This window comes from Stutzerimonas frequens (assembly GCF_024448335.1).
GTDB lineage: Bacteria > Pseudomonadota > Gammaproteobacteria > Pseudomonadales > Pseudomonadaceae > Stutzerimonas > Stutzerimonas frequens.
This window is the reverse complement of the sequence record NZ_JAMOHM010000008.1, coordinates 114,501-171,230: the sequence shown is the minus strand read 5'-3', so window position 1 is coordinate 171,230 and position 56,730 is coordinate 114,501. Positions and strand designations below refer to the sequence as shown.

Genomic DNA, 56,730 nt, shown 5'->3' with positions numbered 1-56,730 from the left:
CCGAGATGACGCAGGGTCAGGCGCCCGGCCTGCTTGTCCAGCAGACGCAGTACTACCCGCTCGCCATTGGCCGAGGGCAGCGTGGAAACGCGGATGTCCACCTCGCGACCGCCGACCCGCAGCGAGATACGTCCGTCCTGCGGGATGCGCTTCTCGGCGATGTCCAGCTTGGCCATGACCTTGATCCGCGAGACCAGCAGCGCCGCCAGCTCGCGCTTGGGCTGCACCACTTCGCGGAGGATGCCGTCGACGCGAAAGCGTATCACCAGCCGCTTCTCGAAGGTTTCGATATGGATATCCGAGGCGTTCTCGGCAATCGCCTCGCCGAGGATCGCGTTGATCAGACGAATGATCGGCGCGTCGTCCTCCTGCTCCAGCAGGTCCTCGGTTTCCTGGATCTGGTCGGCCAGGCTGGCCAGGTCGAGGTCGTTGCCCAGCCCCTCGACCATCAGCATCGCCGCCGACGAATCATGCTGGTACGCCGCACCGAGGGCCTGGTCGAAATCCGCCTGGGCCAGCCACTGCATCGGCAGACGCATGCCAACGACCCGCTGCGCCTCCTGTACCGCGGTCAGCGCGGCGCCCTCGCGCAGGCCGAGGCGCAGCTCGCCACCACGCTCCAGCAGGATCACACCGTGCCGACGCGCAAAGGCGAACGGCAGGCGGCGCTGGGCCGGCTGTTCGAGCAGCGTGGTGACTTCGTTTACATCGAGTTCGGGCATCGTCCAGCTCCACCAGCGACACGCAGCGACCCGACGTCACTGCGTTCGAAACACTCCAATCGGGTCCAACCAGCCTAGTTGGACTACAAGGATTGAATGACATTTCAACGTGCGCGCGTTTTTCCCGCATATCGACTTAACCCGACACCAAGGTCGGAGATGCTTGGCACCGCTGACGAATACCCCGTCAATGGCGCGTCATTCATGATGCGGCCGTGTCGTGTGCCTGGCGCGGACGAATTGGTCGTACGCAGAGCCAAACAGGACGCAATCTGCAGCGAAGCACGGAAAACAGGCAGTCATCCTGCGACCGGCGCGTCAAATACAATCGTTTGATTGAAACAGTTGTTTGATTTTTTCAAGGCTTGCAGAATGCCGCGCCGGGCGATCCGTTTTTGCGCATCGCCCGGCTGGCTTCACCTGTTCCACACCCCGTTCGCCAGAGCAGCGAGCGGGTGAAAAGCACGTCGGTGCGCGGTTCGCCGCAGTACCGGTCATGATCACGCAGGAGAACAACAACAATGCACATCGGTGTTCCTCTCGAAACCCACTCCGGGGAGACGCGCGTCGCCGCGACCCCGGAAACCGTCAAGAAACTGATCGGCCAAGGGCACCGGGTGACGCTGCAAAGCGGCGCCGGGTTGCTTTCCAGCGTGCCGGACAGCGCCTATGAAGCGGTCGGCGCAACCATCGGCGATGCGGCCGCGGCCTTTGCCGCCGAGCTGGTGCTGAAAGTCAATGCGCCGGACGAGGCCGAACTGGCGCAGATGCAGTCCGGCAGCGTGCTGCTGGGCATGCTCAATCCGTTCGACAACGACTGCATCGCGCGCATGGCTGCCCGCGGCATCATCGCCTTCGCCCTGGAGGCCGCACCGCGTACGTCCCGTGCGCAGAGCCTGGACGTGCTCTCGTCGCAAGCCAACATCGCCGGCTACAAGGCGGTGCTGGTCGGTGCCCATCACTATCCGCGCTTCATGCCGATGCTGATGACCGCCGCCGGTACGGTGAAGGCCGCGCGCGTGCTGATCCTCGGGGCCGGCGTCGCCGGGCTGCAGGCCATCGCCACGGCCAAGCGCCTGGGCGCGGTGGTCGAGGCGTCGGACGTGCGTCCGGCGGTGAAGGAGCAGATCGAATCGCTCGGCGCCAAGTTCGTCGACGTGCCGCTGGAGACCGACGAGGAGCGCGAATGCGCCGAGGGCGTCGGCGGCTATGCGCGGCCGATGCCGGCCTCGTGGATGGCGCGTCAGGCGCAGGCGGTGCACGAGCGCGCGCTGCAGTCGGACATCGTCATCACCACCGCGCTGATCCCCGGCCGCAAGGCGCCGACGCTGCTGCAGGAAGCCACGGTCGAGCAGATGAAGCCCGGCTCGGTGATCGTCGACCTGGCGGCCGGGCATGGCGGTAACTGCCCGCTGACCGAGATCGATCAGGTGGTGGTGCGCCACGGCGTGACCATCGTCGGTCACGCCAACCTGGCGACGCTGGTGCCGGCCGACGCCTCGGCGCTGTACGCCCGCAACCTGCTGGATTTTCTCAAGCTGGTCATCGACAAGGACGGCCAGTTCCAGCTCAACCTCGAAGACGACATCGTCGCCGCGTGCCTGATGTGCCGCGACGGCCAGGTCGTGCGGACCAACGGTTAAGGGAGACGCGAACATGGACCTGATTTCGGACGGCATCTACAACCTGATCATCTTCGTGCTGGCGATCTACGTCGGCTACCACGTGGTCTGGAACGTCACCCCGGCCCTGCACACGCCGCTGATGGCGGTCACCAACGCGATCTCGGCAATCGTCATTGTCGGCGCCATGCTGGCCGCCGCGCTCACCGTTACCCCGCTGGGCAAGGCCATGGGCACGCTCGCCGTGGCGCTGGCCGCGGTCAACGTGTTCGGGGGCTTCCTGGTCACCCGTCGCATGCTGGAAATGTTCAAGAAGAAGGACCGCAGCGCGGCCAAGGCGGAGGGCAAGTAAGCCATGAGCATGAACCTGATCACCCTGCTCTATCTGGTCGCCTCGGTGTGCTTCATCCAGGCGCTGAAGGGCCTCTCCCACCCCACCACCTCACGCCGCGGCAACCTGTTCGGCATGATCGGCATGGGCATCGCGGTGCTCACCACCGTGGGCCTGATCTTCAAGCTCGGCAGCGAGCTGGCCACCGCCGGCATCGGCTACGTGATTGTCGGTCTGCTGATCGGCGGCAGCGTCGGCACCGTCATGGCCAAGCGCGTCGAGATGACCAAGATGCCCGAGCTGGTCGCCTTCATGCACAGCATGATCGGCCTGGCCGCGGTGTTCATCGCCATCGCCGCGGTGGTCGAACCGCAGTCGCTGGGCATCGTCGAGCAGATCGGCTACGCGATTCCGGTGGGTAACCGCCTGGAGCTGTTCCTCGGCGCAGCCATCGGTGCCATCACCTTCTCCGGTTCGGTGATCGCCTTCGGCAAGCTGTCCGGCAAGTACAAGTTCCGCCTGTTCCAGGGCGCTCCGGTGGTGTTCAAGGGCCAGCACATGGTCAACCTGGCGGTGGGCCTGGCGGTCATCGGCCTGGGCCTGGTCTACACCTTCACCGGCAACCTGACCGCCTTCGCCATCCTGGTGGCACTGGCCTTCGTCATCGGCGTGCTGATCATCATCCCCATCGGCGGTGCGGACATGCCGGTGGTGGTGTCCATGCTCAACAGCTACTCGGGCTGGGCGGCCGCCGGTATCGGCTTCTCGCTGAACAACTCGATGCTGATCATCGCCGGCTCGCTGGTGGGCTCGAGCGGCGCGATCCTCTCGTACATCATGTGCAAGGCGATGAACCGCTCGTTCTTCAACGTGATCCTCGGCGGCTTCGGTGCCGACGCCGATGCCGGTGGCCCGGCGGGCGCGCAGCAGGAGCGCAACGTGAAGTCCGGTTCGGCCGACGATGCCGCCTTCCTGCTGACCAACGCCGACACCGTGATTATCGTGCCTGGTTACGGCCTGGCGGTGGCCCGCGCACAGCACGCGCTGATGGAACTGGCCGAGAAGCTGACGCACATGGGCGTGACCGTGAAGTACGCGATTCACCCGGTCGCCGGCCGCATGCCGGGGCACATGAACGTGCTGCTGGCCGAAGCCGAGGTGCCGTACGAGCAGGTCTTCGAGATGGAGGACATCAACTCCGAGTTCGGCCAGGCCGACGTGGTGCTGGTGCTCGGCGCCAACGACGTGGTCAACCCGGCGGCGAAGAACGATCCGAAGTCGCCGATCGCCGGCATGCCGATCCTCGAGGCGTACAAGGCCAAGACAGTCATCGTCAACAAGCGCTCCATGGCCAGCGGCTATGCGGGCCTGGACAACGAACTGTTCTACATGGACAAGACCATGATGGTCTTCGGCGACGCCAAGAAGGTGGTCGAGGATATGGTCAAGGCCGTGGAGTGATCGCCTCGCGCTGAAACGAAAAACCCCTCCCGGCCCGCGCCGCGAGGGGTTTTTCTTTGCCTGTCGAAGGTCACACGCTGAAGCCGAACACCTCGCCCAGGTGCCGCCGATAGCGTTCGACATCCGCCTCGATCTGCGGCCGTTTCATCACATCGACACAGAGGAAGGTCGGCAAGCCCTGCATGCCGAGAAACTCGTTGGCCTTGTGGAACGGTAGGTAGACGGCGTCCACGCCCTTGCCGGCAAAAAAATCGCTGGGGTCGTCGAAAGCCTGCTGCGGCGCGTTCCAGGTCGCGGAAATCATGTAGCGCTTGCCCTGCAGCAGACCGCCGCTGCCGTACTTCTGCGACGCGTCCGAGCGGGTGCGGCCGTCATTGGCGTAGAGGCTGCCGTGGCCGGCGGTGAACACCTCGTCGAGGTACTTCTTCACCGTCCAGGGTGCGCCCATCCACCAGCCGGGCATCTGATAGATCAGCGCATCGGCCCAGAGAATCTTCTCGACCTCCTGCTGCACGTCGTAGCCGGCGTCGATCTCGGTGGTGCGGACTTCGAAGCCGGCCGCCGTCAGGGTTTCGATGGCTGCCTGATGCAGTGTGGCGTTGTACTGGCCGGCCGAGTGGGCGAAGGCCTTGCCGCCGTTGAGTAGCAGAATCTTCTTCATGGAAATGCCTCAGCAACAGAATGGCGCGCAGCTTAGCCACCCCTGCGCACCGCTCCCAGACCGTAACGGGCAAATCATCTTTGCGCTGTAGTCACGAATCCGTCGCTGATTGGGCTTAGCGTCAGCCAGCTTTTGCCACCGCAGTTGTTTCTGGTCGCGACGCATAACGCTGCGCCAGTACCGCGCACACCATCAGCTGAATCTGGTGGAACAGCATCAGCGGCAGGATCAGCGTACCCAGCGCACCGCCGGCGAACAGCACCTGCGCCATGGGTATGCCGGTGGCTAGGCTCTTCTTCGAGCCGGCGAAGAGAATGGTGATGCGGTCCTCCAGATCGAAGCCCAGCCAGCGCGCCACCAGCCAGGTGATCAGCAGGGCCAGCGCCAGCAGCAGACAGCAGGCCAGCACCAGCCCCAGCAGCTGCGGCAGCGGCACCTGCTGCCAGATGCCCTCGACCACCGCGTGGCTGAAGGCGGTGTAGACCACCAGCAGGATCGAGCTCTGGTCGACGTTCTTCAGCCAGCCCTTGTTGCGCGCCACCCAGTCGCCAATCCAGCGCCGCGCGATCTGCCCGGCAATGAACGGCAGCAGCAGCTGCACGACGATCTTGCCGATGGCATCCAGCGTCGAGCCGCCTTCGCCCTGGGCGCCCATCAGCAGCAGCACCAGCAGCGGCGTAAGGAAGATGCCAATCAGGCTCGAAGCCGCCGCGCTGCACACCGCCGCCGGGATATTGCCGCGCGCCAGCGATGTGAAGGCGATCGCCGACTGCACCGTGGCAGGCAAGGCGCAGAGGTAGAGCATGCCCAGATACAGCTCGGCGCCGATCATCGGCGTCAGCAGCGGGCGCAGCGCCAGGCCGAGCAGCGGGAACAGCACGAAGGTGCAGCTGAACACCAGCAGATGCAGGCGCCAATGCCCCATGCCAGCGAGGATCGCACTGCCCGACAGCTTGGCGCCGTGCATGAAGAACAGCAGGCCGATGGCCAGATTGGTGATCCACTCGAATACCGCCACGCCCTGCCCCCGCGCTGGCAACAGCGTGGCGATGGCCACCGCACCGAGCAGGGCCAGAGTGAAGTTGTCCGGTAACAGGCGAGGTCTGGCCATGGGCGCTCCTGATTGTGTGGCTTGCGGCAGGTTGCCAGCGAGTCTACTGTCGCCCTGGATATCCGACTAACGCCATAAGCCAGACAAATGTCGAGAAAAGGACAAAGCGGCATCGTGCAACGCAGCATCCCAGCGATGGATGCACTGCCGCGCCCGCTCTTCGCCCGCAGCGAATCCCTGCCCGAACGGACCACCACGCCGCGCCACAGCCATCCGTGGGCACAGCTGTCCTACGCCATCAGCGGCGTGCTGCGCGTGCATACCGAGCGCGGGCGCTTTCTCGCTCCGCCGCAGCGCGCCATCCTGATTCCGCCGGGCCTGCGGCATGAGGTAATCAGTTCGCCGCAAACCGAGATGCGCAGCCTGTACATCGACCAGCACGCCTTGGCCTGGGCGCCCGAGCATTGCCAAGTGCTCGCGGTCAGCCCGCTGCTGCGCGAGCTGATCCGCGCCTTTGGCGCGCTGCCAGCGGAGTACGACGAGCAAGGTGCCGACGGCCGTCTGGCAGCGGTGCTGCTGGACCAGCTGCGGGCGGCACCGGCAATCGGCTATTCCCTGCCCTGGCCCGGGGATGAGCGGCTCCGTCAGCTGTGCGAAGCGCTCTATGAGCAGCCCGACCTTTCACTCAGCCTGAAACAATGGAGCGAGCGCCTGCAGGTCTCTGAGAAAACCCTGACCCGCCAGTTCCAGCGCGACACTGGCCTCAGCTTCCGCGCCTGGCGCCAGCGTCTGCGCCTGCTCAGCGCGCTCCCTCTGCTGGAGCAGGGCCAGCCGGTTACCGACGTCGCCCTGGCGTGCGGCTACGAATCCACCTCGGCGTTCATCGCCGCATTCGGTCAACAGTTCGGCACCACACCAGGCGCTCTGGCACGCGCACCGGACCGATAAGCAGCGCAGCGAAAACAGTTGGCGCATTCGCGACCAATACAGCTCCATCCATTCTGGAACTGCACCGGCACAATCGAGAATCCCTGTGGCTGTTGCACTTGCCTGACGCGCGCGATCCTGTTCTCCCATAACCCGCACCCGGTCACACCGGGAAGGAGCGCAGCATGGACCGCACGCTATCTCGTCCATATGTCGCCACGCGCGCCCGGCGCAACTGGCTACAGCTGCTGCAAGTATTGCAGCGCTGGCAACGCAACTACCGTACCCGCCAGCAACTGGCGCAGCTCGACGACCGCCAGCTGGCGGATGTCGGCATCAGCCATAGCGTGCGCTCGGCAGAGCTGGACAAGCCGTTCTGGCGCTGAGGCGTTCTTCTGCGCTCGCCGATTCGAGCCTATGCTGCCTGCTACAAGGCCGTAGCGACGGGAACGTCGTACCCATGGCGCGGTCTAGAGCCTCACCACTGGAGATCTGCCATGTCCCGAATCCTGCTTCCCATCTTCGCTGCGGGCTTGCTGCTGAGCGGCGGCGCGTCCGCGGCCAGCTTCACCGCTACCACCGACATGGTGGTCGGCGGCCTAATCAACACTGTCGATGCCACCTCGGACCTGACCTCGTCGCTGCGCGACGACAAGCTGGTGCTCGATGCCCGCGACGATGCGGCACGTTTCGTTGCCAGCCAGGGCGATCTGCGCGGCGCCCATCTCGAAGCGGCGCTGCGCCACATTCGTAGCCAGCAGCCGCAGTTGCAGGCCAGCGATCTGCAACTGGCTCAGGCGATCCTGGCACTCTGATGCATGCAGCAGCATAAGCGCTGCTGCAACCTGCGGAAGCAACCGAGCGCTGGCTCTACAGCCAGCGTTTCGCTAGCCTTGGCGCCGTTTTTCCCGGCAACAGGTTCCGCATGCGTTCGTATTCAATCGCTCTCTTATTTCTCGGCCTCACCGCTGGCACCGCCCAGGCTTTCGATGTCACTACCGCAGGTGTCGTGCAGACCAGCTATGTCAGCAGCCAGCTGACCAGCGCTCCCTTCGACAACAAGCTGATTGCCGAGGCCCGCGAAGACGCGGCCGGTTTCGTCGCCAGCGAAGGTCAGCTCACCGCGGCTCGCCTGCAAGCAGCCATGGCGCGGCTGCGCCAGGAGCACCCGGAGCTTGCCGCCAGCGACCTGGAACTGGCCGAAGCGATCCTCGTCCAATAACCGCACCGCCTGCCGGTGCCCAGACCCGTGAGAGATTCATCGATGAACAAGCTATTGCTCGCCGCCCCGCTGGCACTGGCCGTCGCCGCGGGCACAGCCCAGGCGCAGACCCTCGTGGCCACCAGCAACATCGTCGTGCGTGCCCTGGACCGCAGCATCAACTTCACCTCCGACGTGACCAGCCGCATCAGTGACATGAAGGTCGTCGTCGAGGCCCGCGAAGACGCCGCCAGCTTCGTCGCCAGCGCCGGCGAGATCCGCGGTGCCCATCTGGAAGCGGCGATCGGCACCCTGCGCAGCGAGTTCCCCGCAGCGCGCAACGCCAGCGACCTGCAACTGGCCGAAGCCATCCTCGCGCTGTGACCCGCCTCGGCGCCTGGCTGCTGGCGAGCGGCCTGAGCCTGGCCAGCATCGCGGCTCATGCCGAGCTGCGCCTGGTGCTTGATTCACGCACGCTGGACGCCGAGCAACGCGCCGCCAGCCAGGCGCTGCTGGACGAAGCAATGGCCGCACTGCCACCCCGCCTGGTGCAGAGCCTCGACCGCGAAGTGCGCATGCAGTGGCGCGATGATCTGCCGGAACAGGCCTATGGCCGCGCCGGCGGCAAGCGCCTGGAACTCAACCGCCGCCTGCTGCCGGCGCTCACCGACGGCAGCGCTGCTGAGGAAAAGAACAATCGTCCCCACGGCACGGTGCGCCGCGAGCTGCTCGCCACCGTCATTCATGAAGTGGCGCATCTCTACGACCGCGCTCGCCTGTGGTCGCCGGATCAGCACCTGTCGCAGGGCCTGTGCCGTCAACGCGCCAGCAATCTCGGGCAGGTCGGCCTGCCGGACGACTGCCGCGGACAGACCGACCGCCGCTTCACCCTCAGCGACGACCCGCGCCTGCTCGATCTGGCCGGCTGGCCGCAACGGGTCGGCAAGCGCGGCCTGCGCGAACAGGACAACGCGCAGCTAGCGCGCAGTCCCGATCCGTACGAGCTGACCAGCCCGCTGGAATTCGTCGCGGTGAACCTCGAATACTTCCTGCTCGACCCCAGCTACGCATGCCGTCGCCCGTCTCTGCACCGCTACTTCAACGAACACTTTGGCTGGGCGCCGGAATCCGTCGATTGCGCACCGGGCTACCCCTTCCTCAACGCCGGCCGCGAGTTCGGCCGCACGCCCCTGCTGAGCCTCGATCCGTCACGTGTCTACGAGGTCGACTACCTATTTGCCGAAGCCAACGATGCCTGGGTCAGCCGCTGGGGCCACAGCATGCTGCGCCTGGTGATCTGCGCGCCCGACCGCGAGCCCGGTCCGGATTGCCGGCTGGATCTGGATCACCATCTGGTATTGTCCTTCCGCGCCTTCGTCGATGACGTGCAGCTCTCCAGCTGGGACGGCCTCACCGGCGTGTACCCCTCGCGGCTGTTCATTCTGCCGCTGGGCCAGGTGATCGACGAATACACCAAGGCGGAGCTGCGCGGGCTGGCCTCGGTGCCCTTGAAACTGCACCCCGAAGAGATTCGCCAGCTGGTCGAGCGCAGCGCCGAACTGCACTGGAGCTACGACGGCGACTACTACTTCCTGTCCAACAACTGCGCGGTGGAAACCTTGAAACTGCTGCGCAGCGGCACGGCGCGCAGCGATCTGGTAGCACTGGACAGCATCATGCCCAACGGGCTGCTGGAAATGCTGATCCACCGCGGCCTGGCCGACGCCAGCGTGCTCGACGATCCGCGTGAAGCGCTGCGCCTGGGCTATCGCTTCGACTCCTACCGCGACCGCTACCAGGCCATGTTCGCGATCCTCAAGGAGCGCCTCGGTCTACCGCAGGACAGCGTGGAACAGTGGCTGGAACTCGACGCCGTCGAGCGCCAACAGTGGATCGACCGCGCCGACCTCCGTGCCGCTGCCGCCCTGCTGCTGGTCGAGCAGGCCGCCCTGCGCCGTCAACTGCTGCTCGCCCAGGATGAACTGAAGAACCGCTACCTCGGCGGCCGCGGCCGCGACGCCAGCCTGAATAGGGCTGACGGCGCGCTGCAGGAAATCCTCGCCAGCAGCGGCTACCTCAGCCGCCCGGCCGAACTGCTCGACGGCGACGGCTACGGCCTGCCACAACCCAGCGAATGGACCCGCCTGGAACGCGAAAGCGAACAACGCCAACTGCGCCTGAATCAGCTGAGCGAAGAGCTGGACCAGGAAGTCCGGGTGCTGTTGGGCGATGAGCGGCGGGAGGAACTCGAAGCGATCGAAGTGAACCTGGCGCAGATAGGCGAGCGACTGCGCGGGTTGCATAAGGCTGGGGGTGGGTTGGAGTTGCCGTGAGAAGTGGCTTTTCGGTAGCAACCCGATTAGCCAAGGCAGTTCTCGCACCCAGGGAGTTATTGAGTGCTTCGTGAAGAAAGCAAAAACAGCCTTTTATTCCGAAGCTTAGAATTCCAGCACTGAAACGTTCTCTTCTTTTAGTGGGAGCTCTTTCAGCCGTTCTCGGATGAGATTGGCGTGTTTCTCGAAGTTGCGTTTGTCCGAGAAAATATAGAACGGCCAATCCACATATTCATTTGAGCGCGGGCTAACCCAAGGTACCTCAATGCAAATTATTTTCTTAGGCCGGTCCAAAGTGATATTTTTGAACTCGCTCCATTGATACTCATACGTATGGTAGCTTGTGTGTATTTCTTGGAATTGCTTTGAGTTAGCTAAGCCTAGAGCAAGCCCCACGCCACCACGCCCAACGAGCGCTACCCAAAAGACCGATGGGTCAAGTGCGACAATAAATAGGTGCTTTGTAAAAATGGCGCCATATCGGTATTGGATCCTATTGATTTTAAAACTGTAAGACCTCTATTTTTCCGCGTGTGTGAGGGGTGCCTGTATTTTTTGAAAGTATGATTTCAGCAGTGGTTTCAAAATTTTTTTTGTGACAGAAAATATATGTCCACCATGGTAGTTTCTTGTTGATTTTCTCGTTAAGCCACTCGTATTCCAGGCTGATCAGGTGACGTGATTTGTCTATGTAGATATGTTTTATTTCAACCCAGGTAAATACATTGTGTCTGTAGAGGGTGTGCATTTCTTGGAATTGTTTTGAACTAGCTAGACCTAGATAAAGCAAGCCCATGCCACCAGGCCCGACGAGCGCTACCCAAAAGACCGATGGGTCAAGTGCAACAACGAATATAACGGCGATAGCGGCGATAACTGTCAGCCATTTCAAAGCGATCATCCAGCCTTTACCTGGTGCTTTCCACTCGCAGACTTCTATGCCTGTTTCGGTCAGGCGATAAGCAAATCTTGTTTTTTGATGAGTTGTGCCATATAGAGCTAAAAAGAAAACAGAAAGAAATATTGCGCTCCAGGACAGTTTTTCAATCAAAGGAGAGTTATCATTCTTGAAAAACATCAAATAGCAGGCACCTAAGGCTATGCTCATCATGAACCAAAACATGCCATTGGCAACTGTTGTGTTATAAGGCCTTGCCTTGATTTCCCATTCCAACAGTGCGTTTTGATTGGCGCACTTCCAGTTGTGGTGGTCTGGAAGTTTGATGGGCTGGTTCCAAGGAAGAGCCTGAATAAATCTGTTCAAGATACTGCTCATAAGCAATCATTCACTCGTATGTGGCACCTGCAAGGAGAGCAAGCGGGTGCTTTGTGAAGAGAGCACCATATCGCTATTGGGTTCCTTGCTGAACGCATCGCTTTTCAGATCCGCCTCGGAGGACGAGGTGCCTATATCCACGCGGAACATGTAGCCCTGGCCGTTGGCGCTTTCCAGAATTTGCTCCGGGTAACGAACTTCCAGTTCCAGCACGGGGGGGCGCTGGTAGGCAATCCAGGTTTGCCAGAGGCGGTACTGTGTACCCTCGGGGTAGAGGGTGTCACCAGGCAGTGGCCCGTTGGGGCGCTGTGCGGGGGGCTGACCAAATTGTTCGATGGGCGCCCAGTGGCCTTCGAGGAACTGATCATAGAACTTGTCTGCCATGCCTTGCATCAGGCTGTCGGAGAACCAGCCGCTGTCTACCATGGCCGGTTGCAGTTTTACTGCTGTTCCCTTCAGCTTGGAAGGTAGCAAGAGCTGTAGCCAGAACCCGGTATAGATACGCGGGCCGCGCCCGTAGTAAGGCAAGGTGGAGGCGCGAGCCGCCAGGCTGGGGCGCAGGCTGATTTCCATCAGTGTGCGCAGTTCCTTCTTGTGATCTTCGTCACTGTGCGTCCACTCAGGAGATTTGCCCCAACTGCTGCGATACAGCCAGAGCCGCAGACCTTCACGTTTGTATTGGTTGGCGACCATGCTGGCGATCAGGTAGATCACGCCAAGTAACGCGATGATGATGGCCACCGGATTGGACATGACCCAGGCAAAACCGAACCAAAAACCCAACGCACTGCCAACGAGCTGGACGCCTGCGACAGCTGACATAAGACCTAGAGTGACCTGCTTCGTACGCAGTGCGTAGGTTTCTCCAGCACTTGTGGCCTTATCGATATCTTTGGAAACCTGCCAAGCTTCTACTCCCGCAGCGATAGCGCCGAATGCGGCCATCCCCATGGTGCGTAAAACGAGCTGCCGAGCCAGCAATGAGGCTTCAACTTCGCCCGTTTTAAGCCAAGCCCTTACACCTGCTTTTGCAAGTTGAGTGGTATTCCGGCCAATTGTTTTTTCAAGCTTGGCCCACTTGTTCCATGCCGGCACCGTCCAGAGCGCCATCAGTGCGTTGGCGGTATAGGCAGCGTTGGCGCCGACCGTGCGCAGTTCATCCGGGCTTAAAATGCCGTCATTACTTGCCTTATCCAGGCTATTGATGAAATTCCAGATATTCAGCCCTGCGACCAGTACAGGCAAGCTGCCGCCGAGCTCTTGGTTTATCCACTGGCGGCTGCGGGCTGCATAGCCTGCCGAATTTTTTGCTTTGAGCTGCAACTGATCGAGCAGCTCTGACTGGCCTAGTGTCGCGAGCCACATGTTCACTTCGCGGGTTTGTACCTTGGTTATCTTGGATTCGGTGACGACACTACCGATTACCTCGTTAGGCCTTCGCAGGTTCAGTGCCTCGCGCTTTTGTTCCAGCCCGAGCAACTGTATGCGCGCCGAGCGTTTGTCGGGGCCTTTACCTGATAAAGAAAGGGTGCGTTGCAGGCCCTTGATGTTCTTCTCGAGCTGGGCAACCTGAATTTGCCATTGACGGTTCTTCTTCGCGAACTCGGGATCAAGAATTAAACGGGTTTGCGTGGAGATTTCCGTAGAGACCAAAGCCTGGGTGACGCTGAAGGCAAAGATTCGAACCGGGGGTACGAATTTCTCGCTCAAGGCAGGTAGCAAAACAAAAGCCATCAGGTTCCAGCTGTCCTTGGCTTTTTGCCCCACTACGTTGCGCAGGGTCTCGAAGGCACGCTTGCCTGGCTCGGAAAGGCTCTTGTACAGGTTGCTAGCCTGTACGCTCGGCAGGTCAAGTACCGATTTCACCTCGTTGGCTCGGCTGACTTCACTGGTGGTGTCGGAGAGCCCGCCGTGGGCTTGCCCGCTACCGTCGCTCTGCCGTCCCAGATTGTCGATGGTGCCGTAGGTGGTGAAGTTCGTCGAGATTTGCTCAATCAGCGTGGAAAGCTCCGTGCTGAAATTGAACAGCGCCAGGCCTGCCAGCGTGGAGGGGTTGCCGTACTGCTTACAGAGCCATTGCTGACCCGTGTCGCTCGCGCCCAACTGCTTATATAGATTGGCCATGGTGTCCAGCAGATCTGTCGATTGCTGCGGGTGGCAGGGGTCATAGAAAACCTCTTCTGCTTTCGGGCTGAGGTTTTTAAGCCAGGCGAGCAGGTCGCTTTCGCTGCGTTGGATGTGGGCATTCAGGCGATCCTTTTCATTGGCTCGCTCCTGAAGGTAAGCCCAGACCTCATCGAAGCGAACATCCTCGCGCCAGATCTTTTTCTGCTGCCATTCTTCTACCAGCGCGTGCCATTCCGGCCCCGACGGCGAGGTGCCCCAGTTTGTGCGGAACTGCTTTTTGGCCTGCTGTACTTGAAGGGATTTGAGAGTCAGGGTCGCGTCACTGCCGCTGTGATTGAGTAGCTGAGCTTCGCTATCGAGCAGGCTATGAGCATCCTTGATGAAAGCTTGTTCGCGGCTTGGGTTGGCTGACACCGACTTGGGGATAAAAGGGTCTAGGTTAACACCGCAAAGGAGTTGAATGTTCTTGGCGCTATTGAGCTTGTTGGCATGCTGTTCTTCTGCTGCTGCCAGCTCCAGCCAGCGGCCCTGTAAATTCATGGCCAGGTCGTCGACGATGGCCATAGGGTCGTCCAGGGCAACGAAGAGGGCGCTGTCCTGATCGGGTACGCTGCCGAGTATTAGGGCCTGGTCGATCGGCTGTTTGCAGGGGCGGGACGAATCGTCTTTGTTCGCCGCTACCAGGCAGCTCTTGAAGGTTGGGGCTTCTCCTCCTGCCAGGATATCGGCGACCGCGCTGCCTATGTCACGGATAGGTGCGGCATGTGCTGCCTGCAGCTGGGTGCAGTATTGCGGCAGGTTAAGCGCGCGCATCCAGCGCTTTTGCTCCTGGGGGTTGCTGCGCATTTTTTCGCACAGTCGCCATGTCCACTGCACGGGGGAGTAGGCGAGGAGCAGGCGGCTGCGTTTCGGGTATAGCAGGTAGGGTTTGCTGTCACCGGGGTTGTTTCGCTCATCCTTGCCCAGTTGGGCATTACTCCATTGATGACGGATGAATTGGTGGCCCTTGACCTGATACTCATGAAGCGTGCGGTCCGTTTCATCCCACACATACAGCCAGCCGTCGCGAAGTTGGCGCAGGGTGTAGCTGCGCGTCTTGAGCTTCGGTAGATGACCGGCGTTCCAGCCGTTGGGTAACGGGTTTGGGCCCTGGGTGCTGCCACGAGCCGGTGACTCGTCTATCGCATAGCGAACGGGGTGGATGGCAATTTCACCCGCTTTCAGCGGGCACTGACCATTCGCAGTGGCCGGCTTGTTTTCAAAGGCCTGGTTGCGCTTGGCTTGTTGCAAGGTTTTGTCGGAAGTTGTCGTGCTCATGGAGATCCGTTCCTTTAGCCGGCAAGGCAGTCTTCATCCAGGGCCTGGATACGTTGTTCTGGCGCTAGTTTCTGGGCGTCTGGTGTCCTGGCTAGCCAGGCCTGGTAGGGGCTGTCGGGGCGCATAGCGAAGTCGTTGCCCCAGCAGGCGCAGCGCTCGAGCCAGATCGCAATGCTCCGCTCGTTGACCAGTCCCCAGGACTCGGCGTCGAGTAGGCGTTGTTCCAGCCATTGGCCTCGTTCCTGTTCGCCAAACCCTGTGAGAGCTTGTGGGTAATCTGCGACCATCCAGTCGTATAGCCTTTCCTTGAAGCTGCGCCGATAGGCCTGCTCAAGCGCCTGAACCTGATCATCGGCGAGATGGTTGAGCTTGCCTTCCAATCTGGGGCTGTTGGGTTTTGGGCGATAGGACTGCCATTCGACTGCCTGCGAGGCGGCCCAACTGGGCGGGTTCAAGGGTACTAGCCATTCGCTTATGGGCCCCAGGAGGCTTTGATAAGCGGATGGGGGGTAGCTGCTTAGCCAGTAAGCGGTCACCAGTGGATCTGCGAAGCGAAAGAGGCTGTAGCTACCCAGATTGTCTGTGATAGTGATGAACTGGCTCAGGTGGTCGGCGACATCGTTCAGCGTTGCCGAACTTTGTAGTTTGCTGGCCTGCCTTTGAAAGTGAGGGTTGCTTTGCCATTCACCCAGCAAGGATGAATGGCTGTCCAGCCCAACCAGAATTGGGCCGAGTTCTTTGACCCCGTCCCAGCGGGTGCCGTTGTAGAGTGGAATAACCTCGATAGACTCGCCTGACCCATAAAGCCATTGCAGAGCGTCCTGACGGAGCACTCCATCCACGAGCAGGAAGTCGCGACTCATGCTTTGGCTTCCTGGTTGGCTCGCTCGCAGATTTCACAGCGTGGTGTGGCGCGTAACAGCGCCTGTCGCTGAGCAGGTACAAGCAGTTCTCCCGCCTTATCCACATTCGCAGCCTTTACCTTGCCCGGCAATATCGGCGCCGCGCCCGATCCCTTTCCCGGACTTCCACCTGAGTTCATCCTGATCAAAGGGCCGACCATGGTGATGCCGCTGGCATCCAGTTTGATAAAACTGCCGCCAGCCTTGAAGGTCAGTTCGCTGCCGGCTTCGAGCACCACCTTGAGGCCGCTGGAAAGGTGAATTTCATTGCCCGCCTCGATGAATTGCCCGGTGCCGATCTTCAGATGCTGGCTGTTGCCGACGGTGAGGTGGTCGTTGGCGCGGACTTCGGTCTTGCGGTCGGCGTGGGTGGTGCGGTGTTCTTCGGCCTTGAAGTGGCTGTAGGCGTTGGCCTCGACGGTGTCATGGCGCTCAAAGCCGACGCGGATCTTCTGGTCGTGCTCGATGTTTTCGTCCCAGTCGCGCTGGGCATGGAGGTAGATCTGTTCGGCGCCCTTGCGGTCTTCGATGCGCAGTTCGTTGTAGCCGCCACCGCCCGGGCTACTCAGGGTCTTGAACACCGTGCGGGTCTTGTTCGCCGGCAGGTCGTAGGGGACCTGATGCTCCTTGTGGTACAGGCAGCCGGTCACCAAGGGTTGATCGGGATCGCCTTCAAGGAAGGTCACCAGCACTTCCATGCCGACCCGCGGGATGGCGATGCCGCCATAGCGGTCACCCGCCCAGCTGGAGGAGACGCGCAGCCAGCAGCTGGTCTTGTCATCGGCCTGGGCTTCGCGGTCCCAGTGGAACTGGACTTTTACGCGGCCGTACTCGTCGCAGTGGATCTCTTCGCCAGCGGGGCCGGTGACCACGGCGGTCTGGCTGCCGAGGATCTTCGGCTTCGGATGGTTCAATAGCGGGCGGAAGGGGATGTCCCAGGGCGTGGCACTGAAGCGGTTACGGTAGCCCTGGACGAAGCCGTCACCGCTATCGACATGGCTGGTGACTGACTCCTCCAGCACCTGCGGCTGCTTGCCTTCGTGCTGCACTTCGGTAAGCAGCCAGAGCTGGTTCCAGTCGCTGCGCGGGTGTTCGGTGAGCGGGAGGAAATGCCCACTCACCAGCCTCGGCTGGTCGCTTTCGCCTTCGGCCAGTTCGTAATCATGGCGGTGGCGCTCCAGGGCGCGCTGCGACAGATGCTTGCCGCGGGCGCGCTCGGTGAAGCGGCCAGGGTAGTCGTAGTCCTCGAGATCCGGCTGGAAATCGCTGTGGAACGCGGCCTCCATGCTCAGACGTGGCTTCTCGAAATCGTAATCGCGGCGCGTGACGCGGCTGGTACGGGTTTCCAGGCGCAGGCCGAAACGCTTGATCACCGGCTGGTCGGCGACCAGGCCGCTGTCCTGCTGATAGGCGGTAGCCGCGAGCTTCGGGAAGACCGTCTGGTCATCGCCGAAGACCAGCACATGACCGGCTGTGCTGTGCTCGAAGTGGTAATGAATGCCCTCTTCCTCACACAGGCGCTGGAGGAAGTGCAGGTCGGTTTCGTCGTACTGCACGCAGTATTCGCGCGGCGGGTAAATCACCGGGCCGAGCTGGAAGCGGTAGGCATCGGCCTGGATGCCATGTTCCTCGAGTACCTGAGCGACGATCTGCGGCACGCTGAGGTGCTGGAAGATGCGCTGGTTGGTGCGATGGGCGAGGTAGGCCAGCTGCGGCACCAGCATGAGGCGATAGCGGGTCAGGCGTTGGCCCGATTCACCCTGGGCCGCCTGATGCACCAGCCCGTGGATGCCGCTGCCATCCGGCGCGAAGGCGAGGAAGGCCGGGCGATGCAGCAGGCTTTCCAGGTCCAGATCGGGGCGCTCGCTGACCAGTTCCAGCTCGAAGCGATAGGGCTGGCTGATGGCCTCGCGGCCCCGGAATTCGAGCACCTTGAAGTCGTGCTCGACGCCTTCGAGGGAAAGCGTGAAGTGGGCCTGGTTGGCTGGGGCGAACATCCATGTTCCTCCTGTTCAGTCCATGTATCAGCGCATGGGCGCTTGCGGAGCCCCGTTTAACACAGGCCGTCCGCTCTAGAATGCGTGGTTCGCGCATTCCGGAGCGACGTTGACGGAATCTGTTCAGTGCTTCGCAAAAAAGCGTTCGGCCAGGCGAGCCTGGCCGAAGCGGGACCGCGGCGAATCAGCCGGCGATCGGGGTGCGCCAGTCGTCGGAGCCGGAGGTGCCGGATACCTCGTGGGTCCAGACGATCTTGCGATAGGTGAAGTACACGTCTTCCAGATGGGTGAAATGGGACATGTTCGGGTCCTGGCAGTTGGGCATGCGCGACTGCACGTCGACGATCACCGCATCTTCCAGTTCGATGGTGAAGTAGTGTTCCTGAGTACCGGTGGACGACGTGCGATACCACTCCAGACGGCACTTGTTCAGGCGCTCGCCGGAAGTCAGGGCGTTGAAGATCAGCGGCGACGACTTGTCGAACACCTTGGTGATCATCAGAGGCTTGTGTACACGCTGGCCAGTCGGCTGACCGGACTGCGGGTCACGCGGGATGATGACCTGATGCTGGAAGGCCTGCACTAGGATCTGGTCCTCATGGCCTTCCTGGAAGATGTTGCCAACCGAGTCCTCGGTGAAGGTGCCGGCAGTGATCAGGCCTTGCTTGGTGCCTTCGAGGGACAGATACGCGGGTGTTGGCATGGGTGCTCTCCTTGTCTGAAATGAGTGCCGAATGGCCATTTCGTAACAACAAGCGCCGTGCCAAAAAGTAAAAACTCCTTATTTATCAAATAGATAATAGACGCCCCTATGCAGCCCGAATGGCAGAAGTGATGCTCAGCACAAAAAGCTGCGCAACTTTCTGCGCAGCCGAGGCAACAACTTGCGCAACACCGCCTCAACGCGTGGCAGTTCGCGCTGCGAACAGCTTACTCACAAGGTTATCCACAGAACGCCTGCGCAAGAACCTGCGCAGCACCATTACTGCTGGCGCAGCGTCTTGCCACTTTTCTCCGGGCAAAAAAAACCTCGAACTTCATTGGGGGAGGGGGAAGTTCGAGGTCGAATCCGGACCGCTAGGGCGGGGTCCAGAGATCTGCCAACACTTAACACAACAAGGAGCATCGAAGGGCTTTTACACCCTTCGCATGCTCTGACCGGATGGTTGCAGCGGAAGTTCAACGCGGACGAAAAAAAATTTCGTCGACTACCGACATTTTTCGGCAGCCCGGTCAGTGCGCCTCGTCCCAGTTGTTGCCCACGCCGGCCTCGACCAGCAACGGCACGTCCAGCTGGGCCGCCTCGCTCATCAACGGGCAGATCTGCTGACGGACCTGCTCGACCAGGTCTTCGCGCACTTCCAGCACCAATTCATCGTGGACCTGCAGGATCACCCGCGCATCCAGCCCGCTGTCCTGCAGCCAGCCGTCCACGGCGATCATGGCGCGCTTGATGATGTCCGCCGCGGTGCCCTGCATCGGCGCGTTGATCGCGGTGCGCTCGGCGCCCTTGCGCATGGCGCCGTTCTTCGAATTGATCTCCGGCAGGTACAGCCGCCGACCGAACAGTGTCTCGACATAGCCCTGCTCGGCGGCCTGGGTGCGGGTGCGCTCCATATAGGCGAGCACGCCGGGGTAGCGGGCGAAATAGCGGTCGATGTATTCCTGTGCTTCCTTGCGGCCGACGTCGATCTGCTTGGCCAGGCCGAAGGCGCTCATGCCATAGATCAGGCCGAAGTTGATCGCCTTGGCACTGCGCCGCTGGTCGTTGCTGACCTGCTCCAGCGGTACGCCGAACACCTCGGCGGCCGTGGCGCGGTGCACGTCCAGGTCGTTCTGGAACGCGTGCAAGAGGCCGGCATCCTGCGCCAGGTGAGCCATGATGCGCAGCTCGATCTGCGAGTAGTCCGCCGCCAGTAGCTTGTAGCCCGGCGCCGCGACGAAGGCCTGGCGAATGCGCCGCCCCTCGGCGGTGCGGATCGGGATGTTCTGCAGGTTCGGGTCGCTGGAGGACAGCCGGCCGGTGGCGGTCACCGCCTGGTGGTAGCTGGTGTGGATGCGCCCGGTGCGCGGATTGATCTGCTGCGGCAGCTTGTCGGTGTAGGTGCCCTTGAGCTTGCTCAAGGAGCGGTGCTGCATGATCACCTTGGGCAGCGGGTAATCCTGCTCGGCCAGTTCGGCCAGCACGCTTTCCGCGGTGGACGGCTGGCCGCCGGCGGTCTTGGAGATTACCGGGCAGCCGAGCTTGTCATAGAGGATCGCGCAGAGCTGCTTGGGCGAGCCGAGGTTGAACTCCTCGCCGGCAATATCGAATGCCTCGCGTTCCAGCTGCACCAGTTTGTCGCCCAGCTCGACGCTCTGTTGGCCGAGCAGCTGCGCATCGACCAGCGCGCCATTACGCTCGATGCGCGCCAGCACCGGCACCAGCGGCATCTCGATCTCGGTCAGCACCTTGAGCAGCGATGGCGTCTGCTCCAGCTTGCCGAGCAGGGTCTGGTGCAGGCGCAGGGTGACGTCGGCGTCCTCGGCGGCGTACGGGCCGGCCTGCTCGATGGCGATCTGGTCGAAGGTCAGCTGCTTGGCGCCCTTGCCGGCAATGTCCTCGAAGCGGATGGTGCCGCGGCCGAGGTACTTGAGCGCCAGGCTGTCCATGTCGTGGCGGGTGGCCGTGGCGTCCAGCACGTAGGATTCGAGCATCGTGTCGAAAGCCATGCCGCGCATTTCGATGCCGTAGTGCATCAGCACGTTCATGTCGTATTTGCCGTGCTGGCAGATCTTGGTCTTGGCCGGATCCTCCAGCAGCGGCTTGAGCGCGCCGAGCACGGCATCCAGCTCGAGCTGCTGCGGCACGCCCATGTAGGAATGGCGCAGCGGCACGTAAGCTGCCTGGCCCGCTTCGACGGCAAAGGACACGCCGACCAGCTCGGCGCGTTGCGCATCGAGGCTGGTGGTTTCGGTATCGAAGGCAAAACATTCGGCCGCCTTCAGACGCGCCAGCCAGCGCTCGAAATCGGCTTGCTCCAGCAGGGTCTCGTACTGGGCCTCGGCCTGGATCGAACAGCCTTCGGGCTGCACCTCGCAGTTCTCCCCCGCCGCCTTGGCCTCGCGCAACAGCTCGTCCAGCCACTGCTTGAATTCCAGCTCGCGATAAAGGGCGATCAGCGCCTCGCGGTGCGGTTCCCCGGGCATCAGGTCACCGACCTGGACGTCCAGCGGCACGTCGATCTTGATCGTCGCCAGCTCGTAGGACATGAAGGCGGCATCGCGATGCTCCTCCAGCTTGGCGCCCAGTGACTTGGCACCGCGAATCGGCAGCCCGGCGACCTGATCGAGGTTCTCGTAGAGCCCCTTGAGCCCGCCTGGGATGCCGTTGAGCAGGCCACATGCCGTCTTCTCGCCCACGCCTGGCACGCCAGGAATGTTGTCGACCTTGTCGCCCATCAGCGCGAGGAAGTCGATGATCAGTTCCGGGCCGACGCCGAACTTGTTCTTCACGCCTTCGATGTCATAGACGCTGCCGGTCATGGTGTTGACCAGCGTGACATGCGGGCAGACCAGCTGGGCCATGTCCTTGTCGCCGGTTGAGATGACCACGTCGCGGCCGAGCGCCGCGCACTGCCGGGCCAGGGTGCCGATGACGTCGTCCGCCTCCACGCCATCGACGCACAGCAGCGGCATACCGAGCGCACGGACGCTGGCATGCAGCGGCTCGACCTGCACGCGCAGGTCGTCGGGCATCGGCGGGCGGTGCGACTTGTAGTTCTCGAACAGCGCGTCGCGAAAGGTCGGACCCTTGGCGTCGAAAACCACGGCGAACGGGCTGTCCGGATACTGTTTGCGCAGGCTCAGCAACATGTTCAGCACACCCTTGACCGCGCCGGTCGGCTTGCCGGTGGACGTGGTCAGCGGAGGCAGCGCGTGGAAGGCGCGATAGAGGTAGGACGAACCGTCCACCAGGACGAGGGGGGCTTGGCTCATGAGCGGAATCAACCTTTTCGGCGGGCCCGGAGCTAGAATGCGAAGGACCACTTATCGACAAAGGGACAAGGTTACCATGCGCGCTCTCAAACACCTGATGCTGGCCAGCCTGCTGGCATGCGCCCCTCTGGCCGGCTTCGCCCAGGAGTCGGTCGAAGGTGAGCCGGACGTAACCATCCGTCAGGAAGGCGATCGCACCGTCGAGGAATATCGCGTCAACGGCTTCCTCTACGCCGTGAAAGTCACGCCCAAGCACGGCAAGCCCTACTTCCTGGTGCGGGCCGACGGAAATGACGGCAACTTCGTGCGCTCCGACCAGCCGGACATGCTGATCCCCGCGTGGAAGATCTTCAGCTGGTAATCCAGACATCCGCCGGAGGACAACATGTCGGTATTCACGCCCCTGCAACGCGATGAACTGGAGGCCTTTCTGGCGCCCTACCGGCTCGGCCGGCTGCGCGACTTCCAGGGCATCGCCGCAGGCAGCGAGAACAGCAACTTCTTCATCAGCCTGGAGCAGGGCGAATACGTGCTGACCCTGATCGAGCGCGGCCCGCGCCAGGACCTGCCGTTCTTCATCGAACTGCTCGACGTGCTGCACCGCGCCGGCCTGCCGGTGCCCTATGCGCTGCGCACCGAGCAGGGTGAGGCGCTGCGCGAGCTGGCGGAGAAGCCCGCGCTGCTGCAGCCGCGACTGCCCGGCAAGCACGTGGTCGAGCCCAACCCGCACCATTGCGCCGAAGTCGGTCGGCTGCTGGCCCGTCTGCATCTGGCCACCCGCGAACACATCCTTGAACGCGCCAGCGACCGCGGCCTGGACTGGATGCAGGAACAGGGGCCGAGCCTGGCGCTGAGCCTGTCCGAGGACCAGCTGCCGCTGCTGCGCGATGGCTTGGCGGAGATCGCCGAGCTGCGTCCGAAACTCCTCGCCCTGCCGCGCGCCAACCTGCACGCCGACCTGTTCCGCGACAACGTGCTGTTCGAAGGCAGCCATCTGACCGGCGTGATCGACTTCTACAACGCCTGCTCCGGGCCGATGCTCTACGACCTGGCGATTGCCGTGAACGACTGGTGCTCGCACCCCAACGGCGAGATCGACGGTGAACGCAGCGAGCCCTTGCTGGCGGCCTACTCGGCGCTACGCCGCTTCACTCCGGCCGAAGCCGAACTCTGGCAGCCTATGCTGCGCGTGGCTTGCGTGCGTTTCTGGCTGTCGCGGCTGATCGCGGCGCAGCGTCACGAAGGCAAGACGGACGTGCAGGTGAAAGATCCCGGCGAATTTCATCGGCTGCTGAAAGCACGCCAGCATCCCTCCAGCGCGCTGCCTTTTGCCTTCTAGGCCGCCGGTACCGGCACCGCGCGGCGAAAGCGTTCAACACCTCGCAAATTTTCCAGCGCAACTTGCGACAGCGCGGGCTTTACCCCAAAGTGCCGGGCGCACAGGATGCGCGCCGGCCTGAGCCGAAATGCGCGACGCCCCCATCATCGAAAGGAATCGATGCATGCCCTCCATCTACCAGCTCAAACCCCGTTTTCAGGCACTACTGCGCCCGCTGGTCCAGCGCCTCCATGACAGCGGCATCACGGCCAATCAGGTCACGCTGGCAGCGCTGGTCGTGTCGCTGGCAGTCGCAGCGGCGGTCGCGCTGCTGATCGAGCACCTCTGGGTCTTCCTGCTGATCCCACTGTGGATGCTGCTGCGCATGGCACTGAACGCCATCGACGGCATGCTGGCGCGGGAATTCGGCCAGCAATCGAAGCTCGGCGCCTACCTCAACGAACTCTGCGATGTTGCCGCCGATGCGGCGCTCTATCTGCCGCTCGCGCTGGTGGCCGGCGTCTGGCCTGCTGCCGTGGTACTGGTGGCGGTGCTCGCAGCGCTCACCGAGTACGCCGGTGTGCTCGGTCCGATGGTGGGCGCATCACGTCGTTACGATGGCCCGATGGGCAAGAGCGACCGGGCCTTCGCCTTCGGCGTGCTGGCCACTGGCGTCGCCCTGGGCCTGTTGCCAGCCGCCTGGATCAACGGCTTGTTGCTGCTGATCGCCGGGCTGTCGATCCTCACGCTGGGCAACCGGGTCAGACAAGGCCTGGCGGAAACCGCATCGGCGCCCGCCGAAGCGGACTGAATCGCCACCCGCCCGCACCACCGACTTCCCGCCCGATACCGAGGAACATCCCATGCTCGGCGCTCTGCTCGCCTTCGCGATCACTTCCGTTGCTCGCCTGCTGACCGGTACGCGCAGCCTCTGGATCGGCTGCGCGCCGCTCAACAGGCAACGCATCTACTTCGCCAACCACAGCAGCCACGGTGATTTCGTGCTGCTCTGGGCATCGCTGCCGCCTGACCTGCGGCGCAGGACCCGCCCCGTCGCCGGCGCCGATTACTGGCAGAGCAGCGCATTGCGCCGCTTCGTCATCCATCGTCTGTTCAATGGCGTGCTGGTGGATCGTGAGCGCAGCGGCCCGGAGTCGAATCCGCTGCAACCGATGCTCGACGCCCTGGCCGCCGGCGATTCACTGATCCTCTTCCCCGAGGGCACGCGCAATCTGGAAGAAGGCCTGCTGCCCTTCAAGAGCGGGCTGTATCGCCTGGGCCTGGCGTGTCCGGACGTGGAGCTGGTGCCGGTGTGGATCGCCAACCTCAATCGGGTAATGCCCAAGGGCCGCAGCCTGCCGCTGCCCCTGCTGTGCAGCGTCAGCTTCGGCGCGCCCATGAGCATCGAAAAGGACGAGGACAAGGACGCGTTTCTGCAGCGCGCTCGCCTGGCTCTGCTAGAACTGGCCCCAAAGGAAGACTGACATGGATCGCAATACCCTGCTGCTGTTCGCCGGTATCGGCGCCCTGCTCGCCCTGGCCTCGCTGATCGGCTTTGTCCTCAAGCGCCGCAGCGGCGGCGAGAGCCCGGTGATCGACAACCTCAATGCGCGCATCAATGCCTGGTGGGTGATGGTCGCGCTGATCGGCATCGCCTTCTGGCTTGGCCACACGGCCGTGGTGATCCTCTTCTACCTAGTGTCGTTCTTCGCGTTGCGCGAATTCATGACGCTGACGCCGACACGCAGCAGCGACTATCCGGCGCTGGTCGCGGCGTTCTATCTGGTGCTGCCGCTGCAGTATCTGCTGGTGGCGGTTGGCTGGTACGGCCTGTTCGCCATCTTCATTCCGGTCTACGTGTTCCTGTTGCTGCCCATCCTGGCGTCGCTGGGTGGCGACACCACGCGCTTTCTCGAACGCGCCTCGAAGGTGCAATGGGGCCTGATGATTGCAGTCTTCTGCGTCTCCCACGTCCCTGCCCTGCTCACCCTGGAGATTGCCGGCTACGAGGGTCGCAACCTGCTGCTGATCGCCTGGCTGATCATCGTCGTGCAGCTCTCCGACGTGTTGCAGTACGTCTGCGGCAAGTTGGCCGGCAAGCGCAAGATTGCCCCGCGCCTGTCGCCGTCCAAAACCGTCGAAGGCTTCGTTGGCGGGATATTCCTAGCGACACTGATCGGCGCGGCGCTGTTCTGGATTACCCCGTTCGCCTGGTGGCAGGCGGCCCTGATGGCGCTGCTGCTGAACCTGCTGGGCTTCTTCGGCGGCCTGGTGATGTCGGCGATCAAGCGCGACCGTGGCGTCAAGGACTGGGGGCATATGATCGAGGGCCACGGCGGCATGCTCGACCGGCTGGATTCGGTCTGCTTCGCCGCGCCGATCTTCTTCCACCTGGTGCGCTACGGCTGGACCTGACCTACCACGAACGACGCGCAGCAGGGCGAACCGCCGCCCACCGGGACGGTCGAACCAGGACCACGGGCCAGCGGGCCGCGCTGCTGCTCGCACGGTGAACGCGGATCGACACCGCTGCCATGTCCTCGCGTTAAGATGTCGTCACATACGCTGTCGCCAGCACGCTGGGCCAACCCCTGCTGCCGGCGATCACGCAGCCGCCGTTTCGATGCATCAGCTCCTCGATGGCGTGGCCATCGCATTCAGGAACCATCAATGACCCAACCCCTCGTAATCAATGCCTCGGTGAGCCCCAAAGGCAGTCTGGAAACGCTTTCCCAGCGCGAAGTACAGCAACTGAGCGAAGTCGGCTCCGGCAGTACCCACAAGCTGTTCCGCCAGTGCGCGCTGGCCATCCTCAACACCGGCACGCGCATCGATAACGCCAAGACCATCCTCGAAGCGTACGAAGACTTCGAGGTGCGCATCCTGCAACAGGACCGTGGCGTACGCCTGGAGCTGTTCAACGCACCGGCCGATGCCTTCGTCGACGGCGAGATGATCGCCAGCACCCGCGAGATGTTGTTCAGCGCCCTGCGCGACATCGTCTATACCGAGAGCGAACTGAGCAACGCACGCATCGATCTGGACAGCTCGCAAGGCATCACCGACTACGTGTTCCACCTGCTGCGCAACGCCCGCACGCTGCGCCCAGGCGTCGAGCCGAGCATGGTGGTGTGCTGGGGCGGTCACTCGATCAGTACCGAGGAGTACAAGTACAGCAAGCGCGTCGGACACGAGCTGGGGCTGCGCAGCCTGGATGTCTGTACCGGCTGCGGCCCCGGCGTGATGAAGGGGCCGATGAAGGGCGCCACCATCGGCCACGCCAAGCAGCGCCGCGTTGGCAGCCGCTACCTGGGCCTGACCGAGCCGGGCATCATCGCCGCCGAGGCGCCAAACCCGATCGTCAACGAGCTGGTGATCCTGCCGGACATCGAGAAGCGCCTGGAGGCCTTCGTGCGGGTCGGCCACGGCATCATCATCTTCCCCGGCGGCGTCGGCACCGCCGAGGAATTCCTCTACCTGCTCGGTATTCTGCTGCATCCGGACAATCGCGACGTGCCCTTCCCGGTGATTCTCACCGGACCAAGCGATGCGGCGGACTACCTGCAACAGCTGCATGACTTCGTTGGCGCCACCCTCGGCGAGGAAGCGCAGAAGCGCTACCAGATCATCTTCAACGACCCCGCCGAAGTAGCGCGCCAGATGACCGAGGGGCTGCGCGAAGTACGACGCTTCCGCCGCGAGCGCAACGATGCGTTCCACTTCAACTGGCTGCTGAAGATCGAGGAAGGTTTCCAGCGACCGTTCGACCCGACCCACGAGGCGATGGCGAGCCTACCGCTGCGCCGCGACCTGCCGGCCCATGAGCTGGCCGCGAACCTGCGCCGGGCCTTCTCCGGGATCGTCGCCGGCAACGTCAAGGACAAGGGTATCCGCCGCATCGAGCAATACGGCCGTTACGAGATCCACGGCGACGCGTCGATCATGCAGCCGCTGGACAAGCTGTTGCAGGCCTTCGTCGAGCAGCACCGCATGAAGCTGCCGGGAGGCGTGCCGTACACGCCCTGCTATCGCGTGGTGACCTGAGCGCGCTTCGCCTGGCACCAACGAAAAAGGCCCGAGGCATCAGCCCGGGCCTTTTTTCATCCGACCGCGTGAGCGGTCAGCCACATTTGGAGTTGCCGCAGTTCAGGCAGGTGGCGCAGCCATCCATCTGCACCACGGCCTGGGTGTTGCACTTGTTGCACAGCTGCGCGCCGGCCGGAAAGCCTTCACCCGGCTCCACCGCCACCGCGCCCTGGCTGGCCTCGTAGGCGGCGCGCTTCTCGGCCAGGTACTTGAGCTGGGTTTCGTCCAGCGCATGGCCTTCGAGCATGCCGATGGCGATCAGATGGCGCTCCAGCACCGCACCGATCTCGGCGACGATCGACGGCATGTAGACGCCGCCCTTCTTCAGGTAGCCGCCGCGCGGATCGAACACTGCCTTGAGCTCCTCGACGAGGAAGGTGCAGTCACCGCCCTTGCGGAACACCGCGGACATGATCCGGGTGAGCGCGACGATCCACTGGAAGTGGTCCATGTTCTTCGAGTTGATGAAGATCTCGAACGGCCGGCGCTGCTCGTGCGGCGTGCCGGCGTTGAGCACGATGTCGTTCACGGTGACGTACAGCGCGTGCTCGAACAGCGGCGACTTGATCTTGTAGGTCATGCCGATCAGGGTTTCCGGGCGCTGCAGGCTCTCGTCCATCTCCACCACGTTGACGGCCTTGCTCGCCGTGCCGTCGCTAGCGCTGGCCGCGGTCGCGGGGCGCTCGAGGGTCTCGTCGACGACCTTGAAGCCCTTGATGCGCTGGGTGATCTTTACGGTCATTGTGCAATCTCTCCTGCCGGGCGGCGCTCGCGGCCCGGCGTCCAAACGGTTGGCGGGCCGGCTTCAGTACTTGCCGTAGTAGCCTTCTTTGAGGGCGTCGAACAGGTTGGCGGCGGTGTTCACCTCGCCGTCATATTCGACCTCCTGGTTGCCCTTGAGCTCGACCACGCTGCCGTCTTCGAGGGTGAAGCGGTACAGGGTCTTCTCCAGGTCGGCCTCCTTGACCAGCACGCCCTGGAAGGCCGCCGGGTTGAAGCGGAAGGTGGTGCAGCCCTTGAGGCCCTGGCGCCAGGCATAGCGGTAGATGTCCTTGAACGCCTCGAACGGGTAGTCGGTCGGCACGTTGGCGGTCTTGGAGATCGACGAATCGACCCAGCGTTGCGCGGCGGCCTGGATATCCACGTGCTGGGTCGGACTGACGTCATCGGCGGTGATGAAGTAGTCCGGCAGCTTTTCGCCCGGCTCGTCGGATCCCGGCTTGGCGCGCTCGTTGATCAGCGTGCGATAGGCCAGCAGCTCGTAGCTGAACACCTCGATCTTCTCCTTGGCCTTGCGGCCAGGTCGGATCAGGTTGCGCGAATAGTGATGGGCGAAGCTCGGCTCGATGCCGTTGGAGGCGTTGTTGGCCAGGCTCAGGCTGATGGTGCCGGTAGGCGCGATCGAGCTGTGGTGGGTGAAGCGCGCGCCCTGCTCAGCCAGCGCCTCGATCAGCTCGGGCGCGTACTCGGCGATCTTCTGCATGTAACGCGAATACTTGGCATGCAGCACGCGACCGGAAATCTGGTCGCCGACCTTGTAACCGTCCTTGGCCATTTCCGGACGCTTGCGCAGCATTTCGGCGGTAACTTCGAAGGTCTGGCTCAGCAACGGTGCCGCGCCCTTCTCCTTCGACAACTCCAGCGCCTGCTCCCAGCCGACCAGCGCCATCTCGCGGGCGACTTCCTCGGTAAACACGCAGGCTTCCGGGCTGCCATAGCGCAGCTTGAGCAACGTCAGGGTCGAGCCGAGACCGAGGAAGCCCATGCCGTGGCGGCGCTTGCTCTCGATCTCGTGGCGCTGCTGCTCCAGCGGCAGGCCGTTGATCTCGACGACGTTGTCCAGCATGCGGGTGAAGACGCGCACCACTTCGCGGTACTTGTCCCAGTCGAAGCGCGCTTCGACGCCGAACGGGTCGATGACGAAATGGGTCAGGTTGATCGAGCCCAGCAGGCAGGAGCCGTATGGCGGCAGCGGCTGCTCACCGCAGGGGTTGGTCGCGCGGATCGCCTCGCACCACCAGTTGTTGTTCAGCTGGTTGACCCGGTCGATGAGGATGAAGCCCGGCTCGGCGTAGTCGTAGGTGGAGACCATGATCATGTCCCACAGATGCCGCGCCTTGACCCGCCCGTAGATCTTGCAGGCCACCAGGCCATCGTCGCGCACGATGTAGCCGTCGTGCACCGGCCATTCGCGCCAGACCACCTGGGCATCGTCGGCCAGATCCAGCTCGGCGGCTTCCTTGGCATGCACCGGGAAGATCAGCGGCCACTCGCCGTCGGCCTCGACGGTCTGCATGAACTCGTCGGTGATCAGCAGGCTCAGGTTGAACTGACGCAGGCGGCCGTCCTCGCGCTTGGCACGGATGAACTCGCGCACGTCCGGATGGCCGACGTCGAAGGTGCCCATCTGCGCGCCGCGGCGGCCGCCGGCCGAACTCACGGTGAAGCACATCTTGTCGAAGATATCCATGAACGACAGCGGGCCGCTGGTGTGCGCGCCGGCGCCGGAAACGAACGAGCCGCGCGGGCGCAAGGTGCTGAACTCGTAGCCGATGCCGCAGCCGGCCTTGAGCGTCAGCCCGGCCTCGTGGACCTTGCCGAGAATGTCGTCCATCGAGTCGGTGATCGAGCCGGAAACGGTGCAGTTGATGGTCGAGGTGGCCGGCTTGTAATCCTGCGCGCCGGCATTGGAAATGATCCGCCCGGCCGGGATGGCGCCATTGCGCAGCGCCCAGAGGAAGCGCTCGTACCAGTGCTCGCGCTGCTTGGCCGGTTCGACATCGGCCAGGGCGCGAGCGACTCGCTGCCAGGTATCGTCGACGCTCTGGTCGATGGGCGTGCCGTCCTTACTGCTCAGGCGGTACTTCTGCGACCAGATGTCCTCGGAAGCCGCCTGCAGGGCGATGCTGGAAGTGCTCTTGCTGTCTGCCGCGATGGGCCCGTCCGTCTTCGCCATGCGCTGCGCATCCTCGTGCCGAAAGTGGGAGAAAGGGGAAACCCGTACGATAGCGAATTTCCTTGGGGAGCATATGACTCTTGTCAAATTACCCGGAGCGCTGACGAACGATGCGCGATGTCCGGCCCAGAAACGAAAAAACCCGCCGAATGGCGGGTTTTTCCTTCAAGGGGCCGATCAATTACTTGATCTTGGCTTCCTTGTAGATCACGTGCTTGCGAACGACCGGATCGAATTTCTTGATTTCGATCTTGTCGGGGGTGGTGCGCTTGTTCTTGTCGGTGGTGTAGAAGTGGCCGGTACCGGCGCTGGACACCAAACGGATCAGGTCACGCATGATTGCTCTCCTTAAACCTTTTCGCCGCGGGCGCGCAGCTCGGCCAGAACGACGTCGATGCCACGCTTGTCGATGATGCGCATGCCTTTGGCACTCAGGCGCAGACGCACGAAGCGGTTCTCAGACTCGACCCAGAAGCGATGATGCTGCAGGTTCGGCAGGAAACGACGACGGGTTTTGTTGTTTGCGTGGGAAATGTTGTTCCCGGTTACCGGACCCTTACCGGTAACTTGACAGACTCTCGACATGCCTCAGCCCTCTAAAACCACATGCCCAACCCGGCATGGGTTGGCCGCTTGAATTCACTTGTCAGTTCGGCGCTCAGCGCCACGATTCATGGGGGTCTTACCGGCCACGCTGCGAGCGAAGATACCGGGCCCCTAGAAAAGAGCGCTGCTTTATATCAGAAAGCCCCCTGAGCAACAAGCGCGGATTGTTTTTTCCACCCGGCTGCGCTGGGCTCGCCGAGCCCCGCCGGCAAGCCCGTGGGGCGCGCGCTGCAACAGCCCCGCTCGTCGCCTCGCTACATATATATAGGCAGCGATCAGCTCGCCGCTGCCCGCGCCTCGTCACGCAGCTGGCGGCGCAGCAGCTTGCCCACCGCCGTCTTCGGCAGCTCATCGCGGATCTCGATGGCGCTCGGCAGCTTGTAACCGGTCAGGAACTGGCGGCAGTGCGCGAGCAGGGTCTGATCATCGGTCGCCTCCCGCAGGCTGACGAAGACCTTCACCGCCTCGCCCTTGCGCGCATCCGGAATGCCCACCGCCACGCATTCACGTACCGACGGGTGCTGCATCAGCACATCCTCGATCTCGTTGGGGAATACGTTGAAACCGGACACCAGGATCATGTCCTTCTTGCGATCGACGATCTTCACGAAACCCTCGGCATCCAGCAGCGCGATGTCGCCGGTCTTGAGCCAGCCGTCCGCGGTGATTACCTTGGCCGTCTCCTCCGGCCGCTGCCAGTAGCCCTGCATCACCTGCGGGCCACGCAGCCAGAGCTCGCCCGGCGTCTCCGCCGGTACGTCGTTGCCGTCGTCGTCCACGGTGCGCAGCTCGGTGTCGATCAGCGCCTGGCCGATGTAGCCCTCGCGGTAGGGGCTCAGCTGAGTACCGGTCGCCACAACCGGCGAGGCCTCGGTCAGGCCGAAACCTTCGCGGATCGGCGCCCCGGTCAGTGCCTGCCAGCGACGCCCGACCTCACTGTTGAGCGGCGCACCGCCGGAGGTCGCCCACTTCAGATGGGAGAAATCGATGCTGCAAAACTCTGGGTGATTCATCAGCCCGACGAACAGCGTGTTGATGCCGCTGAGCAGACTGAACGGATAGCGCTGCATGGCACCGATGGTTTCGTCCAGGTTGCGTCCGTCCCGGATGAACACCGTGTGCAGGCCCATACCCACCGAACTCAGGCAGTTCGTGGCAAAGGCCATGATGTGATACAGCGGCAGCGGCGCGATGCGCACGTCCTTTTCCGGCTCCAGCAGGCCCGGCTTGTCGAACAGCTCGATGGTCTGCAGCACGTTGGCCAGCAGGTTGCGGTGACTGAGCATCGCGCCCTTGGACACACCGGTGGTGCCGCCGGTGTATTGCAGCAGCGCCAGCCGGTCGAGCCCGGCGACGCAGTCCAGCGCCGGGCTCTGTTCACCCAGCCGCAGCGCCTGCATGAAGCGCTCTGTTGCCGGCTCCTGGCTGTCATAGACCGGCGCCTGCAGATCCTCGACGCTGGTGAGGATGATCCGTTCCAGTGCGGTGTCGGCCTGTACCGCCCGCACCAGCGGCAACAGCCGGTCGAGCACGAGAATCGCCCTGGCACCGGAGTCGCGGAACTGGTGGCGCGCTTCGGCGGCGGTGTATTGCGGATTGGTGTTCACGATCACCAGCCCCGCCTTGAGCGCGCCGAAGGTGGCGATGGGGTACTGCAACGAGTTGGGCAACTGCAGCGCCAGGCGGTCACCGGGTTGCAGCCCCGCATGATGGCGCAGGTACCGGGCGAAGGCGTCGGCCTGCCGGGCCAGGTCGCCGTAGCTGAGGCGGTCATCGCCACAGGAGAATGCCGTGCGGTGCGGGTGCTTGGCGCAGGCCAGGGTCAAGAGGTCATGGACGTTCTGATAGCCGCCACGGGCCAGTTCGGCGGCCACGTAGCCTTGCACGGGAGCGGACATCGACATTCTCCAAAATGAATTATTGTTTTACTGTGCGAAACTGGATGTCGAATTCGATACTAGACGATCGATTTTCTCCTCGCAATGATCGCCATTGGCCGCACTGCTCGCGGTCGGGCGATCTGCTATCGTTCGCCACCGCTGCCCACTAGCCAGAAAGACCGAAACCATGAGCGACGACATCGAAGACACCGGCACTCCCAAGGATCGCAAGTTCGTCGAGGCCCTGGCCCGCGGGCTGGACGTGCTACGCGCCTTCACCCACGGCTCGGTGGTGATGGGCAACCAGGACATCGCACGCATCACCGGGCTGCCCAAGCCCACGGTGTCGCGCATGACCTATACCCTGACCAAGCTCGGCTACCTCAGCTACTCCCAGCAGCTGGAGAAATACCAGCTCGACTCCGGCGTGCTGGCGCTCGGCTACGCCTATGTGTCCAATCTGCGGGTGCGCCAACTGGCCAAACCCTACATGGACGACTTCGCCCGCCGTACCAACACCACGGTGGGTCTAACCTGCCGCGACCGGCTGTCGATGATCTACGTGGAGAACTGCCGCCCGGCCGAGGTCACCACCCTGCGCATGGACGCCGGCGTGCGTCTGCCGCTGGCCACCACCGCAGCCGGCCGCGCCTTTCTCGCCGCCACCCCGGAAAAGGAGCGTGAGCACCTGATGGCGGCGCTGGCGGCCAAATATGGAGAGGGCTGGGTGGCGATCCGCGACTCCCTGCAGGCCTCGTTCGAGGAGTTCGCCCGGCACGGCTTCTGCCTGTCACTGGGTGACTGGGACCGCAACGTGATGGCCGCCGGCGTGCCGCTGCACCTGGCCGATGGCAGCATCATGGCGCTGACCTGCGGAGCCCCGTCATTCCAGCTCAGCGAGGAGACCCTCAAGGGCTCGCTGGCGCATCAGCTGGAGATGCTGGCCCGCGATATCGAGAGCCTGGGCGTCTAGCCTGCCCGCCTGATTAGGCCCTGACGCTGACCCAGGCGATATCCGCCAGCAGCTCGCGGCAGTCGGCCAGCGAGGTGCGCGAACGTCCGGCCAGCCAGTTGCGCGCCATGTCGTGGCAGGGGCCGATCACCACTGCCAGGAAGCAGTCGCCCGGCATGCGTCTGAATGCCCCGCTTTCGCGATGTCGGCGCAGGATCGCTCCGACCCGCTCGCCATGCACGCGGTTGACCTCGCGTAGCTGCTCGCCCATCTCCCCCGCCTCGACCCGCCCGCGGTTGTGCAGGACGAAACGCGCCCAGTCCGGATTCGCCACCACCCAGTCGATATAGCTGGTGACGAACAGCCGGACGCAGGCCTCGGCATCCAGCGTCTCGATCAGCCCGGCCTCGAGCAGCGCGGCGTACTCGCCAATGCCCTCCAGATACAGCGCGGCGATGATCCGCTCGCGATTGCCGAAGTGGTGATAGAGGCTGCCGATGCTGGCGCCGGAGCGATCACGAATCATCTCGATGGTCGTCGCCTCGACACCGAATTCAGTGAAACAAGCGAGCGCGGCCTGAAGGATTTCCTGCTTGCGGCTACTGCGGGCCATCCGGCCTCCCGTCTAACTAGAATATTTTTCTAGAATTATCTTCTACTGCTCGTATACTGCACCGACGTGGCAATCGCAACAGTGCGGAGAACAACAAGATGGCGACGATACAGGTTGAAGAACGCTCCATCGACAACGGCAACGGCCATGCCTTGTCCAGCTACTGGTATCAGCCGAGCAGCACGCCATGCGGCATCGTGTTGATCGCGCCGGCGATGGGCGTGCCGCAGCGCTTCTATACCGACTTCGCCAGCTGGCTGGCCGGGCAGGGCTACCTGGCGGTGACCTTCGATTATCTGGGCATGGGCCGCTCGCGGCGGGGGCCGCTTCGCCAGTTGAACGTGGACATCCTCGACTGGGCGCGCCACGACTGCAGCGCAGTGCTTGCCAGGGCCGCCGAGGCCGCCGGAGAGCTGCCGCTGTACTGGATCGGCCACAGTGTCGGCGCGCAGATTCTGCCGCTGGTCAAAGGCCACGAGCGCCTGACCCGCATCGTCACCATCGCCGCCGGCAGCGGCTACTGGCGCGAAAACAGCCCGCAGATCCGCAACAAGGCCTGGCTGCTCTGGCATGGCCTGGCGCCCGTGCTGACCGCGGTGGCCGGCTACTTCCCAGGCGGTCGCATCGGGGCAGTCGGCGACCTGCCCGCCGGGGTGATTCGCCAGTGGCGGCGCTGGTGTCTGCATCCAGACTACCTGGTCGGTGTCGAGGGCGAGCCCATGCGCCAGGCCTTCGCCGCCGTGCGCACGCCCCTGACTTCGCTGTCCTTCAGCGACGACGAAATGATGTCGGCGCGCAACACCGAATCCCTGCATGGCTTCTACAGCTCGGCACCGAAAACCATGCAGCGCATCGCGCCCGCGGAAATTGGCGCCACGCGGATCGGCCACTTCGGCTTCTTCCGTCGCGGATTCGCCGACAGCCTCTGGACGCCACGCTTGTTGCCAGAGCTGATGCCGGGCCAATAACAAACGATGGCGTGACCCCTAACTATCGGTTTCGCAGAGCGGAACACTGCTAGCATATTTCGAAACATATGCGAGGGTTATTCCGCTTGCCGGATCGGCGATCTCCGACAAAAGTGAGGATGGGCTGCAGCCCCTCTCGCTAATCGGAGCTTGCCATGCACAACAACAATAACGGCTACCCCTCGAGCACCCGCGCCTGGATGACGGTCGCGATCCTGATGCTCGCCTACGTGCTGTCCTTCGTCGACCGGCAGATTCTCAACCTGCTGGTCGAACCGATCCGCCGCGATCTGGACATCACCGACACCCACATGAGCCTGCTCATGGGCTTCTCCTTCGCGGTGTTCTACACCATCTGCGGCGTGCCCATCGGACGCCTGGCCGATCGCAAGAGCCGCCGCGGCATCATTGCCATCGGCGTGCTGGTGTGGAGCCTGATGACCGCGCTCTGCGGCACGGCGCGCACCTTCTGGCAGTTTCTCGTGTTCCGCATTGGCGTCGGTGTCGGCGAGGCGGCGCTGTCGCCCTCGGCCTATTCGCTGATCGCCGACAGCTTTCCGCCAAAGCTGCGCGGCACCGCGATGAGCGTCTATTCGATGGGCATCTACATCGGCTCAGGCCTGGCCTTTCTGCTCGGCGGACTGGTGGTCAAGTTCGCCTCGGCACAGGGCGATGTGGAGCTGCCGGTGCTCGGCATGGTCCGCCCCTGGCAACTGATCTTCCTCGTACTCGGTGCAGCCGGCGTGCTGTTCACCGCCGTGCTCTTGCTGATCCGCGAGCCATCGCGCAAAGGCGTCGGCGCCGGTGTCGAGGTGCCGCTGAGCGAAGTGGCCGGCTATATCCGCCAGAACCGCCGCACCGTGCTGTGTCACAACTTCGGCTTCGCCTGCCTGGCTTTCGCCGCCTACGGCAGTTCGGCGTGGATTCCGACGTTTTTCATCCGCACCTACGGCTGGTCGGCCAGCGACGTCGGCGTGCTCTACGGCTCGGTGGTGGCAGTGGCCGGCTCGATCGGCATCATCGCCGGCGGGCGGCTGTCGGACCTGCTGCACCGCCGCGGTTATCGCGACGCACCGCTGCGCGTGGGCATCATCTCCGCCGCGCTGACCCTGCCGCTCAATCTCGCCTACCTGGCCGGCACCGGCGAACTGGCGCTGGCGCTGATCGCCCTGCACGTCTTCACCATCGCCATGCCCTTCGGCGTCGGGCCGGCGGCGATTCAGGAAATCATGCCCAACTCCATGCGCGGCCAGGCGTCGGCGGTGTACCTGTTCGTCATCACCATGGTCGGCCTCGGCATCGGCCCGACCGCGGTGGCGCTGGGCACCGACTTCGTCTTCGGCGACGACAACGCCCTGCGCTACTCGCTGCTGATCGTCACCGGCGTTGCGCTGGTCGGCGCGATAGTCCTGCTCGGCATGGGGCTCAAGCACTACCGTGGCAGCCTGGATCGCTTGCAGGAATGGAAGCCGCAGGCTACAGCTACGCCAGCGCCGGCGTGACAAATCGACGCATGGCGGCCAGTACTTTCATTGAGTGCACTGGTCGCCGTGCGGACAGGTCGTTACTGCCCAATAAGCCTTGTGCGGCGTCAACTTCAGCGCGCCGGATTGTCAGCAAATTGAGCTGAAAGGCGACCACCACGACACTCCCAAAGCCCTGCAGCTTCAGCCGCTCGGACTCGGAATGCCGCCCTAGAGGCCTTTTTGAGTTTGTGATGCAGGCCGTATTTGTGTGTAATTGCCGGCCATTTCAAGGATTGAAACGGCAGCCCCGCCGGCACTGCAACGGCCGTCGCGTCAGTCCTGAATGCTACCTGCCAGCCATTCAGATAAGGACTACCTCATGGGCTTCGCAAAAAAAACCAGCGTGCTGCTTCTCAGCAGCGCCATGGTGTTCAGCGCCGGTTGCGCCAACATGGCCGAAAACGAGTGGGCGAACAAAGAGAACATCGGCACCTTGGTCGGCACCGCTGCAGGCATTCTCATCGGCAGTCAGGTCGGGAACGGTAGCGGTCGCACCGCAGCGATGATCGCAGGCGCACTGGCCGGCGGTTACCTGGGCAAGACCATCGGTGCCAAGCTCGATGCGCGGGACCGCGAAGCGCTGGCCCTGCAGACTCAACAGGCGCTGCAGCATGCTCAGGACGGGCAAGCCACTCAGTGGTCATCGAGCCATAGCGATGCCAAAGCCACCATTACCCCGGTCAAGACCGAAACCGTGCAACGCGAAGTTGCGGTCAAGCGCACGCCCAAGGTGCAGCCGGTAGCGAACATGACACTGATCAACCAGCCCTACCAGGCGGTTAAATCGGCCAACGTACGCAATGCGCCCGACCTCAAAGCCGAAAAGGTTGCAGGATTGCCAGCCGGTACAACCTTTACTGCGATCGGTCGCACCGACAATGACTGGATCATGGTGGGCCGCCGCGGCGTAACCATCGGCTACGTCTACGCGCCGCTGGTGACACAGGTCAAAAAGCCCGCCCAGTCGACCCAGACCGCTGCAGCCGCAACGGCTACCGATCTCGACAGCCTTGATGTCGCCAGCGCAGCCTCCAAGGGAATCGACCTGGACGCCATCGACCTGGATGCTGTTCCGGTCGAGCAGACCATGACGGCACAGGCCACCTGCCGGACGATCAAGTACGACGTGACAGCCCAGGGCAGCAATGAGCAGCAGACTGCAAAAGCCTGTCAGGCGGCCGACGGTGCCTGGGAGCTGATCTGATGAACGTACGCCACATTTCCCTACTGGCCCTAAGCCTGGCCGTGGCGGCTTCGGCCCAGGCAGCCAGCCACCGACTGGCCTATTCGAAGGCGGAAAACGTCGAGGTCTTTGTCGACCATGCCGATGGCCAGCCTTGGTGCAGCGACAACCTACAGCTGCGTTTCGCTTTTGCCGGCCCAGCAAACCAGGACTCCATCAACCGGTTGCTGCCAAAACTCGGCGGCCTGTTCGCTAGCCAGTGCTCGAGCGCTACGCAGCTGAGCTGGACCAGCGTAGACAGCGCTGGCAAGACGCAAGCCCGCGGCCACTCCAGCCAAGCCGCAGGCTGGCTGGCACAAGCGGCGAGTACTGCCCCCGCAGCCACGCAACCAGCCGCCGAGCAAGCCCCTGCGCCAACCGTCGCCCAAGCGCTTGCTGAAGCCCCCGCTGCCGCTTCACCTGCTGCGCGCGAGACCGCTCCGGCCACCGCAGAGCCGGAACCGGCCAAACCGACGCAAGCAGAAGCCGAAGCACCACAACCCCCAGCTACATCCCCAGCGCCGACAGCACCTGTGGCCGACGCCCAACCCGCTGAGCCGGCAGAAAAGCCAGCCCCAATAGAGCAGGCTGTGGCCCCCGCCCCGGTTATCACCAAAGAGTTCAGCGTCAACGGCTGGCAACCTCCGCTGGCCCGGGACGTTTTTGCCAAGGCCGACTTCATCACCGAGATCGCGGATCAGAGCGGCTGCCGCTTCCGCCTGGGGTTCAAGCCGGAGGACGACATAGCGAATATCTCCGCGACATCCAGCGGCGTGACATGCGGCCCGGACGGCTACGCGCAGGGCAACGGCTCGCTGACGCTCAACCGCCGCGATGGCGTGCGTCTGCATCAGTTCAAAGGCAGCTTCCTCGATGGCCTGGAAATCTACGGCGACGCGCCGCAGCTTCCGGTAGTGGGCATCGACCAACGCAAGAACCTGTTGCTGCTGTTGCATAGCGAACCTGCCAGCAAGGTGCATTATCTGCTGCGCATGGGCCATAGCTATGGCGGCCACTGGAATGGCGGCAGTGTCACGCTGATCGCTCTAACCGAAAACCGTGAGCTGTTCCGCGATCTGGATAGCATTCGCCGAACAATCGACCTCGCCACCGCACACCTCGACAAGAGCGCGCCGAAGATCAGGGCGATCCAGTTCTACGGCATGCGGGATCTGGAAAAAGGGCTTTACGAAGGCGACCGCGATTTCTGGCTCTACGACATTTCGCTTTCGCGTCATTACCGTACCAAGAAGTGGGAGTACGACCCGGCCCGCGCCGATAACCACCTGTTTGCATACGAGCGCAAGGAAGCTGAACTGCAGCGCCGCGCCGAGCTGGAGCGCGAGCGAGAAGCCCAGCGTCAGCGCGAGCTGCTTGCACGCCAGGCTGAGCAACAGCTGCAGCTGTATCGTCAGCTGCGCCGTGAAACTCGCAAACCCGAAGAGCTCTACGGACGCATCCTCAGCGATGCCAGCTACCGGCCGTTCAGTGGGGGTAGCTATGCCGCGATGATGCAAGGCCGCGCACAGAGCTACAGCCAGATCGTCCATATCGATGGCAAGACCGATGGTGGCTGGAAGATCGACTATCCGTATGCCGCCGTACTGGATACCAAAGATAGCGCGCAAGACGCCGACGAGGGCTGGTTCCTGGTCAAGGGCGAGGCGCGCCTGGATGCGTCGCGCAAGGATGAGCAAAGCCTGCCGTTGACGCTGATCAGCGCCACCACGCTGCAAGCCTGCAGCGAAAAGGGCTGCGCCGATCTGCGCGACCCGCTGAAACTCGCACGACATGAAATCGGTGACCCGGACTGGACGCCGGAAGAGGCCAAATCACGGATACAACAAGCCTGGCCCGAACGTGCCGAGCTTCAAGGAGATGACGAATGAGCAAGCGCCTACCCCTGATCGCCGGCGCTGCTGTTGCCGTGTTGGTGGCCGGCTACTTCGGCTTGAGCGCCTACAGCAGCAGCCAGGCAGAGAAATTGATCGAAGACTGGGTTTACGATCACGAGCTTGAGGATACCCTGCGTTGGAAGTCGGTTTCATCCAGCCCATTCGGCGGCCGCGTGACGATCTCCGAACTGCAAGTGGAGGCCGGAGGACGCGAGCCAAGCCTGCAGGTGGCTGAGGTCATCATCAGCGACCGTTCCATCAACGACGAGCGGACCCGCTTGCGGCTGCGCTTCAATGGCGTCGAGGCCGACAACCGTGCCCTTGGCGGCCTAAGCAGTCTCGGCGCGATGGCCGGCGGCGGGTTCGGCCGAGGCATGGCTAGCGCTCGCGGCTTCGAACCCGCACTGATCAGCGGCCTGGCCGAGCTCAAGCCCTACGACGTCGAGATCTACGTGGATATCGATGACGATGCCGGCACCCTGGAGACAGAGCTGGCAGTCGACCTGCCAGAACTGTTCGATTCGCGTGTCAGTTACCGCCTGAACAACCTACGGGATTTGAATCGCAAGCTGCAGCGCCTGAGCGAAAGCCTCGGTGGCGACGAGCGGGGGCAGCGGGCATTCATGAACGAGCTGGGCGAGTTGGCATCGAGCGTCGAGCGCGCCGAATTGCAAAGCGCCTCGTTCAGCGTCAAGGATCGCGGCATGGCCGAGCGCAGCATTGCGCTGTATCAGCGTTACAACACCCCCCTGAACCCCAGCGAAGGCAGCGCCGACAAACAACGCCAAGCGCATTACGAGAAGGTCGTTGAACGGACCGAGAAGGACTGCAACCGTGAATTCAAGGACCTGCCAAAGGGCATGAAAGACGGCTGCGAACTGCTCAGGAAGGCTCTGCTCGGCAAGGTCAGCGGCATGGAGTTGAAGGTCGAACCGAAAGAGCGCGTGCGCCTGTCAGATCTGGGCGACCTGCAGGATGGCCGCCGCAGCAAGCGCCTGCTGGACCGCCTGAACCCGCAACTCGACAGCATCTGATCGCCAGCTGATCGCGTCGCTAAAAAGGCCGGGCATTGCCCGGCCTTTTTCATATCTGGAACGAATGAGCCGCAGCCGGTGCGATCACCGCCTGGTAAAAGCGGCGTATGCCTTCGGCTGTTTGCATCGCAATCGCTCTTTTTATCCGCAGGGTGGATCGCGCCCCGAACCACCGCAACGCGCCACCGATTTATTTCGCATGGATGTTGAAGACGACGTCCGCCCTGTCGGGCTAGGGGCACCGACCCGGCCACGCGGATGTGAAGCCCACGCTCCACCCTCTGCACTCTCGAACCACACACAACCATCGGGCCATAAAAAACCCGCTCCTGAGAGCGGGTTTTTTCATGCTGCAGGCGGGGCGATCAGGCCACCTGCATCAGCTTCGCATAGGCCTTCAGGTGGTGGTCGTCGTCACCGAACTGGTGGGCGATCATCACCAGGCGCTTGGCGTGGTGGGCGAGGTTGTATTCCCAGGTCATGCCGATCCCGCCGTGCAGCTGGATGGCTTCCTCGGCCACCTTGCGCGCGGCGCGGGCGCAGATGTACTTGGCGGCAGCGATGATGCGGCTGCGCTCGTCGTTGTCTTCGCCATCGGCAAAGGTCGCGGCGAGGATTGCCATGCTGGTGGCCTGCTCCAGCTCGGTCTGCATGTCGACCATGCGGTGCTGCAGGACCTGGAACTTGCCGATCGGCACGCCAAACTGCTTGCGCGTCTTCAGATAGTCGAGGGTCAGCTTGCAGGCCTCATCCATGCTGCCCAGCGCATCGGCGCACTGCGCGGCGATCGCACGGCCCTGCTGGTAGCGCATCGCGGGCAAGGCATTACCCAGCTCACCAAGCAGCGCCTCGGCACCCACCTGCACGTTGTCGAGGAACAAGTCGCAGCCCTTACGCCCATCGATGGTCGGGTAGACGCGACGGCTGACGCCCTGGGCGCTCGGATCGATAAGGAACAGGCTGACGCCCGTTTCATTGCGACTGTCGCCGGAAGTGCGCGCCGACACGATGATCTGCCCGGCGCTGTGCCCGCCGATGACCACGGCCTTGCGTCCGGAGAGCCGATAGCCGCCGTCGACCGCTTCGGCGCGGGTGTGTACATCGTTCAGGTTGTAGTGGCTCTGCGGCTCGTCGAAGGCCACCGCCAGCTGCAGCGAACCGGCGGCGAGCTGCGGCAGCAGGTCCTGCTTCTGCGCGTCGGAACCGAGCTGGTTGATCAGGCCACCCGCGAGGATCACCGATTGCAGATACGGCTCCAGCGTCAGGCCGCGACCCAGTTCGGTCATGACCAGCATGGTTTCCACGCCGCTACCACCAAAGCCGCCGATGTCCTCGGAGAACGGCACAGCGGTCAGGCCCAGTTCGCCCAGCTGCGACCAGAATTCCGCGGAAAAGCCCAGCTCGGACTCGCTGAACTTCTCGCGCTGTTCGAACGGATAGGCGTCGCGCACCAGGCGCGCCGCGGTGTCTTGCAGCATCTGCTGCTCTTCGGTCAGTTTGAAGTCCATGGCGTTGTCCCCTTACAGCTCGAGAATCATCTTCGAGACGATGTTCTTCTGGATTTCGTTGGAGCCGCCGAAGATCGACAGCTTGCGCATGTTGAAGTAATCGCCGGCCAACGATGCGCTGTAGTCGGCGTGCAAGAGCTCGCCTTCGTAGTCCAGCTGCAGCTCCTCTTCGAGGAAGGGCAACGCGTAGGGGCCGATGACCTTGCGCAAGAGGTGAGTGATCGCCTGGCGAATCTCGGTGCCCTTGATCTTGAGGATCGACGACTCGGCGCCGGGCACGCCGCCCTCCTTCGCCGCCGCGAGGATGCGCAGGGTGCTCATCTCGATGGCCATCAGCTGCATCTCGACCTCGGCGACCTGAGCGCGGAACAGCGGATCTTCGAGCATCGACTTGCCGTCGCAGACTTCCTTCATGGCAATGCGCTTGAGATGCGCCAGCACCGCCTTGGACGAGCCGATGCCGGCCAGGCCCGTGCGCTCGTGGGTCAGCAGGTACTTGGCGCAGGTCCAACCCTGGTTTTCCTCGCCGACTAGGTTTTCCACCGGCACGCGGACATTGTCGAAGAAGACCTCGTTGACCTCGTGGTCGCCGTCCAGGGTGATGATCGGCCGCACACTGATGCCCGGGCTCTTCATGTCGATCAGGAGGAAGCTGATGCCGCGCTGCTGCTGGGCCTCGGGGTCGGTGCGCACCAGGCAGAAGATCATGTTGGCGTGCTGACCGAGGGTGGTCCAGGTCTTCTGGCCGTTGACCACGTAGTGGTCGCCATCACGCACGGCGCGGGTTTTGAGGCTGGCCAGGTCGGAACCGGCACCGGGCTCGGAATAGCCCTGGCACCACCAGTCCTCACCGGAGAGGATGCGCGGCAGGTAATGGTCGATCTGCTGCTGGGTGCCGAACTTGATGATCACCGGGGCGACCATGTTGACGCCGAAGGGCACGGTACGCGGCGCCCCGAAGGCGGAGCACTCCTCGTCGAAGATGTGCTTTTCCACCGGGCCCCAGGTGGTGCCGCCCAGCTCCACCGGCCAGCCCGGCGCATACCAGCCGCGCTTGACCAGGATCTGCTGCCAGCGCTGGTGATCTTCCTTGGACATTTGCTTGCCGAGCTTGACCTTGGCGGCGATGTCCGCCGGCAGCTCGCTTTTCAGAAAGGCGCGTACTTCGTCGCGGAACGCGAGCTCTTCGGCCGTGTAGTTGACGTTCATGGGAAGGTCCTCATGCTGCGTTCGGTTTGCAGGCGGGCGGCGCTCATTGTCCCGCCTGCCATTCGGTAAAGGTGCGGCCTTCGGCGGCCAGTTTTTCCAGCAGCGGCGCCGGCTTCCACCAGTCGCCGCAACGCGCGTGCAGTTCTTTTACTCGCGCCAGCACCTTGTCCAGGCCGACGCTGTCGGCGTAGTACATCGGCCCGCCGCGGAAGGCCGGGAAGCCGTAGCCGTTGAGGTAGATGACGTCGATGTCGCTGGAGCGCTGGGCAATGCCTTCCTCGAGAATCTTCGCGCCCTCGTTGACCAGCGCGAAGATGCAGCGCTCGACGATGTACTGCTCGTCCAGCGCCTTTCGCTCGATGCCTTTTTCCCGCGACGCGGCTTCCAGCATGGGTGCGAGGTCGGGATTCTCCTGCGGGGTGCGGTTGCCGGGTTCGTAGCGGTAGTAGCCGGCGCCGGTCTTCTGCCCGAGCATGCCGGCGGCGCAAAGCTTGTCCGAAACGGTGGGGAAATCCAGGTGAGGCGGCAGGGTCGCGCGTTGACGCTTGCGGATCGCCTGGCCGATGTCGAGGCCGGACAGGTCGCGCATGGCGAACGGCCCCATGGCCATGCCGAAGTTGCGCAGCGCCCCGTCGACCTGCTGTGGCGTGGCGCCCTCCTCCAGAAGGAACTCCGCCTCGCGGCCGTACTGGAAGACCATGCGGTTGCCGACGAAGCCGTCGCAGACGCCGACCACCACCGAGACCTTCTTCAGCTGCTTGCCGATCGCCATGGCAGTGGCGAGCACTTCATCGCTGGTCCGCTCGCCACGCACCACTTCCAGCAGGCGCATGACATTGGCCGGGCTGAAGAAGTGCAGACCGACCACATCCTCAGGGCGCCTGGTGAAGGCGGCGATGGCGTCCAAATCGAGTGACGAGGTGTTGGAGGCGAGGATCGCACCGGGCTTGCACACCGCATCCAGTTGCTCGAAGACCTGCTGCTTGACGCCCATCTCCTCGAACACGGCCTCGACCACCACGTCGGCATCGGCCAGCGCGCCGTAGTCGGTGACGCCGGTGATCAGCGCGAGGCGCTGCTCCATCGCATCCTCGGTCAGGCTGCCGCGCTTGACGCTCGCCGCGTAGGTGTCACGGGCGCGCTGCAGGCCGCGTTGCAGTGCCTCGTCGTTGATTTCAAGCAGCTTCACCGGCACCCCGGCATTGGCGAAGCTCAAGGCGATGCCGACACCCATGGTGCCGCCGCCGATCACCGCAGCCGTGTCGATCGAGCGAGGTTCCACGTCTGCCGGCAGATCGTTGATCTTGCCGGCCTGGCGTTCGGCGAAGAACGAATGGACCAGCGCACCACGCTGTGGCGAGTTCAGGCACTCGGCAAACAGCTCACGCTCGCGCTTGAGGCCTTCGGCCAACGGCAACTTCGTCGCCGCCTCGACCGCCGCGATGCAACGCAACGGCGAGAACAGCCCCGGCATGCGCTTGGCCACTTCAGCGTGCTTGGCGCGAATCAGCGCCTCGTTGTCGGCGCCCTCAAGGCCTCTGGTCTGCTCGCCAGTGCGTCGCGGTGCGCGGCCTTCATCGACCATACGACGGGCGTAGGCCAGGCCAGCGTTCACCAGATCACCCTCGAACAGCTCGTCGACGATGCTGTGCTCGACCGCCTCGGCAGCACTGATCGGCGTGCCGCTGACGATCATCTCCAAAGCCTTCTCGACGCCGGCCAGACGCGGTAGCCGCTGGGTGCCGCCGGCGCCCGGCAACAAACCCAGCTTCACTTCCGGCAGGCCGACCTTGGCGTCCTTGCGCGCGATGCGGTAATGACAACCCAGCGCCACTTCCAGCCCGCCGCCGAGCGCGGTGCCATGAATGACTGCGACGCTCGGCTTGTTGCAGCCTTCGATGACTTCAATTACGTCTGGCAGGCTCGGCGCCTGTGGTGGCTTACCGAATTCCTTGATGTCAGCGCCGGCGATAAAGGTGTTGCCCTCGCACACCAGCGCCACGGCGCGCACCTGCTGGTCCGCTTCGGCACGCTGAAAGGCCTTCAGCAGCCCCTCGCGCACCGACTGGCCGAGAGCGTTGACCGGTGGATTGTTGACCGTGATCAGCGCGATATCGCCCTGAACTTCGAGCCGTACGACATCTGTCATGACTGGCCTCCGCTGTGTGAAATGCTGATTGGAATTGTAATTTCACGGAATCATGTTTCGCACTGCAGAATAAATGACTCATTTCCGCGTGTCGATAGCACCACACGGCCAGCGCATTCGAGCGAAAAGAAGGCGCAGAGCCGCGCCAGACAAGGGATAGTGCGCGACCCAGGGGCGATCGGTCGCGGCTATCAATACAGGGAATGTCGGATCAGAAGCAGGCTAGCCCGCGACGGCATGGCGAGGCGCGCGCGCCAGCAGATCAGGATCGATGCGCAGCAGGCGCACCGTCCGCTCGCCGGCCAGACTGGCCGGCTCGGCATCGGCGGGCAGTTCGATCAGCAGCCGCGTCAGGTTGAGCACCAGCGCTTCGCGGCGCAGTACACCGGAACCCAGCGCGTAGTAGGCGCTGATCACCTGGCGCAGCTCCAGTGGCAGCGCCCACTGTGCCCGCAGCGCCGAGCCGAAGCCGGCCGCGCGCTCGCGCAGGCAGCGTTGCAGATCCGCTTCATCCAGCGCGCCGCCACTGTCGAGCCACTCCTGCAGGCTGCGCAGCAACGCCAGCTCGCCGATGTTCTGCAAAAGCCCGGCGCTGAAACAGAGCTCGACATCCAGCTTCAGCTGGCGCGCCAACCAGCTCGCCAGCCGTGCCGTGCGCAGCGCCTGGTTACCGAGCTGACCGGCAAGCTCGGCAAGGCGAGGCTCGGGCAACCGCGCGTTGTGTTGCAGGGCCAGCTCGGTAACCAATTGCAGACTGCGCGCCGCACCGAGCTGGCGTCTCGCCTGCGCCAGCCCAAGGCAGGGCGCCGCCGGCTGCGCCGCGCCATTGCTGGCGACGCTGATCAGCCGGGCCGTGACCTGCGGATCGCGGGCCAGTAGCTCCTCGAGTTCGGCGAAATCCTGGTCACCGCCTTGCAGGCGCTGCAGGGCGACCAGCACCGCCTCCTGCAGCGGCGCGCCGCGGTTATGCGGACGCATGCGCTCGAGAAAGCTCTCCACAGTGTCTGCCGGAGCAGGCGTCGTTACCCCGGCACGTCCGGCCGAGCGCGGCAGCAACCTGTCCAGCCGCTGGCGCAGGTCGTCGAGATCGTAGGGTTTGCCCAGGTACGCGGCGGGCGCCAAAGGCAGCACGGTGCGGACGCTGGCGGTATCGGTACGCGCGCTGATCAGCACGCAGGGCAGGCGCTGGGTCGGGCCGTGACGACGCAGTTCACGCAACAGCTGGCGACCATCGAGACCTTCCAGCTCACCATCGATGATCAACAGGCTGGGCACCTGACGCTTGCACAGCTCCAGCGCGGCATGCCCGTCCGCCGCGGGTTGCACACGCATACCGGGGCGCAGTTCGCGCACCAGCTGACAAAGCTGGTCCGCGCGCCAGGGCTCGTTGTAGGCAACCAGAACGAAGGAAACTTGGGCAGAGAGGCTCACTGCACGGCTCGCTGGGGATGTCACCACAGCCTAGCGACGGGGTAGGTCGATGGCGAGAGATCCTCGAGACGAGAATCGCGCCAATGGGGGCGCGATTCTGCACGGACCTACAGCAAACAGCCAGCCTCGGCCCCTGAGGCCAGCTGTCGCAGGTGGCTCAGATGCCCATGCAGAGATACTTGATCTCCAGGTAATCCTCGATGCCGTACTTCGAGCCCTCGCGGCCGAGACCGGAGGACTTCACGCCGCCGAACGGCGCCACTTCGGTAGAGATCAGCCCGGTATTGATGCCGACCATGCCGTACTCCAGCGCCTCGGCGACGCGGAACACCCGGCCCAGATCGCGCGCGTAGAAGTAGGAGGCCAGGCCGAACTCGGTGTCGTTGGCCTTGGCGATCGCATCGGCCTCGTCCTTGAAGCGGAACAGCGGCGCCAGCGGGCCGAAGGTCTCTTCCTTGGCCACCTTGGCGCTGTCCGGCACGTCGACCAGCACGGTCGGCTCGAAATAGCTGCCGCCAAGCGCATGGGCCTGGCCGCCCGCCACCAGTCGCGCGCCCTGGGCGACGGCATCCTCGATATGCTCGCGGACCTTGCTGGCAGCACGATCATCGATCAGCGGGCCGATGTCGGTGCCCTCTTCCAGGCCATTGCCGACCCGCAGCTTGGCCACCGCCGCCTGGAATTTCTCGGCAAAGGCGTCATACACGCCGTCCTGCACATAGATGCGGTTGACGCATACACAGGTCTGCCCGGCGTTGCGGTACTTGGACTGCATGGCGCCCTTCACCGCCTCGTCCAGGTCGGCATCATCGAAGACGATAAATGGCGCGTTGCCGCCCAGCTCCAGAGACACCTTCTTGATCCCCGGCGCGCACTGCTCCATCAGCTTGGCGCCCACTTCGGTGGAGCCGGTGAAGGAGATCTTGCGGACCTTGGGGTTGGCGGTCAGCTCGTTGCCGATGTCGCCGGCCGAGCCGGTGACCACGCTGAGCACGCCCTTGGGAATTCCGGCGCGCTCGGCCAGCTCGACCATCGCCAGCGCCGAGAACGGCGTCTGCGATGCCGGCTTGATCACCATGGTGCAGCCAGCCGCCAGCGCCGGGCCGGCCTTGCGGGTGATCATCGCCGCCGGGAAATTCCACGGGGTGATCGCCGCGGTCACGCCGATCGGCTGCTTGATGACGAGGATGCGCTTGTCCTTCTGGTGACCGGGGATGGTGTCGCCGTAGATGCGCTTGGCTTCCTCGGCGAACCACTCGATGAAGGACGCCGCATAGGCGATCTCGCCCTTGGCTTCGGCCAACGGCTTGCCCTGCTCCAGCGTCATCAGCCGACCCAAGTCGTCCTGATTCTCCATCAGCAGCTCGAACCAGCGACGCAGCTTCTGCGAGCGCTCCTTGGCGGTCAGATCACGCCAGGCCGGCAGCGCCCGCTCGGCGGCATCGATGGCGCGGCGGGTTTCGGCGGCGCCCATCTTCGGCACCGTACCGAGAATCTCGCCGGTGGCCGGGTTGTTCACGCTGATGGTCTGGCCACTGTCGGCATCCAGCCAGGCGCCATCGATATAGGCCTGCTGGCGGAACAGCGCGGTGTCTTTGAGTTGCATGGCAGTCTCCTCGGGCATCGTAGCGGCAGGCCCGCTGCGGAAAGTTTGGCGAACGCGACGATCATCTGAACCGTCCTTCGCCGCCCGGTTCCTGCCGCCGCATTGCACTGCGAACGACCATGCTAGGACCGCAGCCGGCCGGCCGGCAAGCTCATGGCGCTTGGCATTGTCGTGCCATTGACCAGCCTGATGCCTGCGCGGCCTGTCACGCCTTGTTACCCAAACCCGGGTACGGGTCGGGGTATAGTTGCGCGCGAGCGGCACAGCCGCCGAACAACCAAGGATCGATAAGGAGTTACCGTGAAAGCATTGATGACAGGCGCCGTGGCCGCCGTCCTGCTGGCCAGCACTGCCGTCCAGGCGCAGATGAAACCGGAAGAGATGGTCGAAACCCGCCAGGCCGGCTACCAGTTCATGTCGTGGAACATGGGCAAGATCAAGGCTCAGGTAGTCGACGGCAAGGAGCCCTACGACCAGGCCAAGGTGGCAGCCGCAGCCAATGCCATCGCCGCCATCGCCAACTCTGGCATGGGTAGCCTGTACAGCCCGGACACCACCACCGAGCAACTGGGCAAGGCCACCCGCCTGAAGCCTGAGTTCTTCCAGAACCTCGATGAGGCCGGGCAGATCGGCCGCAAGTTCACCGCCGCCGCCAACCAGCTTGCCAAGGTCGCCGCAGAAGGTGATCAGGCCGCGATCAAGAAGGCCTTCGGCGACGTCGGCGGCAGCTGCAAGTCCTGCCACGACAAGTTCCGCGCCGACTGATCGCGCGCAGCCAGCCGACACCTTCCGGTCGGCTGGCTTACCAGTCCAGGCTGGGCGCTACCGCCGCTGGCTCAGGCTTCAGCCAGTCCCCCACCGCCTGCACACCCCATACGCAAGCCGCACCCAGCGCGATCGCCAGAACCGCGGTGGGCAGCGAGCCGCCCCGCGCGTCCTGCTGCGTCGGATGCTCGCGCTGCGTCCTTCCCGCGATCATCGCCCGCACCAGTGGCCGGCGCATCACCAGCGTGTAATAGATGATGGCCGCAAGGTGCATGCCGATCAGCACCAGAAGCAGCCACTTCGCCTGTCGATGCAGGCCGCTCAGCGCGCTGCCGGTTTCGCTGCTGACTACCGCATAGAGCGGGCCCTGGAAAGCGATGTCGTCGGTCGCCATCAAGCCGCTGGCAACCTGGAAGCTCACCAGCAGCAGCATGGCCAGCACGGAGAACGCGCCAAGCGGGTTGTGCCCGGCTTCGCGCCAGTTGCCCTGCAGATAGTCCTTCACACCGAACGTCGCGGCGAAGATCCGTGACCAGCGGGCGTAGGTCGACCCGACGAAGCCCCAGATCAGACGGAACACCAGCAGCCCCAGCACCAGCAGACCGAGCCGGCCATGCCAGAGCATCAGGTCGCCGCCGATCCAGCCCGTGACGATGGCCGCGATAACCGCCCCGGCGAACAACCAGTGAAACAGCCGCAGCGGCGCGTCCCAGAGTTTGATATGGCCTGACATCTCCATCCCCTTGCCATCGAACACCCACGGCCCCCGGCCGCGACACGCAAGGGTACCAGCCGGCCCGGTCATCGGCAGCTGCGAAAAAGCCGCACCCGGGCATATCCGCCCAGCCGCACCAGCATGGACGCCCGTCAACGACATGCGTATGATTGCCCCCCGCAACGCATCCGTAGCTCAGCTGGATAGAGTACTGCCCTCCGAAGGCAATACTCATCGAGTTGAGAAGGGTGTCAGCTAATGGTCAAATAGACCGCCGCAACATATACGCACCAGTAGCTCAGCTGGATAGAGTACCGCCCTCCGAAGGCGGGGGTCGTGGGTTCGAATCCCGCCTGGTGCGCCATATCTGTATGATTTAAAAGCCTTTTCCCAAGGCTCTGCCGATCCAGATCCCGAATTGGCTAATCTCTCAAAATTGATCTCCATGCGGATACTCAGATTGTGGTGAGTACTGCCCGCAGCGCTCCTTTTCGACTCATTTTCGGGCTGTGCCAATTCTGTGCCTAAACCGTGCCTCAAAGTCTGGCGCCCTATTTTGCGAGCGGGGATTTTGAGTACTAGCCATAAATCGAGCTGCAGCTACTAGTCGATGGTAGTGAAGAAATCTTGCGTCGCTGCCTGCCCAGGCGGGTGGCCGGAGGGCGGGTTCTACCCCGTTAGCACGGACACTTTCAAGTAAGCTCACACCGAGCTGAAGGAGTGTTCATGAAGCGCAAGAAATACAGTCCCGAGTTCAAACGGGAAGCCGTCGAGCTGGTTCGTCGTTCAGGGGCCAGCTGCCGACAGGTGGCCCTAGAGATTGGTGTGGCTCCCAACCTGCTCACCCGCTGGGTTCGGGAGGCGCAACCAGGCACTGAGAAAGTCTTCCCTGGAACGGGAAGTCCGCGGGATGAGGAGCTTGCCCGTCTCAAGCGCGAGTTGGCCCGAGTAACCAAGGAACGTGATTTTTTAAGAGACGCGGCAGCGTACTTTGCCAAGGAGTCATCGAGCGGTACACGGTGATCCAGCGCTGCCGCAACGGGTACCCGGTACGATTGATGTGCCGTTGCCTGAAGGTTTCTGCCAGCGGCTATTACGCCTGGCAGGATCGTGAACCAAGTGCGCGAGCTCAGGAGAATGCGCGCTTGGTGAAGCGCATTCGGGAGATTCACGAGGACAGCCGGGGCGTGATTGGAGCGCCACGAATGCACGAGGATTTGCTCGACGAGGGCGAAGTCGTCAGCCTGAACCGAGTTGCTCGCCTGATGGCGGCTGAGCGAATTCAAGGCTGGCCACGCCGGAAACGACGTGGCTTTGGAAGAGCCGTCAGTGGCCGCCCAGCAGGCGTGAAAAACCTCCTGGAGCGCGATTTCACTGCACAGGAACCGGAGCGCAAGTGGGTCACGGACATCACGGAAATAGCCACACTGGAAGGCAAACTCTTCCTGTGCGTAGTGCTCGACCTGTACAGCAAGCTGGTGATCGGTTGGTCGATGCATCACCGCCAGGATCGGCAAATGGTGATCCGAGCAGTGGAGATGGCAATCTGGCAGCGCCAGGGTGACTGGTCAGTGATCCTGCATTCGGATCGCGGCAGCCAATTCACCAGTGCTGACTACCAGCGCTTTCTGAATCGCAACACGCTGGTTTGCAGCATGAGTGCCGTCGGGCATTGCGGCGACAACGCTGCCTGTGAAGGCTTCTTCGGTCAGCTCAAACGGGAGCGGGTTGCCCATCAGTCGTATCGAACTCGCGATGAGGCACGAGCAGATCTATTCGATTACATCGAGCGGTTTCACAACCCGAGAATGCGTCGTAGAGTCGCCAGGCAAGATCTGAAGTTTTCAGCCCTTTTCAAACCGTCCGTGGAAATGGGGTAGAACCCGTCTGTGGTTACCTGGCAGTAGAACAGCTCTCCACAGTAGCTGAACCGTCGACGAGAACAATCAAGGCCAATGTCTCAGCGAGAGCCGAGCCTTCGGCCGCGAAAGCGCAGGACCACAGAATCAGCTCTCGTATGAAGCCAGAGGCTATAAAAAATAAGGCCTGGCTCCTGCAGATCATTCTCGACGTGAACCCTCAGCAAGCGTTGTCGACGTCAAACCTAGCATTCCTTCAGGCCTCGCAGCGTCTGAGCACGATAGCCCTTGGTAAGCGCCTGCCGCCCACTATTTCCTCCGCCATCACCGGCGGTCGCGACGCTGGCGCTGTGGTGCGGAACTCGACGTTGACCGTCAAACGGACCGATAATGAAAGCGGAACGGGATACGAAATGAGCTTTTCCATTAAATAACGGCAACCCGAAGGGATGCACCGGCCTGCAACATGCACAGCGGGCCGGCACAGCAGCACAGACTCAAGGAAGGTATCAGGACGTCCAGGCTCAATCGGTGGCAACGGCATTGGGTGCTGGCGACAGCAACATATCGGAAACAGCCTCGGTACGGCTAAGTAAAGCCTGAACTGATCGGCTGTCCTTTCCGGGCGTTAAACCGCACACACCAATTCAGGCATTGCGCCATAAGGCGAGTCGTCTCTGCACGACTCAATAACCTGCGCGCCGGCAAACCACTTGCCGGCATGTAGGAAAGGGATTTAAGGGACTTATTGTGAATATTCGGCACTTACCTATCTTGGGCCTAACGGCTGCGTTTGCATCACAGGTAGTTGCGTCTGACTTCATCTCCAAGGAGATGGCCGAGCAACGCCGGCAGGTCGAGATGGCGAAGCAGACCACGATCCCCTGGCTGCCAGCCGATGCGGACGACAGGCGAGAGCCCGAACAGCAGGTCCTGCGGACACGGGGGCTGTACATTGATCAGGTGGGTGTTGTCAGGCGTCTGAATGAACCAGAGAAGCTCGGCTGCAAGGGCCTTGAGCTTGAAGCGCACCGTGGACACCCGCTATACCCTGAAAACGGGATCTGGGGCGTAAGGGCCGGGTTTGCCGCTCGCTACAACGCCGTTGAAGTAGATGCTCAGCAGCTAAGGGATGACACTTGGATTCTGCACCACGACAAAACCAATGAGCGCACTTTGGTGCACCCATTCGGTAGCCAGCCTGTATCAAGGTTGACCCGCAACGAGTGGACACAGGGCTTCATGCGTGGACGAGATGGATTGAACACGTCCGAGCCTGCAGGTGATGTTCTATCGACGATGGTTTTGACCGGCGCCTACCGCCAAGCCGGCCAAACCATGAATATCGAGATCAAAAATTACAAAAGCTGCAAGGCGCTGCATACACTCGATGTCATGGCACGCTTGACGCTTGGCTACGAAGGTGTCGCCTATTCAGAGCTCAATAGCACCAAAGCGCTTTCATGCATGCGCCAGCAGAATCAGACCAGCTACATGGCCGTGATACAGGGGCCCAATCGCAAAGCGCTGGAGGCCTGGACAAAGGCCAACCACGGTAAGGAGCTGGCGCACCTCAAAGGCAACCGCCTTCTGCGCGCCGGCGCAAACTTTGCGAAGCAGCATTTTGGCTCCTACAAGTTTCCGGGCCTCAACAGCACGCGTGAGCTCAAGCAGTTTCGCCAGCTGCTGGGTAGGAACTCAGGCCTGCATGTCGAGATCCAGGATCTGCTCGATGATCCCGGCATCATCAGACGGGCTCACGCTGCCGGCATGAAGGTCAAGTCTTACACCATCAACAGCAATGAACATCACCTGGACGGTCTCAAGAAGCTAAAAGCCAGGGGGACGCTACCAGACGGGGCAATTGTCGACTCCACACCCATTCGAACCTGCAAAATCCTCGGACTGGAGTCTTGAACATGCGCTCTATTCTACTGATCGCTGCACTGGCCATGCTCGCCGGTTGTGCGGGCAATCCGTACCAGCCAACTCACCAAATGCCCATGACGGAGGAGCAAAAAGCCCAAGCTCTGGCTGAAAGCCAGAAAAAGGCCGACATCATCCGAAAGCTGCCGTCCGATGCCGATCTTGAAAATCTTGCCGAGCAGATCCGCTTGCAGGAACTAGATCAATACGTGGATATACATGGCAACCGTCGGAGCTTGGACGAGCAGGCCGCCCCTTCTGCTGCGCCTGCCTCCACCCGATCGGTCAAAGCTAAGCCAGAGGCGCCCAGGCCAGTGCAAAGAGCACCCGTCCGGGTTCAAGAGGAGTCAATCAGCTTTGACCCACTCCCTCCCCCCATTGACATCTTGGGTACTGGGGCTCGCCAATGACTACGACCAGCACAACACCTAACAAAGCTGCAGCCCGACCCCGCACCGCAAAGAGCTGGGCATTCATGCTGGGTGCGGCAAGTCTGCTGTACATCGCAGTTGAGTTTGGCTTCAACGCCGCCCTTGTCGATATGGCATCAGACATCGATGTCACCAAGGACAGTCTGGACAGGATGGCATTTCTAGGCGAGACGCTCTCTGGCGTCGGTCTAGCCTTCGTCCTCATGAACCTTATCGAGTGGCTGTTTTGCACCAGCCGGCGGATAGGGGTCTGGGCCAACTTTGTGATCATGGCTGGCCTACTGTTTGGCACCGTGCCGTTCATGCACTGGCTACAGCCCAAAATTGTCGACGCCTATGTGGATGCAACGACAGGGCAAGAGCGCAAGCAGGCGTTGGACATGAACCTGTTCAAATACGCCGCCGCATCAGGCGCCGTTGTTTTTGGCGACACCGTTGTAGGCGACACGTCAGAAGACAAGGTTTTGCTCGCCTTGATGGGCATGCTGGCCAAGGACAACGAGAAGGTGCATGAAACGCTCTCTTCCTCGCGGGACACCATCCTCAACCGTGTGGTGCTTCAGTCTGCGCAGGACCAGGGCAAGGCCAAGTGGGAAGACTACCTGAAGGTGCGAAAGGGGGTAGCGGAGCAGTACCAGCAGTACCTCAAGCAGGTTGATCAGTACCATGACGCGATGGCAAAGGCCGGCGGCAAGTCCGGGCAAGCGCTGCGCCAGATACGCGAGCAAACCAGCGCGAGTTTCGTGAAATATCGAAATGAGGCTCAGTCGCTGGCCAACCAGGCAGGCGCCAGGCAGTCAAAAACCCTGGAGCTGATGCTCCAGAATAACAACGCCCTGGGCAGATGCCGCGACAACCAGTGCATCAACCGGGCTAATGAGACCTACAACAAGGGCATCACTGAAATCTACGGCTTCGCGATTCCACGCGATGACTTCATCACTACTCGAATGGCAACTGCCGCAGATGCCGTGACCACCAATGGGCGGAACGTATCGCTCAACCTGGTGGGTTTGATTGCAAACACCGTCATGGATCGCGAGGTTCGTGAGATCAGCAGCGACTCGGTCGCCGCCGGCTACAGCAAACATGAAAAGCGACTCTTCACGGCTCAAGTTGGCTACCCGCCCAACATGACCGAGAAGCAATTCATGCAATATCCGGCTGTGTGCAGCCAAGCCAGCGCGAAAGCCCGCTCCCAAGGCATCAATGTGCCGTCAAACTGGTGCCCGGACGATGAAAAGGCCGTGATGGCCGCCGTTGATGGAAAGGCGCGCAAGCGTGTCGACGATGAATGGGCCAAGGGTTCAAAGCAGCGCTTTGGCGCGGTTGTAAGCACCGAGCTGAGTGAGCAGGCCTTCCGTAACCTCAAGTCCGTCAATAACGGCGTACGCGAGCGCCTGGCCAGTGCCAAGTGCACCGGTTCAAATGCTTATCTTAGCGCTGCTCAATTCAAGGCCAAATGCATACAGCCGCAGCTCGATAAGCACCGCAACGAACTTCGCGAGCGCTTTGTCGCCAGGGCACCTGATCTAGCTCCGGGCGGCGCCTCTGCCGAGCAGGGCAAGCAGGCCGTGCGCGCTCTGGTCGTACCGCCAGTTGCCATTGTCTTCAGCCTGTTCTTCAGCTTGATGGCGTTGCTCAAGTTTCTTGGTCCGGTTCCGCTCAAAATCGCCGGACTGGCCCTGATCATCTTTGGCCCCCTCGCGATTGAGGCCAGCCATGGCGAGATTGCAACATTCCTAGGCGGAGAAGGCTCAGACCTGGGCGCCGTGCTGACGTGGGCTCTGAAACTCGAACCTCTGGTTTACCAGTTTGGCAGTGTGTTCAGGCCATTCTTTGGGTGATCCACAGCCGCAAAAAAGCCCGCGAAAGCGGGCTTTTTGTATTTCTGGTCTTAGCGCTGCGTAACCGTTGCGCTGTTGCCTAGGCCATTTTGAGAAATACTGGCGGTGTGACCACCAAATCCCTCTCCATAAGCCCTGTGTGAGCGTTGCAACGTTGGCGGTACCGGTCTGAGCAATACTGGCGGTATCACCATAGATAGCGCTGCCATTTTGAGTCGCCGATATCACGTTCTCTGAACCATTTTGCGCGATATCCAATGTACTGCCGTCGCCGTCCTGCATGATGTCGACTTGGTTGAAATCACCGTTTGAATAGCCTTTG

At 62.7% G+C, this 56,730-nt stretch carries 49 protein-coding genes and 1 tRNA gene (1 of these 50 cut by a window edge); 28 read left to right on the top strand and 22 right to left on the bottom strand.

What is annotated here, in order from left to right; translation table 11 throughout:
- On the bottom strand, positions 1–722 hold the beginning of the coding sequence (gspE, locus tag NAO55_RS13205) for a type II secretion system ATPase GspE (RefSeq protein ID WP_102839231.1). 793 nt of this gene lie to the left of the window's left edge; only the first 722 of its 1,515 coding nucleotides appear in the window; it begins with the start codon at positions 720–722; its stop codon lies off the left edge, out of view.
- Between the two features lie 521 nt (positions 723–1,243).
- Between gspE and NAO55_RS13200 the strand changes: the two genes are divergently transcribed.
- Genes NAO55_RS13200 through NAO55_RS13190 form a run of 3 tightly spaced genes read left to right on the top strand, consistent with a single transcriptional unit; the run spans position 1,244 to position 4,136 of the window.
- The gene (locus tag NAO55_RS13200; protein WP_102839230.1) at positions 1,244–2,365 is read left to right on the top strand and encodes a Re/Si-specific NAD(P)(+) transhydrogenase subunit alpha; all 1,122 of its coding nucleotides are present in this window, start codon (positions 1,244–1,246) and stop codon (positions 2,363–2,365) included.
- A gap of 13 nt (positions 2,366–2,378) precedes the next feature.
- Entirely contained in the window at positions 2,379–2,696 is a 318-nt protein-coding gene (locus NAO55_RS13195; protein WP_003284152.1) for an NAD(P) transhydrogenase subunit alpha part 2, read from the top strand.
- 3 nt (positions 2,697–2,699) lie between these two features.
- On the top strand, positions 2,700–4,136 hold the full coding sequence (locus NAO55_RS13190; RefSeq protein WP_102839229.1) for an NAD(P)(+) transhydrogenase (Re/Si-specific) subunit beta: 1,437 nt from the start codon (positions 2,700–2,702) through the stop codon (positions 4,134–4,136).
- A gap of 70 nt (positions 4,137–4,206) precedes the next feature.
- On the opposite strand, the gene mdaB is transcribed toward NAO55_RS13190, so the two are convergent.
- Positions 4,207–4,797 carry an NADPH:quinone oxidoreductase MdaB gene (gene mdaB / locus NAO55_RS13185; protein WP_102839228.1) on the bottom strand — a complete coding sequence of 197 codons (591 nt, stop codon included), beginning with the start codon at positions 4,795–4,797 and terminating at the stop codon, positions 4,207–4,209.
- A 121-nt stretch (positions 4,798–4,918) separates the two neighbouring features.
- Entirely contained in the window at positions 4,919–5,908 is a 990-nt protein-coding gene (locus NAO55_RS13180) for a bile acid:sodium symporter family protein (RefSeq protein ID WP_102839227.1), read from the bottom strand.
- Positions 5,909–5,995: 87 nt separating this feature from the next.
- Between NAO55_RS13180 and NAO55_RS13175 the strand changes: the two genes are divergently transcribed.
- The 6 genes from NAO55_RS13175 to NAO55_RS13150 all read left to right on the top strand — a co-directional run bounded on the left by NAO55_RS13175 (position 5,996) and on the right by NAO55_RS13150 (position 10,309).
- Entirely contained in the window at positions 5,996–6,796 is an 801-nt protein-coding gene (locus NAO55_RS13175; protein ID WP_180981609.1) for an AraC family transcriptional regulator, read from the top strand.
- 164 nt (positions 6,797–6,960) lie between these two features.
- A complete protein-coding gene (locus tag NAO55_RS13170; RefSeq protein ID WP_102839225.1) occupies positions 6,961–7,161 on the top strand; it encodes a DUF1127 domain-containing protein in 201 nt (66 codons plus the stop codon).
- Between the two features lie 111 nt (positions 7,162–7,272).
- A complete protein-coding gene (locus NAO55_RS13165; RefSeq protein ID WP_102839224.1) occupies positions 7,273–7,590 on the top strand; it encodes a DUF2388 domain-containing protein in 318 nt (105 codons plus the stop codon).
- 110 nt (positions 7,591–7,700) lie between these two features.
- Entirely contained in the window at positions 7,701–7,997 is a 297-nt protein-coding gene (locus NAO55_RS13160) for a DUF2388 domain-containing protein (RefSeq protein ID WP_102839223.1), read from the top strand.
- Between the two features lie 42 nt (positions 7,998–8,039).
- Complete coding sequence (locus NAO55_RS13155; protein ID WP_017245875.1) at positions 8,040–8,360, top strand: DUF2388 domain-containing protein; 321 nt, start codon at positions 8,040–8,042, stop codon at positions 8,358–8,360.
- Complete coding sequence (locus NAO55_RS13150) at positions 8,357–10,309, top strand: DUF7844 domain-containing protein (RefSeq protein ID WP_102839222.1); 1,953 nt, start codon at positions 8,357–8,359, stop codon at positions 10,307–10,309. The genes NAO55_RS13155 and NAO55_RS13150 overlap by 4 nt, the downstream gene beginning before the upstream one ends.
- Before the next feature lie 502 nt (positions 10,310–10,811).
- On the opposite strand, the gene NAO55_RS13145 is transcribed toward NAO55_RS13150, so the two are convergent.
- The 6 genes from NAO55_RS13145 to polA all read right to left on the bottom strand — a co-directional run bounded on the left by NAO55_RS13145 (position 10,812) and on the right by polA (position 21,906).
- A complete protein-coding gene (locus NAO55_RS13145; RefSeq protein ID WP_102839221.1) occupies positions 10,812–11,585 on the bottom strand; it encodes a hypothetical protein in 774 nt (257 codons plus the stop codon).
- 6 nt (positions 11,586–11,591) lie between these two features.
- Complete coding sequence (locus NAO55_RS13140) at positions 11,592–15,029, bottom strand: T6SS effector BTH_I2691 family protein (RefSeq protein ID WP_102839220.1); 3,438 nt, start codon at positions 15,027–15,029, stop codon at positions 11,592–11,594.
- 14 nt (positions 15,030–15,043) lie between these two features.
- Entirely contained in the window at positions 15,044–15,892 is an 849-nt protein-coding gene (locus NAO55_RS13135) for a DUF4123 domain-containing protein (RefSeq protein WP_102839219.1), read from the bottom strand.
- On the bottom strand, positions 15,889–17,928 hold the full coding sequence (locus NAO55_RS13130) for a type VI secretion system Vgr family protein (RefSeq protein WP_102839218.1): 2,040 nt from the start codon (positions 17,926–17,928) through the stop codon (positions 15,889–15,891). Before NAO55_RS13130 ends, NAO55_RS13135 begins: the two co-directional genes overlap by 4 nt.
- Positions 17,929–18,112: 184 nt before the next feature.
- Entirely contained in the window at positions 18,113–18,631 is a 519-nt protein-coding gene (locus tag NAO55_RS13125) for an Hcp family type VI secretion system effector (protein ID WP_003286458.1), read from the bottom strand.
- A gap of 530 nt (positions 18,632–19,161) precedes the next feature.
- Positions 19,162–21,906, bottom strand: a complete 2,745-nt coding sequence (gene polA / locus NAO55_RS13120; RefSeq protein ID WP_102839217.1) for a DNA polymerase I — start codon at positions 21,904–21,906, stop codon at positions 19,162–19,164.
- A gap of 76 nt (positions 21,907–21,982) precedes the next feature.
- Between polA and NAO55_RS13115 the strand changes: the two genes are divergently transcribed.
- The 6 genes from NAO55_RS13115 to ppnN all read left to right on the top strand — a co-directional run bounded on the left by NAO55_RS13115 (position 21,983) and on the right by ppnN (position 27,268).
- Complete coding sequence (locus tag NAO55_RS13115) at positions 21,983–22,267, top strand: DUF2782 domain-containing protein (RefSeq protein WP_013981312.1); 285 nt, start codon at positions 21,983–21,985, stop codon at positions 22,265–22,267.
- Positions 22,268–22,291: 24 nt separating this feature from the next.
- Entirely contained in the window at positions 22,292–23,245 is a 954-nt protein-coding gene (locus tag NAO55_RS13110; RefSeq protein WP_102839216.1) for a homoserine kinase, read from the top strand.
- 163 nt (positions 23,246–23,408) lie between these two features.
- Complete coding sequence (locus tag NAO55_RS13105) at positions 23,409–24,035, top strand: CDP-alcohol phosphatidyltransferase family protein (RefSeq protein WP_102839215.1); 627 nt, start codon at positions 23,409–23,411, stop codon at positions 24,033–24,035.
- 52 nt (positions 24,036–24,087) lie between these two features.
- Positions 24,088–24,708 (top strand): lysophospholipid acyltransferase family protein, encoded by a 621-nt coding sequence (locus NAO55_RS13100; RefSeq protein ID WP_102839214.1) that lies wholly within the window; start codon positions 24,088–24,090, stop codon positions 24,706–24,708.
- A 1-nt stretch (position 24,709) separates the two neighbouring features.
- Entirely contained in the window at positions 24,710–25,639 is a 930-nt protein-coding gene (locus NAO55_RS13095) for a phosphatidate cytidylyltransferase (protein ID WP_023444202.1), read from the top strand.
- Positions 25,640–25,894: 255 nt separating this feature from the next.
- Positions 25,895–27,268, top strand: a complete 1,374-nt coding sequence (gene ppnN / locus NAO55_RS13090; RefSeq protein ID WP_102839213.1) for a nucleotide 5'-monophosphate nucleosidase PpnN — start codon at positions 25,895–25,897, stop codon at positions 27,266–27,268.
- 76 nt (positions 27,269–27,344) lie between these two features.
- Here ppnN and NAO55_RS13085 read toward each other — a convergent pair whose 3' ends face one another.
- From NAO55_RS13085 to NAO55_RS13065, 5 genes are all read right to left on the bottom strand, one after another.
- Positions 27,345–28,052, bottom strand: coding sequence for a TSCPD domain-containing protein (locus tag NAO55_RS13085; RefSeq protein ID WP_063541785.1), 708 nt, complete (start codon positions 28,050–28,052; stop codon positions 27,345–27,347).
- A 63-nt stretch (positions 28,053–28,115) separates the two neighbouring features.
- Positions 28,116–30,266, bottom strand: coding sequence for an adenosylcobalamin-dependent ribonucleoside-diphosphate reductase (locus NAO55_RS13080; RefSeq protein ID WP_102839212.1), 2,151 nt, complete (start codon positions 30,264–30,266; stop codon positions 28,116–28,118).
- Positions 30,267–30,447: 181 nt separating this feature from the next.
- Positions 30,448–30,603, bottom strand: coding sequence for a 50S ribosomal protein L33 (gene rpmG, locus NAO55_RS13075; RefSeq protein WP_003284185.1), 156 nt, complete (start codon positions 30,601–30,603; stop codon positions 30,448–30,450).
- Positions 30,604–30,614: 11 nt separating this feature from the next.
- Positions 30,615–30,851 carry a 50S ribosomal protein L28 gene (gene rpmB / locus NAO55_RS13070; RefSeq protein WP_102839211.1) on the bottom strand — a complete coding sequence of 79 codons (237 nt, stop codon included), beginning with the start codon at positions 30,849–30,851 and terminating at the stop codon, positions 30,615–30,617.
- A gap of 296 nt (positions 30,852–31,147) precedes the next feature.
- Positions 31,148–32,770, bottom strand: coding sequence for an AMP-binding protein (locus NAO55_RS13065; protein ID WP_102839210.1), 1,623 nt, complete (start codon positions 32,768–32,770; stop codon positions 31,148–31,150).
- 169 nt (positions 32,771–32,939) lie between these two features.
- On the opposite strand from NAO55_RS13065, the gene NAO55_RS13060 reads away from it, so the two are divergent.
- Positions 32,940–33,725 carry an IclR family transcriptional regulator gene (locus NAO55_RS13060; RefSeq protein ID WP_014595394.1) on the top strand — a complete coding sequence of 262 codons (786 nt, stop codon included), beginning with the start codon at positions 32,940–32,942 and terminating at the stop codon, positions 33,723–33,725.
- 13 nt (positions 33,726–33,738) lie between these two features.
- On the opposite strand, the gene NAO55_RS13055 is transcribed toward NAO55_RS13060, so the two are convergent.
- A complete protein-coding gene (locus NAO55_RS13055) occupies positions 33,739–34,317 on the bottom strand; it encodes a TetR/AcrR family transcriptional regulator (protein ID WP_011911353.1) in 579 nt (192 codons plus the stop codon).
- 98 nt (positions 34,318–34,415) lie between these two features.
- Between NAO55_RS13055 and NAO55_RS13050 the strand changes: the two genes are divergently transcribed.
- The 5 genes from NAO55_RS13050 (at position 34,416) to NAO55_RS13030 (ending at position 40,962) form a co-directional block, all read left to right on the top strand.
- A complete protein-coding gene (locus NAO55_RS13050) occupies positions 34,416–35,285 on the top strand; it encodes an alpha/beta hydrolase family protein (protein ID WP_102839209.1) in 870 nt (289 codons plus the stop codon).
- A gap of 155 nt (positions 35,286–35,440) precedes the next feature.
- A complete protein-coding gene (locus tag NAO55_RS13045; protein ID WP_102839208.1) occupies positions 35,441–36,787 on the top strand; it encodes a spinster family MFS transporter in 1,347 nt (448 codons plus the stop codon).
- A 343-nt stretch (positions 36,788–37,130) separates the two neighbouring features.
- Positions 37,131–38,015, top strand: coding sequence for an SH3 domain-containing protein (locus NAO55_RS13040; RefSeq protein WP_102839207.1), 885 nt, complete (start codon positions 37,131–37,133; stop codon positions 38,013–38,015).
- Between the two features lie 608 nt (positions 38,016–38,623).
- The gene (locus NAO55_RS13035) at positions 38,624–39,922 is read left to right on the top strand and encodes a hypothetical protein (RefSeq protein WP_102839206.1); all 1,299 of its coding nucleotides are present in this window, start codon (positions 38,624–38,626) and stop codon (positions 39,920–39,922) included.
- A complete protein-coding gene (locus tag NAO55_RS13030) occupies positions 39,919–40,962 on the top strand; it encodes a hypothetical protein (RefSeq protein WP_102839205.1) in 1,044 nt (347 codons plus the stop codon). Before NAO55_RS13035 ends, NAO55_RS13030 begins: the two co-directional genes overlap by 4 nt.
- 365 nt (positions 40,963–41,327) lie before the next feature.
- Here the strand turns inward: NAO55_RS13030 and NAO55_RS13025 are convergent, their stop codons facing one another.
- The 5 genes from NAO55_RS13025 to gabD form a co-directional block, all read right to left on the bottom strand.
- Positions 41,328–42,470, bottom strand: coding sequence for an acyl-CoA dehydrogenase family protein (locus tag NAO55_RS13025; protein WP_102839204.1), 1,143 nt, complete (start codon positions 42,468–42,470; stop codon positions 41,328–41,330).
- Between the two features lie 12 nt (positions 42,471–42,482).
- Positions 42,483–43,679: an acyl-CoA dehydrogenase family protein gene (locus NAO55_RS13020; protein WP_102839203.1), complete on the bottom strand. Its 1,197-nt coding sequence runs from the start codon at positions 43,677–43,679 to the stop codon at positions 42,483–42,485.
- Between the two features lie 43 nt (positions 43,680–43,722).
- Positions 43,723–45,828, bottom strand: a complete 2,106-nt coding sequence (locus NAO55_RS13015; RefSeq protein ID WP_102839202.1) for a 3-hydroxyacyl-CoA dehydrogenase NAD-binding domain-containing protein — start codon at positions 45,826–45,828, stop codon at positions 43,723–43,725.
- Positions 45,829–46,050: 222 nt separating this feature from the next.
- Positions 46,051–47,259: an HDOD domain-containing protein gene (locus NAO55_RS13010; protein ID WP_102839201.1), complete on the bottom strand. Its 1,209-nt coding sequence runs from the start codon at positions 47,257–47,259 to the stop codon at positions 46,051–46,053.
- 157 nt (positions 47,260–47,416) lie between these two features.
- Positions 47,417–48,865 (bottom strand): NADP-dependent succinate-semialdehyde dehydrogenase, encoded by a 1,449-nt coding sequence (gene gabD, locus NAO55_RS13005; RefSeq protein WP_102839200.1) that lies wholly within the window; start codon positions 48,863–48,865, stop codon positions 47,417–47,419.
- Between the two features lie 312 nt (positions 48,866–49,177).
- Here gabD and NAO55_RS13000 point away from each other — a divergent pair, with 312 nt between their 5' ends.
- A complete protein-coding gene (locus NAO55_RS13000; protein WP_102839199.1) occupies positions 49,178–49,630 on the top strand; it encodes a c-type cytochrome in 453 nt (150 codons plus the stop codon).
- Between the two features lie 37 nt (positions 49,631–49,667).
- On the opposite strand, the gene NAO55_RS12995 is transcribed toward NAO55_RS13000, so the two are convergent.
- The gene (locus NAO55_RS12995; RefSeq protein ID WP_102839198.1) at positions 49,668–50,369 is read right to left on the bottom strand and encodes a cytochrome b/b6 domain-containing protein; all 702 of its coding nucleotides are present in this window, start codon (positions 50,367–50,369) and stop codon (positions 49,668–49,670) included.
- 263 nt (positions 50,370–50,632) lie between these two features.
- Between NAO55_RS12995 and NAO55_RS12990 the strand changes: the two genes are divergently transcribed.
- The 6 genes from NAO55_RS12990 to NAO55_RS12965 all read left to right on the top strand — a co-directional run bounded on the left by NAO55_RS12990 (position 50,633) and on the right by NAO55_RS12965 (position 56,408).
- Positions 50,633–50,709, top strand: a tRNA-Arg gene (locus tag NAO55_RS12990).
- Between the two features lie 362 nt (positions 50,710–51,071).
- Positions 51,072–52,225, top strand: a protein-coding gene (locus NAO55_RS12985) for an IS3 family transposase (protein WP_102839197.1) whose coding sequence is annotated in 2 segments (ribosomal slippage) — positions 51,072–51,318 and positions 51,318–52,225 — 1,155 coding nt in all. Because the reading frame shifts where the segments join, the coding sequence is not laid out codon by codon here.
- Positions 52,226–52,362: 137 nt separating this feature from the next.
- Entirely contained in the window at positions 52,363–52,638 is a 276-nt protein-coding gene (locus tag NAO55_RS12980; protein ID WP_102839196.1) for a hypothetical protein, read from the top strand.
- A 400-nt stretch (positions 52,639–53,038) separates the two neighbouring features.
- On the top strand, positions 53,039–54,121 hold the full coding sequence (locus NAO55_RS12975; RefSeq protein WP_102839195.1) for a glycerophosphodiester phosphodiesterase family protein: 1,083 nt from the start codon (positions 53,039–53,041) through the stop codon (positions 54,119–54,121).
- A 2-nt stretch (positions 54,122–54,123) separates the two neighbouring features.
- The gene (locus NAO55_RS12970) at positions 54,124–54,540 is read left to right on the top strand and encodes a hypothetical protein (RefSeq protein ID WP_102839194.1); all 417 of its coding nucleotides are present in this window, start codon (positions 54,124–54,126) and stop codon (positions 54,538–54,540) included.
- Between the two features lie 65 nt (positions 54,541–54,605).
- Positions 54,606–56,408: a hypothetical protein gene (locus tag NAO55_RS12965; RefSeq protein WP_102839193.1), complete on the top strand. Its 1,803-nt coding sequence runs from the start codon at positions 54,606–54,608 to the stop codon at positions 56,406–56,408.
- 50 nt (positions 56,409–56,458) lie between these two features.
- Here NAO55_RS12965 and NAO55_RS20980 read toward each other — a convergent pair whose 3' ends face one another.
- Entirely contained in the window at positions 56,459–56,602 is a 144-nt protein-coding gene (locus NAO55_RS20980) for a hypothetical protein (RefSeq protein ID WP_369522425.1), read from the bottom strand.
- Positions 56,603–56,730 lie beyond the last annotated feature (128 nt).

What these genes read in the sequence shown, in the direction of transcription:
- NAO55_RS13200 (WP_102839230.1), top strand. Translation starts at nt 1,244, where the DNA reads ATGCACATCGGTGTTCCTCTCGAAACCCACTCCGGGGAGACGCGCGTC.
- NAO55_RS13195 (WP_003284152.1), top strand. Translation starts at nt 2,379, where the DNA reads ATGGACCTGATTTCGGACGGCATCTACAACCTGATCATCTTCGTGCTG.
- NAO55_RS13190 (WP_102839229.1), top strand. Translation starts at nt 2,700, where the DNA reads ATGAGCATGAACCTGATCACCCTGCTCTATCTGGTCGCCTCGGTGTGC.
- mdaB (WP_102839228.1), bottom strand. Translation starts at nt 4,797, where the DNA reads ATGAAGAAGATTCTGCTACTCAACGGCGGCAAGGCCTTCGCCCACTCG.
- NAO55_RS13180 (WP_102839227.1), bottom strand. Translation starts at nt 5,908, where the DNA reads ATGGCCAGACCTCGCCTGTTACCGGACAACTTCACTCTGGCCCTGCTC.
- NAO55_RS13175 (WP_180981609.1), top strand. Translation starts at nt 5,996, where the DNA reads ATGTCGAGAAAAGGACAAAGCGGCATCGTGCAACGCAGCATCCCAGCG.
- NAO55_RS13170 (WP_102839225.1), top strand. Translation starts at nt 6,961, where the DNA reads ATGGACCGCACGCTATCTCGTCCATATGTCGCCACGCGCGCCCGGCGC.
- NAO55_RS13165 (WP_102839224.1), top strand. Translation starts at nt 7,273, where the DNA reads ATGTCCCGAATCCTGCTTCCCATCTTCGCTGCGGGCTTGCTGCTGAGC.
- NAO55_RS13160 (WP_102839223.1), top strand. Translation starts at nt 7,701, where the DNA reads ATGCGTTCGTATTCAATCGCTCTCTTATTTCTCGGCCTCACCGCTGGC.
- NAO55_RS13155 (WP_017245875.1), top strand. Translation starts at nt 8,040, where the DNA reads ATGAACAAGCTATTGCTCGCCGCCCCGCTGGCACTGGCCGTCGCCGCG.
- NAO55_RS13145 (WP_102839221.1), bottom strand. Translation starts at nt 11,585, where the DNA reads ATGAGCAGTATCTTGAACAGATTTATTCAGGCTCTTCCTTGGAACCAG.
- NAO55_RS13140 (WP_102839220.1), bottom strand. Translation starts at nt 15,029, where the DNA reads ATGAGCACGACAACTTCCGACAAAACCTTGCAACAAGCCAAGCGCAAC.
- NAO55_RS13135 (WP_102839219.1), bottom strand. Translation starts at nt 15,892, where the DNA reads ATGAGTCGCGACTTCCTGCTCGTGGATGGAGTGCTCCGTCAGGACGCT.
- NAO55_RS13130 (WP_102839218.1), bottom strand. Translation starts at nt 17,928, where the DNA reads ATGTTCGCCCCAGCCAACCAGGCCCACTTCACGCTTTCCCTCGAAGGC.
- NAO55_RS13125 (WP_003286458.1), bottom strand. Translation starts at nt 18,631, where the DNA reads ATGCCAACACCCGCGTATCTGTCCCTCGAAGGCACCAAGCAAGGCCTG.
- polA (WP_102839217.1), bottom strand. Translation starts at nt 21,906, where the DNA reads ATGAGCCAAGCCCCCCTCGTCCTGGTGGACGGTTCGTCCTACCTCTAT.
- NAO55_RS13115 (WP_013981312.1), top strand. Translation starts at nt 21,983, where the DNA reads ATGCGCGCTCTCAAACACCTGATGCTGGCCAGCCTGCTGGCATGCGCC.
- NAO55_RS13110 (WP_102839216.1), top strand. Translation starts at nt 22,292, where the DNA reads ATGTCGGTATTCACGCCCCTGCAACGCGATGAACTGGAGGCCTTTCTG.
- NAO55_RS13105 (WP_102839215.1), top strand. Translation starts at nt 23,409, where the DNA reads ATGCCCTCCATCTACCAGCTCAAACCCCGTTTTCAGGCACTACTGCGC.
- NAO55_RS13100 (WP_102839214.1), top strand. Translation starts at nt 24,088, where the DNA reads ATGCTCGGCGCTCTGCTCGCCTTCGCGATCACTTCCGTTGCTCGCCTG.
- NAO55_RS13095 (WP_023444202.1), top strand. Translation starts at nt 24,710, where the DNA reads ATGGATCGCAATACCCTGCTGCTGTTCGCCGGTATCGGCGCCCTGCTC.
- ppnN (WP_102839213.1), top strand. Translation starts at nt 25,895, where the DNA reads ATGACCCAACCCCTCGTAATCAATGCCTCGGTGAGCCCCAAAGGCAGT.
- NAO55_RS13085 (WP_063541785.1), bottom strand. Translation starts at nt 28,052, where the DNA reads ATGACCGTAAAGATCACCCAGCGCATCAAGGGCTTCAAGGTCGTCGAC.
- NAO55_RS13080 (WP_102839212.1), bottom strand. Translation starts at nt 30,266, where the DNA reads ATGGCGAAGACGGACGGGCCCATCGCGGCAGACAGCAAGAGCACTTCC.
- rpmG (WP_003284185.1), bottom strand. Translation starts at nt 30,603, where the DNA reads ATGCGTGACCTGATCCGTTTGGTGTCCAGCGCCGGTACCGGCCACTTC.
- rpmB (WP_102839211.1), bottom strand. Translation starts at nt 30,851, where the DNA reads ATGTCGAGAGTCTGTCAAGTTACCGGTAAGGGTCCGGTAACCGGGAAC.
- NAO55_RS13065 (WP_102839210.1), bottom strand. Translation starts at nt 32,770, where the DNA reads ATGTCCGCTCCCGTGCAAGGCTACGTGGCCGCCGAACTGGCCCGTGGC.
- NAO55_RS13060 (WP_014595394.1), top strand. Translation starts at nt 32,940, where the DNA reads ATGAGCGACGACATCGAAGACACCGGCACTCCCAAGGATCGCAAGTTC.
- NAO55_RS13055 (WP_011911353.1), bottom strand. Translation starts at nt 34,317, where the DNA reads ATGGCCCGCAGTAGCCGCAAGCAGGAAATCCTTCAGGCCGCGCTCGCT.
- NAO55_RS13050 (WP_102839209.1), top strand. Translation starts at nt 34,416, where the DNA reads ATGGCGACGATACAGGTTGAAGAACGCTCCATCGACAACGGCAACGGC.
- NAO55_RS13045 (WP_102839208.1), top strand. Translation starts at nt 35,441, where the DNA reads ATGCACAACAACAATAACGGCTACCCCTCGAGCACCCGCGCCTGGATG.
- NAO55_RS13040 (WP_102839207.1), top strand. Translation starts at nt 37,131, where the DNA reads ATGGGCTTCGCAAAAAAAACCAGCGTGCTGCTTCTCAGCAGCGCCATG.
- NAO55_RS13030 (WP_102839205.1), top strand. Translation starts at nt 39,919, where the DNA reads ATGAGCAAGCGCCTACCCCTGATCGCCGGCGCTGCTGTTGCCGTGTTG.
- NAO55_RS13025 (WP_102839204.1), bottom strand. Translation starts at nt 42,470, where the DNA reads ATGGACTTCAAACTGACCGAAGAGCAGCAGATGCTGCAAGACACCGCG.
- NAO55_RS13020 (WP_102839203.1), bottom strand. Translation starts at nt 43,679, where the DNA reads ATGAACGTCAACTACACGGCCGAAGAGCTCGCGTTCCGCGACGAAGTA.
- NAO55_RS13015 (WP_102839202.1), bottom strand. Translation starts at nt 45,828, where the DNA reads ATGACAGATGTCGTACGGCTCGAAGTTCAGGGCGATATCGCGCTGATC.
- gabD (WP_102839200.1), bottom strand. Translation starts at nt 48,865, where the DNA reads ATGCAACTCAAAGACACCGCGCTGTTCCGCCAGCAGGCCTATATCGAT.
- NAO55_RS13000 (WP_102839199.1), top strand. Translation starts at nt 49,178, where the DNA reads ATGACAGGCGCCGTGGCCGCCGTCCTGCTGGCCAGCACTGCCGTCCAG.
- NAO55_RS12995 (WP_102839198.1), bottom strand. Translation starts at nt 50,369, where the DNA reads ATGGAGATGTCAGGCCATATCAAACTCTGGGACGCGCCGCTGCGGCTG.
- NAO55_RS12980 (WP_102839196.1), top strand. Translation starts at nt 52,363, where the DNA reads ATGAAGCCAGAGGCTATAAAAAATAAGGCCTGGCTCCTGCAGATCATT.
- NAO55_RS12975 (WP_102839195.1), top strand. Translation starts at nt 53,039, where the DNA reads ATGGCCGAGCAACGCCGGCAGGTCGAGATGGCGAAGCAGACCACGATC.
- NAO55_RS12970 (WP_102839194.1), top strand. Translation starts at nt 54,124, where the DNA reads ATGCGCTCTATTCTACTGATCGCTGCACTGGCCATGCTCGCCGGTTGT.
- NAO55_RS12965 (WP_102839193.1), top strand. Translation starts at nt 54,606, where the DNA reads ATGCTGGGTGCGGCAAGTCTGCTGTACATCGCAGTTGAGTTTGGCTTC.
- NAO55_RS20980 (WP_369522425.1), bottom strand. Translation starts at nt 56,602, where the DNA reads ATGGTGATACCGCCAGTATTGCTCAGACCGGTACCGCCAACGTTGCAA.